This is a genomic window from Pseudoduganella dura, from assembly GCF_009727155.1.
GTDB classification, from domain to species: Bacteria; Pseudomonadota; Gammaproteobacteria; order Burkholderiales; family Burkholderiaceae_D; genus Rugamonas; species Rugamonas dura.
Window position 1 is genome coordinate 633,490 of the sequence record NZ_WNWM01000002.1, and the last position, 56,651, is coordinate 690,140.

The window sequence follows — 56,651 nt, forward strand, 5'->3', positions numbered from 1 at the left end:
CATTCCTGTCGCACGCCGGCCGCAGGCTTACTTCACGTCCAGCAGCTCGACCTCGAAGTTCAGCGTGGCGTTCGGTGGAATCGGGCCCGCGCCGCCCTCGCCGTAACCCATGCTGGCAGGAACGATCAGCGTGCGCTTGCCGCCCACCTTCATGCCCTGCACCCCTTCGTCCCAGCCCTTGATGACCTGGCCGGCGCCGAGCTGGAAGCTGAACGGGCCGCGGCCGATCGACGAATCGAATTTATCGCCGCGCTGCTGCGGCGCGGCAGGCACGTACAGCCAGCCCGTGTAGTTGACGACGGCGGTCGTGCCGGCCACCGCTTCCTTGCCCGTGCCGGCCACGGTATCGATCTTCTGGAACGCCACGGGGGCGGCCGCCGGCACGGCGGCGGCGGACGGGTCGGCGGCGGGCGGCGTCTTGGCGCGGTCGCAGCCGGCCAGCGCCAGCGCGAGGGTCAGGCCGATAATGGAGGTGGAGAGCAGCTGTTTCATGGGTTCTTTCGTGGTGATTGTGCGGATGCCGCGCAGCATACAGGGTGCGTGGGCTTGTGCCAATATCGCGCTGTGCGGCGGGCGCCGCTGGTTGCCCGGGTACGCCGGTCCGATGCCGTGTGGCATGAGCCAACGCAGCCATGGCGCGGTGAAGACACACGCCGCTGCATCCCCGCGCCGCCGGCCGGGTTTCGCATCGTTGCCAGCTCGGCATGCCTGTATCGATATGTCACCGTCTGTCGTGGGTTGGTCACGCAGCTTGCGGATACGGGCACGCCGGTTAAGCTGGGTGCACACCAACCGTTGCAGGCGGAGGCGCAATGGACAATCCGGTACACGCAACCGGCCAGCGGATGCCGCACGACAGTGCCCCTGCCGATGCCCAGCGGCTGTACTTCCTGGACTGGATACGGATCTGCGCATTTTGCGTACTGGTCTGCTTCCATACGGGCCTCTACTACGGACCGTGGGCATGGCACGTGAAAAGCGCATACGCCGGCCCGGCGATCGAACCCCTGCTGCTGCTGACGTCGCCGTGGCGGATGTCCCTGCTGTTCCTGGTCAGCGGCGCGGCCTCCGGCTTCCTGTTGAGCAAGGCATCGGATGCGAAGTTCCTGCGCGAACGCACGTCGCGCCTGCTCGTACCGCTCGTGTTTGGCATGGCCGTCGTCGTGCCGCCGCAATCGTATTGCGAAGCCATCGAAAAGATGGGTTACAACGGCAGCTACCTGGATTTCCTGCAGCGCTACCTGTGGGCCGATCCGGGCTTCTGCCCAGGCGGGGATTGCCTGGCATCACCTGGCTGGAACCACCTGTGGTTCGTCGCCTACCTGTGGGTCTATACGGTTGCGCTGTCGTTCACTGTGGCCATCGCCGGGCGCGAACGCCTGGAGCGCGCGGGGCGGTGGCTGTGCGGCATGCTGGCGGGCTGGCGCGCCGTCGTCCTGCCCGCCACCGCGATCGCCGTGGCACGCGCGGCGTTGTTCCCACGGTTCGGCGATACCCATGCCCTGGTCGACGACTGGTATAACCACGCGGTTTATTTTCCGATCTTCCTGCTCGGCGCACTGGTGGCCGGGCAGCACCGCTTCTGGAACGAAGCCGCGCGCCTGCGTTTTGCCGCGCTGGCCCTGGCCCTGGGCGGATGGGCCGCCCTGGTCTGCCTGCATGCGCTGCCAGCCGAAGCGCGCGACGGCCCCCGCTTCCTGCTGGCCATGGCATGCGTGCGCGGCACCTGCCAATGGTGCACCATCCTGGCGGTCTGCGGTTTTGCCTGCCGCCATCTGAATATCGACGGGCCAGCGCGGCGCTATCTGACCGGGGCGGTCTTTTGCATCTACATCGTGCACCAGACACTGATCGTGGTACTCGCGACGGCCCTCAAACCACTGTCCATCGCGCCTTTCACGGAGGCCGGCGTGATCGTCGTGCTGACGTTCGTGGGCAGTTTCGCCATGTTCGAAGCGATACGGCGCATGGCGGTATTGCAGCCATTTTTCGGCGTATCGCCGTCCAGGGCCGCCATGGCGGTACGGGAACGTGCCACCGAAGCGCGGATCGCCGGCCGATGATGGTGGCGGCAAGCGCTGGCGCGCGCGCCGTCCGGCAGCTCAACATTACAATCATGGCAATCAACTTTGAAAGCCGCCATGCCACCCTGCCCCGCCATCCGCCCCCTTGCCTGCTGGGCCGCCGTTTCAGCCGTGCTGATGTTCTCCGCCGGCGCCCGCGCCCAGACCGTCGTGAAGATCGGTACCGCGTCGCCGCTGTCCGGTCCCGGCGCGCACCAGGGCAAGGATATCGAGAACGGCGCCCGCATGGCGATCGACGACCTCAACGCCAAGGGCATCGTCATCGGCGGCAAGAAGGTCAACTGGGTACTGCTTCCGGAAGACGATGCCAGCGACCCGAAATCGGGCACGGCCGTGGCGCAGAAACTCGTCGATGCCCGCGTGGCCGCCGTGGTCGGCCACCTGAACTCGGGCACCACGGTGCCGGCATCGAAGATCTACGCCACCGCGGGCATTCCGCAGATCTCGCCGGCCGCCACCACGCCGGTGTACACGCACCAGGGGCTCAAGACCGCGTTCCGCGTGGTGGCCAACGACAACCTGATCGGCCGCACGCTGGCCACCTATTCGCTGAACACGCTGAAGGCGCAGCGCATCGCCGTCATCGACGACCGCACGGCGTTCGGCCAGGGCCTGGCGGACGAATTCGCCAAGGGGGTGCGCGCCGCGGGCGGCAAGGCGGCGATCGTCAGCCGCCAGTTCACCAGCGACAAGGCGGTGGACTTCAACGCCATCCTCACGCAGATCCGCGGCAAGAAGCCGGACGTGATCTTCTACGGCGGCATGGATGCCGTGGCCGGCCCGATGCTCAAGCAGATGAAGACGCTGGGGATCGACGCGAAGCTGGTATCCGGCGACGGCATCTGCTCGGACCGCCTGCCGCTGCTGGCCGGCGACGCGCTGGGCGACGACAGGGTGGTGTGCGTAGTGGCCGGCGGCATCGACGGCCCGCAGGAAGCCAGCAACGCGGCGTTCGACGAGCGCTACCGCCAGCGCTTCAAGCTGCCGGTGGAATCCTACGCCCCGTACGCCTACGACGCCGTGATGACCATCGCCACGGCGATGCAGGCGGCAAAGTCCACCGCGCCGGCAACGTTCCTGCCGGCGCTGTCGAAAGTCCGGTACCAGGGCATCACGGGGACGATTGCATTCGATGCGAACGGCGATTTGCGCGATGCGGCGATGACGATGTTCACCTACCGGCAGGGCAGGAAGGTGAAGCTGCAGGTGGTGCGCGGGCGCTAATTTCCCCTATTTGGAGATTCGCAGAATGGCCGACGCCAGCTTCGAGAAACACGGCGTCAGGTCGGCATCGGTGGCCGCGTAACAGTACATGCCCACAGGCTGCGCCGGCTTGTAGCAGCGCGACGGGCCTTCGGGCACGTTGGCCATGCATTTCAGGAAGGCTTCGTTGTTTTCGCCGTTGTAACCACTGCTGTCTTTCAGCGAAGCCCCCAGCCCCAGCGTGAAAACAAAGATTTTTTCCTCGCGCGCCTTGGCTGCCACGGCCTCCGCCAGGTTATAGGCTGCCGCATTGATATTCTTTTTGAGCATGTCCGTGCTGCCGATGTCGTCCGTCACGGTGCGCGGCCCGCCTCCGGCAAGGCGAAACTCGCGTTTCGCCAGTTCATTACCTGGATTGTGCGCGTTGTACCAGGCCGAAAGTGTTTTCGCCGGATTGTTCCTGAGCTTGCAGTAATAGTCGCTGATTTCACTGTTGGTCTCGGTCAGGCTCCACAGGCCACTACCGGTACTCTGGATGCTGCCCGCCTTGGTGCAAAGCCCAGGGTTGGCGTGCGCCTGGTAGGTTCCCAGGCCGGTCGGTTGGCCGTCCGAAAAGAACACGATCACGCGCATCGCCGAGCGCTTTGCCAGCGGTATCAGATTGAGCTGCTCGCGCGCATTCCACAGGCCTTCCACCGACGAAGTACCGCCTTCGAAGTCGTAGCTTCCGATGGCGGACACCATCGCCGCGCGGTTGAAACCGCGGGTATCCGTGGAGATCGCGCGGTCGATGCTCGCGCCAGCGGCAAAGCTGATCAGGCCCACGCGGTCTTGTGTCACGTTGAACTTGTTCAGGAAACTGATGGCGGACTTCTGCACCGTGGGTGCCGAGCCATCGACTGCCAGCGATCCCGACCTGTCCACCACCAGGGCCATGTCCAGGTCGCGACGGATCGTCTGCGCGGTGGCCACCGGGTTCATCGACGTGAACCCCAGCAATTGCATCAGCGACACCGGCATCGGCGCCTTGGCGGCGATGTCGATGGTGACCGTGCCGGCGCTGAAGGTCACGGTCTTTTCCGTGATCGTCGGCTTCGACGACAGGTAGCCCTGGGGGATATTGGCGGCAAAGAACTGGTCCGCCGCGGTTTGCGCACTGGCGCGCTGCGCTTCCTGCGTGTTCCCGTCCGTGACGGCGCGGGCCGCGGCCAATGCGGCCGAGTCCACTGCCGCGTTGAGCCGGGCCTTGACCATGTAGGCCAGCCCGCTGTCGACGACCAGGCCGGCCACGGCCAGAAGGACCAGCAATGCCACGGCGACCATGATGGTGACAGCGCCGCGCTGCCGTTGAAGGATGGGCGTCATCAGAAAATCGTCATCGAGTAAAGGTCGGGCCCGAACACGGGCAGGTTGAAGCTGCCGGTCAGCAGCATGTCGAACTTGTAGAACGTCTCGACCACGTACACCACCTCGCCGTCGTCGAGCTTGCCCTGCATGATGGCCGACGACGGGCGGTTCTTGCTGGTGATGTCGGCGCACAGGGCAACCAGCCAGGCATTGCAGCCATACACCCTGCTCGCCGGCGCATACTTGCTGATGTCGTAGCCGAGCTTGCGCGCAGTGTCGTTCCAGCGGTACTGGTCGAGTATGACATTGCCCGTGGCCGTGCCCATCACGCGCGTGATGTACACCATGCCCCGCTTGTTCACGTCCAGCGGCGGCGCGCTGGCCATCAGCGCGTAGATGATGTCCTGGCTGCCGGTCTCCAGCGACGTGTTGCCGCGCGCGACAAGGTTGGCCCCTTCGCGGCTCAGGTTGACCATGATGACGTTGGCCTGCAGCGCACGGCCGCCGTCGACCATGACGAACAGCAGGAACAGCAGCAGCGGCAACAGCATGGCGAATTCCACGGCGGCCAGGCCGTGCTGCCGGATGCGGGGCGTCACTGGAATGCCTCGTTGCGCATCGTCGCCGCCACGGCGAACCGGTATTTGCCATCGGTGAAGAAGGCAGAGATCAGCGGCGTCGCCACGGTCCACGAGCAATCGAGCCGCAGCACGACGATGTCGCCGGCGCTGCCGAACATGCCGCTGCCGTAGTCGGCCTCCTCGTATGCCTTGCCGTTGACGGAAATTTTGGGCGTCACCTTGGCGTACATGCCGGTCGAGCTGTCGCGGATCTTCTGGATGATGGCGGCGTAGCGCTGCTGGTCGGCCGTGTTCGGATCCAGGTTCTTCTGCCCCGTGACCGCATAGCGGGCGCCTTCGCGCACCGCGTACTGCATCGTCAGCGTCGCGAAGAACATCGTGCCGAACTCGACAAGTGCGAGCAGCATCAGCAGGAAGACCGGCATGACGATCGCCATTTCAACGACTGTGGCGCCAGATTGACGGCTTTTGGTATTCATTATGAAAGTTTGACGAAATCGGAGCGCAAAATGCGGTAAGCTTGCGATTCTACATGGCAATATTCTTTGCGGCAGAGTTTTAAAACCACGGTTCCCTGCCGCTGTCGGGCCCGCACAACGAAGAGTTAACTTCTGGGCATGCTTGGAGACTTGTCGCGGATTTCCGCCGCTGGCGCGCACGCCGCCAGCCCCCTGCCGGCGAAGGCCGGCATCACGCCGGACGCCGAAGCCTGGATGGTGTTCGGCATGCGCATGCTGCTGGCCGTTTCGGCGCTGCTCACGCTGTACATCGGACGCGGCGACCTGATTGCCGAAGGGCGCTGGACCTGGCTGGTGTTTTTCGCCTACGCGGTGCACAGCCTGGTCCTGCTGGCCGTCGCACGCATCCGCGCGGGCTTCTGGCACGGCCCCGCCATCTACTGGGCCGATATCGGCTGGTATGGCCTGATGGTGTTTTCCACCGGCGGCGCAGCCAGCCCGTTCTTCTCGTTCTTCTTCTTTGCGATCCTGGCCGCCTCGTTCCGGCGCGGCTTCGACGACGGCGCCCGCCTCACGCTCGGCGCGGCAGTGGTGGTCACGGTATCGGTGCTGGGCGTGCAGGGGCTGGTGTCGCTGCAACTGCTGCTGCTGCGCGCCACGTTCGTGCTGGCGCTGGGCTACATGATCGCCTGGTGGGGCGGCCTGGCCGTGGACCAGCGGCGGCGGCTGGCGCTGCTGCGCGATGTCAGCCGCCTGTCCAATCCGCGCTTCGGCGTGCAGCACACGCTCGACTCGCTGATGGACAAGATCCTGCGCTTCTACGGCGGCACCACCTGCGTGCTGCTGATGCAGGATGCCGGCGGCAGCTGGATGCTGAACACGGTGCATCACCCCTCCTCCGCCCGTCCGATCGGCAGGAACCGGATGCGCGAGGACGCCGTGCAACCGCTGCTGGCACTGGAAGAAGGCGCCACCATCCTGTACCGCGGCCTCGGCCGGGCGCTGTTCCCGGCGCGGGCCGCGCGTTTCGCTGCCCGCGAAGGCGTCTGGAACGACATCGATCCGGGCGTCTGCGAGGGAATCGCCGACCTGCTCGACACCGGCTCGTTCATCAGCGCCGCGCTGCCGCTGCGCAAGGGCGCCGGCCGCATCTTCGTCACGTCGGAACAAAGGCTGCGCCGTGCCGATGCCACATTCCTGAGCCATATCGTGCAGCAGGCGTTTCCCGTCATCGAAACCATCGACCTGCTGGACCGGCTGGCATCCGAAGCGGCGTTCCGCGAGCGCCAGACCATCGCGCGCGACTTGCACGACAACACGATCCAGCCCTACATCGGCTTGCGCCACGCCGTGGCGGCGATCCGCAACGGGGCCGGCGACGGCAATGCCGTGACGCCGGAGCTCGACCGCCTGCTCGACATGTGCACCGAGGTGATCGGCGACATGCGCCAGTTCGCGCACCGCTTCCGCAACGGCCGCCAGGAAGAACCGGAACTGCTGATCGCATTGCGCCGCCATGCCGGCAAGGTGCGCTCGTTCTTCGACGTGGACGTCACCCTCGAAGCGCGGCATGCGCCCGTCATCAGCGACCGCATGGCCGCCGAAGTGTTCCAGGTGGTGAGCGAAGGCCTCAGCAACATCTGCAAGCACACCCACGCGCGCAGCGCCCACGTGCGCATGGGCCTCGACGACGGCCAGCTGGCGATCGACATCGCCAATCCGGTCGACGGCGGCGCGCCCTGCGCGGCCTTCCTGCCGCTGTCGATCGCCGAACGCGTGGCGGCACTGGGCGGGCAGCTGGCCGTGGAACCGTCGGCGTACCAGACGCTGCTGCGCGTGCGCCTGCCGCTTTGAACGCCCTGCATTTCCCCATGCCGATATTCCCCATACCGATACGACACCCGGAGGAACCATGACCATCCGCATCATGCTGGTCGACGACCACAAGACCATGCTGTGGGGCCTGGAACGGCTGATCCAGGCCGAGGCGCCGGCGTTCGCGCTGGTCGCCAGCGCCAGCGACGCGCCCGAAGCGACCGCGCTGTGCGCGCTGCATGCGCCCGATATCGTGCTGCTGGACCTGGACCTGAAGGGCAGCAGTTCGCTCGATATCCTGCCCGCGCTGCTGGCCAACGGCACGACACGGGTGGTGATCCTTTCCGCCAACCGCGACCACGCCACGCTGGCCAGCGCCGTCAAGCTGGGCGCGCGCGGCGTGGTGAGCAAGGAATCGCCCACCGAGGACGTGCTGGCCGCGGTGCGCAAGGTGCACGGCGGCGAACTGTGGCTCGACCAGCCGCTGATGCAGGCCCTCCTCGGGCAGCTGGTGGCGCCGGCACCGAAGGCGAACCCGGAAGCGCAGCGCATCGCCTCGCTGACGGCGCGCGAACGCGAGGTGATCGGCATGATCGTGCAGGGCAACGGCGCACTGAACAAGGAACTGGCCGAACGCGCCTTCATCTCCGAGCGCACGCTGCGCAACCACCTGACGGCCATCTACCAGAAGCTCGACGTGGCCAACCGCCTCGAACTGTACATGTATGCCACGCGCCACGGCCTGGACTGAACCGGCATGGGCGCTCGCGCGTGGGACATATGTCCTACGCCGGGCCGGCTCAACGTACCAGGCAAAAGGGGAGGTTTGACGGATGCGCGGTGCCGGGCGGCTGCGTACGATGCTGTTCATGCGCTGCGCAACGATTCACGCGGCGCGACGGCAACCGAACTGGAGCGGACGTGTACGACAAGGAAGAAATCCCGGAACAGCAGTACGAACGCACGGGCAATCCCATCATGTCGCATGTCGTGCTGACGGTTCTCGTTGCGGTCGTCGGCTTCATCGCGGTCCTGGCCGCATGGACTGGCGCATGAGCACCGACCAACCTCACTACAAAGGACACACCATGCAATTCATCAAGAACTTCATCAAGGAAGAAGACGGCGTCACGGCAATCGAATACGCGCTGATCGCCGCAGTGCTGGCCGGCGTGATTTCCGCCGCGTTCACCAGCGTCGGCACCGGCCTGGCAGCGGCCTTTACCAAGATCATCAACAAGATCGGCGCCTGATCACCTGACCATCGGCCCGCCCGCTTGGCGCGGCCCCAGTCCGGAACGGGTTCGCCCGTTCCGGATTTTTATTTTGCAACCGGGCGTTCATTGACAATGCTGCCATCCCAGCTCCCCCTCCTGCTGCTGCTCGCGCTGCTCGGCCTGGCCGTGTGGCACGACCTGCGCGCGCGCCGCATTCCCAATGCCGTCGTGTTCCCCGGCGCGTTGCTGGGGCTGGCGCTGCACGCGGTGCTGCCGGCGGGCGCCGGGCTGTTCGGCACGCCGATGGGCAGCCTGGGGCTCGCTTCCGCGCTGGGCGGCCTGGCCCTGGGCCTGGCCTTCCTGATGCCGATGTACGCGCTGCGCCTGATGGGCGCCGGCGACGTGAAGCTGCTGGCGATGGTGGGCGCCTTCGTCGGCGCCGGCAATATCCTCGCCGTCACCGTCGCCACGCTGCTGGCCGGCGGCGTGCTCGCAGTGGCGGTGGCGGCACGACAGGGCATCGTGAAACGGGTGCTGAGCAATACCTGGCAAACGGTGCTGCATGCGGGCCTGAGCGGGCTGGCCGGCGGTATCGCCCTGCCCGCCGCCGCCAGCGGGCGCCTGCCGTATGCCGTGGCGATCGCCGGCGGCACGCTGGCGTGCGTGCTGTGGCTGCGCGTGCACGGGGAGCTGCCGCTGTGAGCGAAGCGATGCCAGGGCCGGCCGACGCTCGCGCGCCGCGCACCGTCGAAGATACCGGCCTGTCCTTCCTGTTCCTGGCTGAACTGGTGGCGAAGGTGCTGCACCAGCGCGGCCAGCTGCGCCTGCCTGAACTGGCATCGCACCTGAAGCTCAACGTCGGCGTGATCGATCCGCTGATCGTGTTCCTGCGCGCCGAAAAGCTGTGCGAAGTGGTGCGCGTGGGCAACAGCGGCACCGATGCCGATCTTTCCTACCTGCTGACGGAAGCGGGTCGCCAGCGCGCCGCGGCGGCGCTGGGCCGCAACGCCTATGCCGGCCCGGCGCCCGTGACCCTGGCCGCCTACACCGCGCAGGTGCAGGCGCAAAGCGTGGCCGGCGTGCACGTCACGCGCGCGCGCATGGCAACGATATTCGACGGCATCGTGGTCAACCCGCGCGTGCTGGCGCAGCTGGGCTCGGCGATGAATTCCGGCCGCGCGCTGTTCCTGCACGGCCTGGCCGGCAGCGGCAAGACCTACCTGGCCGAGCGCCTGCGCAACCTGTTGACCGGCACCATCGCCGTGCCCCACGCGGTGATGGTGGACGGCGAAGTGATTCCGTTCTTCGACAGCGTGCAGCACCAGCAGGAAGGCGGCACGGCAGGGAGCACAGTCAGCAGCACGATCAGCAGCACAACGCCGGGCGCTACCAGCGGCAGCATGGCGTTCGCCAGCGCCGGCTTCGACCGCGGCAGCGCGCCGGACATGCGCTGGGTGCGCGGCGTGCGCCGCCCCGCCGCGCTGGCCGGCGGCGAACTGACGCTGGACATGCTCGACCTGCGCTTCGATCCGAATACCCGCCTCTACCAGGCCCCCCCGCACCTGAAATCGAACAACGGCATCTTCATCATCGACGACCTGGGCCGCCAGCGCTGCTCGCCGGAAGCACTGATGAACCGCTGGATCGTGCCGATGGACCGCAACGTCGATTACCTGACGCTGCATACCGGCCACACGTTCCAGGTGCCGTTCGACGTGATCGTGGTGTTTTCCTCGAACTTCGTGCCGCACCGGCTGTCCGACGGCGCCTTCCTGCGCCGGCTGGGCTACAAGATCGAGGTGCCGCCGGCATCCGAAGCCGAGTACGAACGGCTGTTCCGCCAGGCCTGCGCGCAGGCCGGCGTGGCGTTCGACGCCGGCGTTTTCGCCTATCTGCTGGCCTGTCACCGCGAGCGCGGCATGCCGCTGCTGGCATGCCACCCGCGCGACCTGGTGCGGCAGCTGCGCGACCTGGCCCGCTACGAGGACCGCGTCCCCGAACTGACCCGCCAGACACTGGACTGGGCCTGGGACAACTATTTTGCCGCCGACAGCCAGCAGGGCTGCGCGCCGGAGCTGGACCGCCGCGACCGCGGCACGAATGTGAACGGATTGGAGAACGATTGATGAGAAATTCCAGATCATTGCTGATCATCGGCGTGGCGCTGTTCCTGGCGCTGGCCGCGGTGCTGGTCGCCGCCAAGTGGATGGGCGAACAGGGCACAGCCGGCACCCGCGTGGCGGTGGCGGCCGCCGACATCGGCCAGGGCAGCCGCCTTGCCGCCGCCAGCGTGCAGCTGGTGGACTGGCCGTCCGGCTCGATCCCGCCGGGCGCCATCACTGACCCCAAGCTGCTCGTCGACCGCGTGACGCGCGCCGATATCGGCCGCGGCGAACCCTTGCTGGAATCGAAGCTGGCGCCACCGGGCACCACCGGCGGCCTGTCCGCCGTGGTGGCAGCCGGCAAGCGCGCCATGACCGTGCGCGTGAACGACGTGGTCGGCGTGGCCGGCTTCGCGCTGCCGGGCAACTATGTCGACATCCTCGTCAACATGCAGGGCATGGCGGGCGATGCCGGCAGGACCGAGGGCTCGATCTCGAAGATCGTGCTGGAGCGCATCCTGGTGCTGGCCGTGGCGCAGGAATCGAACCGCGACGACACCAAGCCGCGCGTGGTCAACGCCGTGACGCTGGAACTGGCGCCGGAACAGGTGGAAAAGCTCGACCTGGCGCGCAGCATCGGTTCGCTGTCGCTGGTGCTGCGCAACCAGGTGGACCCGCAGCCGGCCAATACCGGCGGCGCCACGCGCGAATCCGTGCTGGGCCTGCCGCCGGCGAAACCGGCGGCGCCCCCCGTGCGCGAAGCCGCTCCTGCTCCGGCGCCCGTGCGCGCCGCCGCTCCCGCTCCTGCACGCCGGACCGAAGGCGTGCTCGTGATCCGCGGCCTCGACGCCGCCCCGCAAGCCACCAACTGAAGGCCATCATGAAGCATCTTCCCCATAACACCCTGCTGGCCGCCGCCCTCGCCCTGGCGACGGGCGCCAGCCTGGCCGCCGCACCGGACTGCTTCGACCTGCGCGGCCATGCCGACGGCACGCAGCGCCTGGACCTGGTGCGCGGCAAATCGGTGCTGAAGCGTTTCTGCACGCCGGCCTCGCAGGTCACCGTCGGCGCGCCGGACATCGCCAACGTGGTCGTGCCCAACGCCAGCGAAGTCGTCATCGTGGCGCGCAGCGTGGGCACCACGAACCTGATCGTCTCCACCCGCGAAGGCCGCTCGACGGTGTTCGACATCGCCGTGGCCATCGACACCTCGCCGCTGCGCGTGCAGTTCGACAAGCTGTTCCCGGCCGAGAAGGATATCCAGATCGGCAGCACCGGCAACACGCTGATCCTGTCCGGCATGGTGAGCGACTCGGCGATGGCGAGCCAGCTGATCGCGCTCGCGACGGCGTTCCAGGAAAGCGCGATGGCATCGGCCGGCGCTTCCACCGCCGCGGGCTCGCCGCCCGCCAGCGGCGTGGGCGCGAGCGCGGGCGCGGCACTGGCCAGCGCCGCGGCACCGGCCACTGGCAGCCCGAAAGTACTGAACATGCTGCAGGTGGCGGCACCGCAGCAGGTACTGCTGGAGGTGAAGATCGCCGAGGTATCGAAATCGCTGGTCGACCAGCTGGGCGCCAGCCTGGGATATTCGAAGACCAACGGCAGCTGGACCTACGGCATCCTGTCGAGCCTGCTATCCGAGACGAGCAGCACGCTGGGCGCCGTCAAGAGCGCCGGCACCAAGCTCATGGTCGACGGCCAGAAGCGCGACGGCCTGGTGAAGATCCTGGCCGAGCCGACCGTGATGGCGATCAGCGGCCAGGAAGCCAGCTTCCTGGCCGGCGGCAAGATCTTCATCCCGGTGGCGCAGAGTTCCGCGACCGGCACGAACACGATCACGCTGGAAGAGAAGGAATACGGCGTGGCCGTGAAATTCATGCCGACCGTGCTGGCGGGCGGGCGCATCAACCTGCGCGTGGCGCCGGAAGTGTCGGAACTGAACCGCGAAGGCATCGGCATCACCAGTTCCACGTCGACCGCCACGGCGATCCTGCCGTCGTTCACGACGCGGCGCGCCAGCACCACGGTGCAGCTGCAGGATGGCGAGAGCTTCGCCATCGGCGGCCTGATCCGCAATAACGTGACCAGCGACATCAAGCGGTTCCCGTTCCTGGGCGACGTGCCCGTGCTCGGCACGCTGTTCCGCAGCAGCGAATTCCAGAACGACCGCACCGAGCTGGTGTTCATCGTGACGCCGCACCTGGCCAAGCCGCTGCCGGCCGCCCCGCGCCTGCCGACCGACGAATACGTGCAGCCGACCCGCGCCCAATTCCTGATCGGCGGCCAGCACGAAGGCAAGGCCCCGGCCGCAACATCGAAGGAGCAGCCATGATCCCTACCCGCACCACCGCCGTCGTACTGGCGGTTCTTGCCGCAACCGTTTCCACGACCGGCTGCGCCGGCCAGGAGCGCTCGGGCACCGGCACCAGCGTGCGCGCCATCATGGCCAGCCAGATGCTGCCGCCGCAACCGCGGGCCCAGGCCGGCACGGAGGCCGCCACGGCGGTGGCCGGCTATGCCAACTACCAGCGCTCGTACGTGACGCCGACGCCGCAGGCCGACAGCGCCATGATCGGCTCCGGCATCAGCGGCAAATAAGCAGATAGGGAAAAACCATGAAAATCGCAGTCCTGTCGCGCGACGAGCGCCACCTGATCGAAGTGGCGCGCCAGCTGCGCGCCCGCCCCGGCGCCGACGAGGTGGACATGATCGCCGGCACGCCGGCGCGCCTGACCACGCTGGCCGACGACGCCGTGCCGGACGTGCTGGTGGTGGACCAGCCGCGCGCGGACGAAGGCGAGCTCGACCAGCTCGAGCGGCTCGGCCACCTGTTCCCGCGCATGTCCTTCATCGTGCTGACGGGCGACCTGTCGCAGGAATTCCTGCTGCGCGCCATGCGCGCCGGCGTGCGCGAGGTGTTGCCGGCCAACCCGGCGGCCGCCGCGCTGGCGCAGGCGCTCGACCGCGTCGCCGAAAAGCTCGGCACGCAGGGCGGCGCCAACGGCAAGGTACTGGCCTTCATCTCCTGCAAGGGCGGCAGCGGCTCGACCTTCCTGGCCACCAACCTGGCCTATGCGCTGTCGGCCGGCGGCAACAAGCGCGTGGCGCTGATCGACATGAACCTGCAGTTCGGCGACGCTTCGCTGTTCGTTTCCGACATCAAGCCGCTGGCCACGCTGTCCGACGTGGCCTCGCAGATCCACCGCCTCGATCCGTCGTTCCTGGCCTCGAGCATGGTCAGCGTGACGCCGAACTACAGCGTGCTGGCCGCGCCGTCCGACCCGGCGCACGCCAGCGACGTGAAGCCCGAGCATATCGACGCCATCGTCAAGCTGGCGCGCCGCCAGTACGACTTCATCGTGCTCGACGTGGGCCGCAGCCTCGACCCGGTGAGCATCCGCGCGCTCGACCACGCCGACACGATCTACCCCGTGCTGCAGATGACGCTGCCCTACATCCGCGACGGCAAGCGCCTGTTGAACGTGTTCCGCAACCTGGACTACGGCAAGGACAAGGTCGAGCTGATCGTCAACCGGCATGACAGAAACAGCGATATCCAGTTGAAGGATCTCGAGGAAGCGTTCGACACGCCGATCCTGCGCACAATGCCGAACCACTACGACGCCGCGGCGAAATCCGTCAACCAGGGCGTGCCGGTCACGCGCCTGGCGCCGGACAGCCCGCTCTCGATCGCGCTCGAAGACATGGCGCGCGACCTGACCGGCGCCGCCGCACCCCGGCAGGCCGCCGGCCTGATGTCGCGCCTGTTCGGCCGCCGCGCCGCCTGACCGGCGCATTGTCCAAAGTACTGACCAGGATCCTGACGGAACACCACGATGAACATGCCCTCCACTTCCCTGCGCGAACGCCTCGGCAACGGCACGCCGCGACCCACCGCCCAGCGCGGCGCCATCGACAACCGCGCCTATCACCAGCTCAAGAGCCGCATCCACGAAGCCCTGCTGGACCGGATCGACCTGGAAAGCATGCAGCGGCTGACGCAGGACCAGATCCGCCAGGAACTGCGCCTGCTGGTTGAGCGGCTGCTCGAGGAAGAAATGGTGGTGATCAACGATGCCGAGCGCAAGACGCTGACGCGCGACATCCAGAACGAGATGCTGGGCTTCGGCCCGCTCGAGCCGCTGCTGGAAGATCCCACCGTGTCCGACATCCTCGTCAACACGCACAAGCAGGTCTACGTGGAACGGCGCGGCCGCCTGGAACTGACCGACGTGACGTTCACCGACGATGCGCACCTGATGAAGATCATCGACAAGATCGTCTCGCGCGTGGGCCGCCGCATCGATGAATCGAGCCCGATGGTCGACGCCCGCCTGCCGGACGGCTCGCGCGTGAACGCCATCATCCCGCCGCTGGCGATCGACGGTCCGGTGATGTCGATCCGGCGCTTCTCGGCCGACCCGCTGCGCCTGGCCGACCTGGTGGCCTACGGCAGCATGACGGCCGACATGGCCGAGGTGCTGCAGGGGCTGGGCAAGGCCAAGATGAACATCCTGATCTCGGGCGGCACCGGCAGCGGCAAGACCACGATGCTGAACGTGATCTCCGGCTTCATCAACCAGACCGAGCGCATCGTGACGGTGGAAGACGCCGCCGAGTTGCAATTGCAGCAGCCGCACGTGGTGCGCCTGGAAACGCGCCCGCCGAACATCGAGGACAAGGGCGAGGTCACGCAGCGCGCGCTGGTGCGCAATGCGCTGCGGATGCGCCCCGACCGCATCATCCTGGGCGAGGTGCGCGGCGCCGAGGCGCTGGACATGCTGGGCGCGATGAACACGGGCCACGAAGGCTCGATGGCGACGATCCACGCCAACACGCCGCGCGACGCGCTCACGCGGCTGGAAAACATGGTGAGCATGGCCGCCGCCACGCTGCCGCCGAAGGCGATGCGCCAGCAGATCAGCTCCGCGGTCGGCGTGGTGGTACAGGTGTCGCGCCTGACGGACGGCAAGCGCAAGGTGCTGTCGATTTCCGAGGTGACCGGCATGGAAGGCGACGTGATCACGATGCAGGAAGTGTTTTCGTACAAGCAGACCGGCGTGGCCGACGACGGCACGGTGATCGGCCACTTCTCCGCCAGCGGCGTGCGGCCCCGGTTCGCCGAGCGGCTGCGCACGTTCGGCGTGACGCTGTCGCCCCACGTGTTCGAGCCGCGCATGGAGCCGGCCCGATGAACGCCACGTTCGCGCTGTTCGTCGTGCTGCTGTTCTCGGCCGTGATGCTGCTGGTATGGGGCGTCTGGACCGGCTGGGCGGCGCACCGCAACCCCGAGGCGGAGCGCGTGTCGCGCCGGCTGCGCGGCATCATCGGCGGCGAGGCGCGCCAGTCGGACGTGACCATCGTCAAGGAGCGCCGGCTCAGCGACAGCGCCGATCTCGATACGCTGCTGCGCCGCCTGCCCGGCACGCGCCGGCTGGACCGCATGCTGGTGCAGGCCGGCGTGCAGTTCCTGGTGGCGCGGCTGCTGGCCTTCTGCGCCGCCGGCGGCATGGCGGGCTTGCTGCTGGCGGCGTTGCTCGGCTTGCCGGGCCCGGCCTTGCCGGTGGCCGCCGCAGCGCTCGCCAGCCTGCCGCTGCTGTACCTGGCGCGCGCCCGGGACCGACGGCTGGCCCGCTTCGAGCACCAGTTGCCGGAAGCGCTGGACATGATGAGCCGCGCGATGCGCGCCGGCCATGCCTTTCCGACCGCGCTGAAGCTGGCGGGCGACGAGTCGGCCGCCCCGCTGGGCACGGAATTCAGGGCCGCGTTCGACGAAGTCAATTTCGGCATCGGCATGGGCGATGCCCTGAACAACCTGGCGCAGCGCGTGCCCAGCATGGACCTGCAGTACTTCGTGGTGGCCGTGCTGATCCAGCGCGAAACGGGCGGCAACCTGACCGAGCTGCTGGCATCGATCAGCGCCATCATCCGCGACCGCCACCGGCTGCTGGGCCAGGTGCGCGTGCTGTCCGCCGAGGGCCGGCTGTCGGCCTGGATCCTGTGCCTGCTGCCGTTCGGCGCCGGCGCGATGATGTACGCGGTCAATCCCGCGTCGATGAGCGTGCTGGCGACGGATCCCGCGGGCCGCCAGATGGTGGGCATGGCGGCGCTGATGATGGTGATCGGCGTGCTGGCCATGCGCAAGATCATCCGCATCCGGATTTGAAACGATGAACAATCAACAGATACTGATCCTGGCCGCCGTGTTCGTGCTGATCTTCGGCGCCGCAGCGCTGGCGATGGTGGTGCTCACCAGCGACCCGATGAAGCACCGCCTGTCGGCGCTCGACGAACGCGAGGCCATTGCCCGCGAGCCCGCGCGCGACTGGCTGCGGCGCCTGTCGCAACTTGCCGCGCCGCTGGCGAAACTGTCGGTGCCCGCCGAAGGGTGGGAAAACTCGCCGGTACGGCTGCGCTTCATCAACGCCGGCTGGCGCGGCGCGTCCACGCCCGGCCTGTTCCACGCCTGCAAGACGGCGCTGACGGCCGGCCTGCCGCTGGCCACCTGGCTGCTGCTGGGAGACGATCCCCAGCGTGCCGGCAGCACCACCTTCCTGAGCCTGGCGGTTGCCGCGGCATGCGGCTACTACGCGCCGGATATCCTGCTCAAGCGCCGGATCGCCCACCGCCAGCGGGAGATCTTCGAAACCTTCCCCGATGCGCTGGACCTGATGACGGTGTGCGTGGAAGCCGGCCTGGCGATGGATGCCGCGCTGGCCCGCGTGGGCGCGGAAATCGGCCTGAAAAGCCCCGTGCTGGCCGAGGAGCTGCAACTGGTGACGCTGGAACTGCGCGCCGGCAACGCCAAGGACAAGGCGCTGCGCAACCTGGCGCTGCGCACCGGCGTGGAAGACGTGGACGCGCTGGCCAAGATGCTGATCCAGGCCGACCGTTTCGGCACCAGCGTGGGGGTAGCGCTGCGGATCCAGTCGGAGCAGCTGCGCACGCGGCGGCGCCAGCTCGTCGAAGAGCGCGCGGCGAAGATCGGCACGAAACTGCTGTTCCCGCTGATCTTCTTCATCTTTCCCGCGCTGCTGGTGGTGTTGCTGGGACCGTCGATATTGCAGATCCAGAAGGCGCTGGCGCAGATGGCGGCATGAACGGGGCGGGGGCTGGGGTGCCCCGCCCTCAGTCCTGGAGAAGACGCCTCTTGCGTTCGCCGAGCGATGGATGCGTATCGAATACGCCGACACCCGCCGGCTCCGTATCGGTAAACAACGACAGCGCATCGATCATTGCCGCCCTGGAGGTCAACGCGGCGCCCGCCGCGTCAGCTGCGAATTCCCGCTCGCGGCTGTATGCATGGAAGCCCCATTCCAGCAGCCAGTTCAAGACCAGATAGCCGGCGACGATCAGCAGCGGCCACTTGGCGATCCTTGCCAGCACCTCGAACCAGCCGAGCAGCTGTCCGGCGATCGCGGACATTCCCTGCACGAAACCGGTTACGGCAGCCAGGACCATGGTAAGAGCCAGCACCCATGGCCATATCATGCGGAACATATCGCGGATTGCGCCAGACAAGAGCCATGGGTAGAAACGCACGGCCTCGTTGAAAGCCAGGATGAAGACCTTGTTGCGGGAGTCGCCGTTCCTGAGATGCGCAATTTCATGGGCAGCGATCGCGAGCAGCTGGCGTTGGCTCGCCGATGCGATCAGCGTGCTCGAGAAGGCAATGAGCGCCCTGCCCCGACGGACCGATGAAATGGCGAATGCATTGGCATCCTCCGCCGGGTACTGTCCAATCCGCACATCGCCATCGGTCTCCTTCAGCAATCCGTTCACCCGGCTTGCCACTGCCTCGTTCGCTGTCACGTTGTACTTCTTCCACACCATCTCGATCGGGTCATGGAAGAAGCGGATCGCGACCAATAATGGAAGCCCGGCCACTACCAGGAATGGCCCGGCTATTTCCAGCACATCACGATGCACGAATCCATGCTGGCCGAGGCCCATCGCCAGCATGGAAAGCAGGAGCGCGGACAGCGAGCACCCCAACAGGTATTTCGCCATGCGTGGATACCATTGATGCAGTTCCTTCGCCATCACCAGTCCCCTCGAACGCTATCGGTTGCCTTCTATAAAAAGACTGCCAATCCCGCCGAAGTACCAATCCGCGCACTCCGCCGCAAGGCGAGTATAGCGTGCCGGTGAATCGCGAATATCCTTCACAAACTACCGAACAGACAGTCGGGCAGGCGCCGGGCGCGCCGGCCGTTACGCCGAAAGCCGCCCGCCGGTTCTTACCGCCCTGGCGCTCCCGCGCAGGCGGAAGCTGCCGACGGCCTGCGACAGGCCGGCCGCCTGTTCGCGCAGGCTTTCGGCCGCCGCCGCGGCCTGTTCGACCAGCGCCGCGTTCTGCTGGGTGATCGAATCCATCATGCTGACGGCGCGGTTGACTTCGCCGATGCCGGTGCTCTGCTCGGCACTGGCGCTGGTGATGCCGGCCATGATGCCTTCGAGCTGGCGCACCGCCTGGACCACCTGGTTCATCGTCTTGCCCGCCTCGTCGGCCATGCGCGCGCCCTGCTCCACCGTGCCGGCCGAATCGCCGATCAGTTCCTTGATTTCACGCGCCGCCGCCGCGCTGCGCTGCGCCAGGTTGCGCACCTCGGATGCCACCACGGCAAAGCCGCGCCCCTGTTCGCCGGCGCGCGCCGCTTCCACGGCGGCATTGAGCGCCAGGATATTGGTCTGGAAAGCGATGCCGTCGATCACGCTGGTGATGTTGCCGATGCGGGTCGAGCTTTCGCGGATCGCGCCCATGGTGCCGACCACCTTCGCCACCACGTCGCCGCCCTGCGCGGCGATCGACGAGGCGTTCGCCGCCAGCCGGTTCGCCTCGCCCGCGTCGCTGGCATTGCGCTGCACGGTCTGGGTCAGCGTTTCCATCGTGCTGGCGGTCTGCTGCAGGGAACTGGCCTGCGATTCGGTGCGCTCCGACAGGTCGGCATTGCCGCGCGCGATCTCGCCGGTGGCCACCGCCATCTCGTCGGTGCTCGTATGGATCTTGCCGATCATGCCGGCCAGGTTGCCGTTGATGGTGGCGATGGCGCGCATCAGGATGCCCACCTCGTCGTCGCGGCCCGCCCCGAACTCTTCGGTCAGGTCGCCCTGCGCGATCCTGGCGGCGGACGCGGTGGCGCTGGCGAGGTTGCGCCGGATATACCGGTACACCAGCAGCAGGCACAGCACGGTGCCGCCCACGGACATTGCCAGCAGCGCCACCGCCAGCGCGAAGGCGGCGCGCGTCTCCCCTTCGGCCCGTGCCACCGATGCCGCCGTGCGGGCATCGAGCATGGCGAGGAATTCGTTCAGCGGCTGCATGATGCGGGCCTTGTTTCGGTGGTACGCGGCGTCGTGCATGATGCGGCGCGCCATCTCCGGGTCCGGCGCATCCTTGCGGGTGAAATTGCCGTTGCCGTCGTCGAACAGGCCCTTGACGGCGTTCATCGCGATCACTTCGGTCTTCACCAGGCCATCGGAATTGGCCTGCGCCTCCTTCAGCTTGGCGAATTCCCCTTCGGTGAAGCCGGCCTGCTTCATCAGCTCCTGCAACGCGACCGACCGGCCCGACGATGGCGGCACGGGCAGGCCGCCGGCCACGAAGTCCCAGTAGATGCGTCCGTAGTTTTCCGGCCGCGGCTTGGCGCCGTTGCGGATATCGAGGATATCCATGTACTGCCGTTCATACGTCGCTTCGCCGGAGACCACGTAGGTGCGGGCCAGCCGCGTCAGGTCGTCGGAACTTTGCCGCAGTTCGTCGGCCAGCAGGTACGACTGGTAACGCCCCTGGCTGGCCGCCGTGGCGGCGGCCTGCTTGTCCGATACGCGCAGCAGCGCCCACAGGGTGAGCGCCGCCAGCAGCAGCGCGAGGAGGAACGTGGCAATAAAGGCTTGCTTGATAGACAGATGACGCATGACAGGCTCGCTGAAGCTGATGGTACGTGATACCCATCGTCAACGGTAACGTCATCGATGAAAGCATGTCCAGCGAATGCTGGCGAAGCGTGCCATTGCGATATGGGATTGTCGGATGTGGTGTACACAGTTGGCAAGGCGGCATGGACTGTCAGGCAATAGTGCGGCACTATCACTTATACGCCGCAGTCCTCCGTTATTAGCCGATATAGGATGCGTAATGAAAGTCTTCCTCAGTTACAGCAAGGGCGACAAGCGGGTCGTCGATGACATCGCGGCTACGCTGCAATCGTTCGGTCACGACGTCGAAGACTCGGGATTGAACCGTGAACCACGCGACAAGCCATTGCTGGAAGCTGTTGATTCGGCTGATGCGGTCATTCCCGTCATCAGCGAGCATGCATTCCGTTCAAAGCGCGTGCAAAATGAATTTTCCGTCATCGCGCTTGCCCGTGCCACGGGGAAGCGCGATCAGGCGATCGTGCCGATCGTTCTGGACAAGTCACCTATCCCGAATTACTTCACAGAGTGGCAGGCGATCGATTTTTCGTCGAGCGTCGAGCAGTCGTTGAAGCGCCTGAAAGACGCCTTGACGCCGGATGGATCGGAAGATGCCGGAAATGTCACAACGGCATCGGCGGAAGTTGCTACCAAGGCCGATGAGCACAGCAAACAGGTCGAGACTTTGCGTCGCGCCTTGCGCGCGGGCGCGTTGACCTTGATGTGCGGCGCCGGTACGTCCGTTGCTGCCGGCATACCGGTCTGGAACGCACTGCTGCTGAAGCTACTGGGCTCGATGATGCAGCGCCTGTCGAAGGATCATGCGATCGCTCTGACGGAACACGCGGCACAGGAGTTCCTGTCGCGCACCGATGCTTCGGCGCTAATCCTGGGCAAATACCTGAAAACCAACCTCGGCGGGGATTTCACGTCGGAAGTAAGAGACGTCCTGTATTCCACCAGCCCGGCAGGTTCACCGCTCATTGACAGCATCGTCGAACTTGCCCGCCCCCAGCGCGACAGTCGTGCGCTGGACTCGATCATCACCTTCAATTTCGATGCATTATTCGAAGAAAATCTGACACGCAATAATATCAACAACAAGTCGATTTTTTCCGAGGCGATCAAGCATGAATCGTGCGAGCTGCCGATTTATCATGTCCACGGTTTCCTCCCACGCAAAGGGCCGGTCGATACAGCGGGCCTTGTATTCAGCGAAGACGCATATCATAGTCAGTTCATCGACCCGTTCAGCTGGTCGAATCTTATCCAGCTCAACAAACTGACACAGAACACCTGCCTGTTCGTCGGCATCAGCCTCACGGACCCGAACATGCGTCGTCTGCTGGATGTCGCCTGGCGCAAGAACGCCGAAAAAACGCTGCCGCATTTCATCATCAAGCTGGCTCCAAGGCAGCATTCCGCACTCGACCAACGCATCCTTCGCATCCTCGAGGAACAGGATGCCAACGGGCTGGGCCTGAACGTCATCTGGATCAATGACTACACGGAGATCCCGGGCTTGCTGCTCCAGATTGCCGCCCGTACGGGCATTGCCGCCTAGTGTGGTGAATCATAAATTCGTTGATTAATAAATTTGACGAAATCGTCTCAAGACAAGGCGGAAATGTACGGTAAGGCCGGGGCCTTTCCGTGCATTTTCAACGCAGTATTGGGGCGATTCTCGTCGGATTTATTCAACGAATTTGTGATTCGGCACACTAGTGCCTCTGCGATTTGTATGTACACGATGCGTGCGTAGAAGGCCAGCGCGTTGCCCGTTGTTAGGCCGATCATCGCCAGTACCGGAACCGGACGCCGTGTCCATGCTGCTGGCGGGGCTGGCCGTGGTGGTCGCTGCCGCGCGGCGGCGCGGCCGCCGGTATCGGCCCGCCCTGCCCGGCTGATTCAGGCTGCCAGGCATTCCCGGTACACCGCGAGATACGACGCCGCGGCCTTTTCCCACGTGAAGCGCAGCGCATGCGCGCGCGCCCGCCGGGCCCCGTCCTCGCCGGCGAAGCGTGCCAGCCCGGCGCCAAGCACTTCGCCCATGTGGTCCGGGTCGAAGTTGTCGAAGTAGCAGGCCGCATCGCCGCCCACCTCCGGCAGGCTGGTGAAGCGCGACAGGAACACCGGGCGGCCGTGGTGCATCGCCTCGATCGCCGGCAGGCCGAAGCCTTCGGCGAGCGAGGGAAACAGGAACGCCTCGCAGTGCGCGTAATACCAGTCCCGGTCGGCCTGGCTGACCGGGCCGGTCACCGCGACCTGGCCGGAGACGCCATGGCGCGCCGCCTCGTCCAGGATTTTTTGCCGGTAGTCCTCCTTGATCACGCCGGCGATGACCAGCGTGTAGTCGGTCTTGCGCAGCAACGGCACCAGCACATGGAAGTTCTTCTTCGGGCAGACCATCCCGACCGTGAACAGGAATGGGCCCGGCGGCACGAAGCGCGGCTGGTGACCGGCGGGCGCATGACCCGCATCGACCCCGTTGTAGATGACCGACACCTTGTCGCCGGCTTCCGGAAAGTGGCGCAGGATGTCCGCCTTGACGAATTCCGAAATCGCCACCACGCGGTCGACGCCGGCGATCCGCCTGGCCATCCTGCGCAGGTACTTCGCGAGCTTCCGGCTGCCCGCCGGCTGTTCATGCACCTGGTTCAGGTCGTGCACCGTCATCACCTTCGCGGCGCGCACCCGCTCCGGGCCGAAGCGGCAATACTGGTCGGCGAAGTGGACTACGTCGAAACGGGCGTTGCGCGGGAAGTACCAGCGGTGATGCTTGCGGTGGCGCACATAGGATGCCTGCCCGCCCAGGAAACCGTCCTGCGCCGGATAGACGTAGGCGCTCAGGTCGAAACTGCCCTGCCCCTGCTTTACCAGTTGCTGCCCAAGGCTCCTGCCGAAGGTATGCAGACCGGTGTTTGCATGGCGCATCGAGTCGAGGGTGATCAGCAGCCCCGGTGTCATCGGCGCACTTCCATGATGCCGCTGCCGGCGTTGCCGGCCGCCGCGCGGCCGCGCCAGGCGAATACCGCCTCCGCGACCTGGCCGGCGCTGATCGCCTGCATGCAGGCGCAATCCTGCGCACCGGTGCAGCTGTCGCACGCCCGTTCGGCGCTCAGCGAAGCGGCATTCGTGCCGAGCGCCCCCCAGCGCGTGATGTCGATCGGCTGGATCGGCGGGAACAGGCCAAGCGTGTTGCGTCCCAGCGCGGCCGAAATGTGCAGCGGCCCGGTGCCGCTCGCGATCAGCCCGTCCGCCGTGCCGATCATCGATACGAGCCCGCGCAGGTCGCAGCGGCCGCACAGGTTGCGCACGTTCGGGCTGGCCAGCAGTGCCGCGCCATCGCGGGCGAGCAGTTCGCCCTCGGCACGGCTGCCGGTGAGCCAGATCGCGATGCCGGGATCGGCGCGCAGCATCGCGGCGAGTTCCGCATAGCGCTCCAGCGGCCATTCGCGGCCATTGCCGTTGGACTTTGGATGCAGGATCAGGTTGAAGGGCGCGGCGCCGAACAGGTCATCGGTTTCGGGCAGGCGCGGCGCATGCAAGCCGTACAAGGGGCTGATTTCCGCCAGGCTCGGCACATGATCGATCCCGAGCGGCTTCAACAATGCGAAGTTGAGCTGGGCTTCGTGCAGGCGCGAGCGCACCCGGCTGAAGTGTGCCAGGCGATTGCAGGTGAACCAGTGGTACACGCGGTGGCTGCTGCCCACGCGGTTGGGAACGTTGGCGCGCCGCGCCGCGCGGCTCAGGGCACGATCCGGGAACGCAAAGATGACGGTGTCGTAATTCTCGTCCTTCAGCAACTGGTCGAAGTCCAGCGTTTCCACCGCAAGCGCCCGGTCGATGAAGCGGCAGCAGGCAACCACCGGCGCGGCATAGCCGCGGCACAGCATGTCGATCTTCACGCCGGGAATCAACTGCTTGAGATACCCTGCCAGCGGCAGAGTCAGCACGACGTCGCCTATATTATCGGTGCGACAAATGAGAATACGTGACAGGGCGGGAGGCATTACCGGAATTTTGAAATATCTTTTTGGCGTTCGTTAAAATGGCGGGGCACCCATGCGAACGGTTCGGGCCTGGTTCGGGCTGATAAAGCGTTCCGTACCTGGGCCGGAAAGCGGTGGTTAATATATCGCTTTTGAGATGTATTCGCCACAAATACTCAAAGGCAATAACAATTCGTGGCCTTCGCGGCGTGGGCATGACCACGATGCCGGGCATTCTCCCGTGGACAACGCTGGCCGGCGCCCGGCTCCGGCCACCACGCAGGCGATAGCGGATACCCTGGCCCGCGGCGGAATCGGCGGCTGCCATCGCGTTGCCCGTCGTTTCGTACCGTTTCGTATCGTTTCGTGCAGTGTCGTTTCGCGCCATCCAGTGCTGTTTCGTTTCGTTCCGTGACTATATACGCAAAGCCGGCGCGCCTGTCGCAGACCAGGCCGTCATTTTACCCGGCCTTACCGCCTTTTACGCCGGGCCGCGGACGAAAAGATTCTGCCACACATATATGACGCGGCCATTTCGCCTGCAGCGTTCCGGCGCCATTCGCCAGGCGGCTGGCTCCGCGGATTGCACGGCCGGTCACCGCTCACCCTCCGCGACCGGCGTGCCGGCGGGACTCGCGTCGGTGGCGGCCATCGCGGCGAGCGCCGCCACGACATCGTCGCGGTGCTGGGGCTTGCCGAACATCCAGCCTTGCGCCAGCTGGACACCGCGCTCGCGCAGGTAGTCGGCCTGGGCCAACGTCTCGATGCCTTCGGCAACCATCGCCAGCTCCATCGCGGTCGCCATCGCGATGATATGGCCGACCACCTGGTTGGTCGGGGCGCAGGTGCCGATCGCCTCGATGAACGAGCGGTCGATCTTCAGGAAATCGACCCGCAACGACTCCAGGTACGAAAGCCCGGCATAACCGGTGCCGAAATCGTCGATGGCGACGCCGATACCGCGCTCGCGCAGCGCGCCGATGACCGGTTGCGCCGCCCCGAGGTCGAGGGTGCCCCGCTCGGTGATCTCGACGATCAGGTTGGCGGCCTTGACGCTGCCGCGCGCGAACATCGCGTCGAACAGGCCGACGATCGCGTCGGAATGGAGGTCGCTCGGCGAGAGGTTCAGCGCCACATGGAATGCCGGGCGTATCGCCAGGAAGTGCCGCATGTCCTGCTCCACCAGCTGCAGTACCCGTTCGGTCAACCGGGCGATGGTACCCGTCTGCTCGGCGATCGGGATGAACAGGTCGGGGCCGATCAGTTCCCCGGTGGCCCGCCGCCACCGCAGCAGCGCCTCGACCCCGACCCAGCAGCCAGATCGCAGGTCCACGACAGGCTGGTACAGCAGGAAGAACTCGTCATGGCGCAAGGCTGCGCGCAGCGCGGCGGCCAGCGACGCCTGGCGCCGCACCAGCAGCAGCATCGCGGCCGCCATGCCTGCGCCGGCGACCACGCCGGCGGGAACCAGCCGCAACGCGATCGCATCGCGCCGCGCCCGCACATCGGCAAGCGGCAGGGCCGCCACGCCCGCGGTCGGGGTGCTCGCCGAGCGCACCATGGCAACGAGGTACGGCCCGTCGGCGAACGTGGCTTGTTCCCGGCTGCCCAGGCGCGCCACCCAGGCCCGGTCGATAAAACCCCTTGCCATCGTGATCGGCTCGTCCGGACGGCGCTCGACATGCAGCACGGCCAGCGACATGCCGGCGCCGGCACTGCCGCCATCGAGCGGCAGGTCGCTGTGGAACAGCACGGCAAAGCCGTCGCGTTCGATCGCCATCAATGGACTGGTGCTTCTATCGTCGAAGGGGATGCGCGAGTAGATCAGCAGCCCGTTCGATGCCCGGAGCGTGTGGGTACCCAGCGAAAAGGCGCCGGCACCCAGGGAAGAGCACCGCATTACGCCGTCGCGCACGTGGCCGATCGCCTTGATGTAGGTCGAGGTCAGGATGACGCGGCGCATCTGTCCCTGCGCCGCGGCGGAACAGGGTTCGCCGTTGAAACGGGCCAGCTGGCGCATGCCGGCCAGCGACTGCTGCACCAGTTCGTCCGACCTGCGCAGCATCGCCCGCGCGTAGCCCAGGGCCGATCCGGCCTGTTCCAGCCAGGCCTGGCGCTGCGCTTCCCGCCACGCCAGCCATGGCGGTGCCAGCAACGCGACCACCGCGGCGAGCAGCGCGCATGCGAACATGAACCGTCTGGTCATCCTGTCCCGATATCGAATGTTGTTGGCACGTCCCTTGCGACTGAATACGCAGTATAAGACCGCAGCGTTTGCCGGGCCGCGCGGGACCGGCGCCACGGGTGCGGCCGCCGGCAGCGATGACGGCGCAATGCGTGATTCCCGTACTGCAGGACAATGCGGCCGTCGGCAGATTGCCGGAGGAAACTTTCACAAGCCCGGGTAACGGCGCCACATTTCATTCGGACAGGCACGGTTTTTAACAGGGACGCGATCCGGCAGGCGTAGACTTGCACATGACAAGTTCCAATACGTTCGCCAACCTGTCGCCGTGAGGAATCGATGAAGAACCGCGTCATGCTGGCCTGTGCGTCGCTTGCGATGATCGCCGCGGTCGGCGTGCCGCCCTGGCTGGCATGGGGCGAGGCGAAACGGCAGGCCTACCATGCCGAAGCGGATCTTGCGCTCGGCTATGCGCGCGACCTGCTGCGGCGCAGCGACGAGACGGCCCGCCAGGCGCTCAGCGGCGCGGAGCAGTTGTCGCGCTCCGGCTTCCCGCCCTGCTCCCCGGCGTCCCAGGCGCTGATGCGCAAGATCGACCTGACCTCGACCTATATCCAGGCGATCGGCCATGTCCGCGACGGCAAGCTGGCCTGCTCGTCGATGAGCGACGACGCGGCATCGCTGGGAACGCGCTCGTTCCGCTCTTCGACGGGCGTCATCTTCCACACCGGCGTGCCGTTGGGAGACGATACCGCCAGTCCGCTGGTCGGCATACAGAGCGGCGCGTTCGTTGCGCTGTTCCACCGCGAGCTACCGCTGGATACGTGGACGGCGGTGCCGGACGTCTCGCTGGCCGTGATGCACCTGGAAATGCGCCTGGACGAAGCGCCGGTGGCGCATCGCGGCCATGTCGACCGCCGGTGGCTCGCGGCGCTGGGCACCCGGCGCGCGGTCACCTTCTTCACCGACAGCCACCTGGTCGCCGTGGTGCGCTCGCAGCCGTACTTGACCGCCGCGGTCGCGGCAGTACCAGTTTCCTACCTGCACCAGCGGACGCGCAGCGTGGCGCTGCGCCTGGTACCCGCCGGCATGCTGGCCGAGCTCGCGCTGGCCGCGGCGATCGTGCTCCTTGCCCGCCAGCAGATGTCGCTGGGCAGCGCCTTGCGCCAGGGTCTGCGAAACGATGAATTCTTTCTCGCCTATCAGCCCATCATCAATCTGAAGACCGGCCGCTGGGTGGGCGCGGAAGCCCTGCTGCGCTGGCGCAGGGCGAACGGCGAACTGATCGGGCCGGACCTGTTCATTCCCGTCGCGGAACAGACCGGAACGATCGGCAAGCTGACCGAACGCGTGCTGGAACTCGTCCATCGCGATGTCGGCGACTTTCTCGCCAACCATCCCACGTTCCACATCGCCCTGAACGTGTCGGCATCGGACCTGAGCTCGCCGGCCATCCTGGCGCGCCTCGATCACTTGCTGGCCAGCACCGGTGCCCGGCCGTCGAACCTGCTCGTGGAAGTCACGGAGCGGGCGCTGCTGGACCTGGCGTCCGCAAAGCCCGTCATTGCCGCGCTGCGGGCAAGCGGCATCGAAGTGGCGGTCGACGATTTCGGTACCGGCTATTCCGGCCTGTCCTACCTGGAATCGCTCGATCTCGACCTGCTGAAAATCGACCGCTCCTTCATCGAAGCGATCGGCACCCAGGCGCCGACCAACCAGGTGGTCCAGCACATCATCGGCATGGCACGCACCATGGGGCTGCGCATGATCGCGGAAGGTGTCGAAGCCGATGCCCAGGCAGCCTACCTGGCCGAAAGCAACGTGCAGTACGCACAGGGCTGGCTATTTGCAAAAGCCATGCCCTGGCGCGAGCTGCGCACGGCGCTCGACCGGCATGCCGTGGGCCAGCTCCGTGCGGCGGCGAACATGCGCTGAACAGTGCGACCCGCGCACGATTGAAGTTGCATTAAATTAAATTTTGACAAACGCTTAAGAGTCGCTTAACTTATAGGCTCTTGGTACCGATAACCCTTCGACGAGGTAATGCATGAAATTGAAATCCATCGTACTGGCAGCTGCGCTGCTGCCCGCCTTCGGCTCCGCTTTCGCCGATGACTTCACCGTGGACCTGATCGGCGGTCCGAACGTGTGGTCCGCACATCTGGGCGCCACCCACACCACCGGTGCTTTCTCCGACACGTTCACGTTCAGCAACTACAGCGCCGACAACGGCACCGTATTCGCCAGCCTGATCAACACCGCAACGACGTGGAGCGACCTGTCGTTCGACACCGTGACGCTGAACGGTGTGAACATCTCCACGGGCGATATCGGCCCACTGTCGATCGCTGCAATCCTGGGCCAGAACGTCACGGGTCCTCTGACCCTGGCGGTCAGCGGTACGGTCACCGGCCAGGTTGCCAGCTACGGCGGCGACTTCAACGTGACGACCCCGGTTCCAGAACCAGCTACCTACGGTATGCTGGCTGGCGGCCTGGCCGTGCTGGCTTTCGCAGCACGTCGCCGCAAGCAGTAATCCACACCCGCATCACCAAAAAAAGGCGCTTCGGCGCCTTTTTTCATGGTCCGACGATCCATGCCCCCTGATCCGAGACAGAAACCGCTGGCGCACCGACCTTCTAGATGGTAGGCTACTGCCATGAACACATCGGAATCCATCCTGGCCTGCGCCCGTCAACTGATCGCCGCGGGCGGCTATAACGGCTTCAGCTATGCCGATATCGCCGATACCGTCGGCATCCGGAAGCCCAGCATTCATCATCATTTCCCCACCAAGGTCGATCTGGTGCGCACGCTCGTGACGCAATATCGGGAAGCCGCCCAGGCCGCTATCGAGGAGCTCGAGCGCCACGTGAAGCACCCGGCCGGACAGCTGCGCGCATACGTTGGATATTGGGAAGCATGCATCGGCGACGCCAGCGCGCCCTTCTGTATCTGCGCCCTGCTGGCGGGCGAAATGCCCTTGCTGCCGGAACAGGTGGCAGCCGAGGTACGTGCGCATTTCCGCTTCCTGTCGACATGGCTGACATCGGTATTGGAACGCGGTGCGGCGGAACAGGCCTTCCGGCTTGCCCAACCTGCGCGCACCGAAGCGGAAGTATTGATGGCAGCCGTCCATGGCGCGATGCTTTCAGCGCGTGCTTATGGCGACGCCGGCGTGTTCAGCACTGTCATGCATGCCCACCTGGCGCGCCTGGCAACCTTGCCCTAACCGTTGCGGGCCGCATTTTCCGGCCCGCGTTTTTTTTGCATCATCAGCCTACCAATTAGTCGGTAGTCTGCAATCACCCCTGGAGCCATCATCATGAGTCTTACTTCACCCGTTTCGCCCGATCAGCTCGGCCAAGAGCGGTGGCTGCGTCTGTACTATGCCACCCGCGCGGCATTCAGCCTGGCGTGGGTGGTTGCCGCATTGACGGCCGGGCAGCATGTCCCTGCAATCGCTGCCGCCCTGCTGGTCTGCTATCCGGCATGGGATGCCCTCGCCAATGCGATCGATGCCCGGCGTAGCGGCGGCATGGCATATAACCGCACGCAGGCTGCGAACATCGTCGCCAGCGCGGCGACGGCACTGGCCCTGCTGTTCGTGCTGCCGGACATGCATCGGGTGCTGGCCATCTTCGGTGCCTGGGCCATCGTTGCCGGCCTGCTCCAGCTCGCGACGGCACTGCGGCGCTGGAAGCAGGCCGGTGCCCAATGGACGATGGTGCTCAGTGGAGCCCAGTCTGCCCTCGCGGGCACCTTCTTCATCGTCCAGGCACAAGGGGCTGCAACGCCGTCGATCCTGACCGTGACCGGTTATGCGGGATTCGGCGCCGTGTATTTCCTCGTGTCGGCAGTGTGGCTGCATGCCGGCGCCTGGCGCCGCAAGCCCGGCTGAAGCACCCGGGCCGGGCATTTCCCGGGGCATGAATTCCCGAGGTGGCACGCAGCACATTGCAAAAGACCACGCGCCGTTCGCATCGGTACGCCATGGGCAGCGGTACACGATTCAACGCGCCTCGCGCTTCCGGCATTACAAATGGCTTACAATATAAGCGATATCAATTATTGAAAGCTCATAATGCAGCGATATGCAGTAGGTTTAATCGGCTATGGCCTGGGCGGGTCGGTCTTCCATGCGCCAATGATCGCAGCCGTTCCGGGGTTCAGGCTGGCCCGCATCGCAAGCCGTCGCGCCGGTCCCGATGTGCTGCAAGCGTATCCCGGGGTGGGGCTGGACGACACCCCGCAGGCCCTGCTGGACGATCCGGCGATCGACCTGGTGGTGGTCTGCACGCCGAACGCCAGCCATTTCGAACTGGCCAGGGCCGCTCTCCAGGCCGGCAAGCACGTGGTGGTCGACAAGCCGTTCGTGCTGTCGTCCGCCGAGGGCGACGAGCTGGTGGCGCTGGCGCGGGCCGCCGGCCTGCGGCTCAGCGTCTACCAGAACCGCCGCTGGGATGGCGATTTCCTCACGCTGCGCCGGTCGGTGGAATCGGGCGAACTGGGCGCCGTCCACACGTACCGCGCGCACTTCGACCGCTATGCGCCACAGGTGAAGGACCGCTGGAAGGAACGCGCGCAGCCGGGCGCCGGCGTGCTGTGGGACCTGGGCTCCCACCTGATAGACCAGGCGCTGCAGCTGTTCGGCAAGCCGTGCTCGGTCACGGCCCACCTGTCGATACAGCGCGAAGGCGCCGAGGTCGAGGATGCCTTCGAGCTCCTGCTGGACCACGGCGGTTGCCGGACGGTGCTCCATGCCGGCGCGCTGGTGCGTGCTCCTGGCCCGCGCTACGAAGTGCATGGCACGCTGGGCAGCTTCGTCAAGTACGGCATCGATTCCCAGGAAGACGCGCTGAAACAGGGCAAGCGACCCGGCGACGCCGGCTGGGGCCATGACGACCCGGCCAGCTACGCCGCCATTACCGGCGCGGACGGCACGCGGCGCGTCGTCGAAACCGTTCCCGGCGCCTACGAATCGTTCTATCGCGGCGTTTACCACGCCATCGCGGACGGCGCGGAAGTCCCCGTCAAGGCGCAAGACGCGGTGGACGTGATACGGGTGATCGAACTGGCCTTGCGCAGCCATCGCGAGCGCCGCACCATCGATTTCGCGTGAGGATGCCAGCCATGCACGAAGACCATGCCGCCCTGCTGCAGGACCTGGCGCTGCAGGAGCAGCAATTGCAGTTTGCCGCCTTCTCGAACGCCGATGCGCTCCGGCTCGGCCTGCTGCTCGTCGAGCGGGCCGCCGCGACGGGCGCGGCCGTGACGGTCGACATCACCCGCAACGGCCACTGCCTGTTCCACCACGCCATGGCCGGCACCTCGCCGGACAATGCCGACTGGATACGCCGCAAGAACAACGTGGTGCACCGCTACGGCCGCAGCTCCTGGCACGTGGGTACCCGGTACCGCAGCAAGGGCAAGACCTTCGAGGCCGACAGCGGCGCCGACCTTGGCGACTTCGCGGCCCATGGCGGCGCGTTCCCGCTGATTATCCGGGACACGGGCGTGATCGGCACGGTGACCGTGTCCGGCCTGCCGCAAAAGGAAGACCATGCGCTGGTCACGTCGGTCCTGCGCGAGTACCTGGACGGCCGGCCATGAACGCGGAGGGCCCGCTGCCGCAGCCCAGGCGGCTGGACGCGATCTGCGAGTACCTGGACCGGCATTACCGCATCGGCATCGAGGACATCTGCCGCCTGTATGGCGTGACGCGCGATACGGCACGCCGCGATGTGATGCGGCTCGATGCGGACGGCCGCGTCATGCGCGTGCGCGGCGGCGCCGTGCTCCCGCCCCGGGGACGCCACGTGCAGCGCTACGCCGAGCGCGCGGACACAGCGGCCGCGAAACAGGCGATCGGAGCGGCGGCGGCGGCGCTGGTCCGCGACGGCGACCGGGTGCTGTTCGACACCTCCACCACCGTGGTCGAGGTGGCGCGCGCGGTGGCGGCATCGCCGCTGCATGCCGTGACCAATTCGATCGACATCGCCGAGGCCCTCGGCGGGCGCGACGGCGTGGAACTGCACCTCACGGGCGGCCGCTTCAATCCGTGGCAGCGCAGCCTCGAAGGCGCGCAGGCCCGGCTGGGCCTGGCGCAATTCCAGTTCGACAAGCTGTTCCTCGGCGCCTGCGCCATCGGCCCGCAGGGCCTGACCTGCCCGTCCGACGAGGAAGCGTCCCTCAAGGGGGCGATGCTGCGCCAGGCTGCCCAGGTGATCGTGGTGGCCGATGCCGCCAAGTTCGGCAAGGCCTTCATGCACCGCCTGTGCGATTTCGAGGCGATCGATGTGCTGGTCACCGACCAGCCGCTGCCCGGGTTACTGGAGGAAACGCTGGCCGCCCTGGGCGTGCACGTGATCATCGCGGCGGGATGAGCGTCCGGCCCGCCGGCGTGGACTACATCTTCAACCCCAGCACGCCGACCAGCCGGTTCAGGTCCCCTTCCTCCCGGAGGATTTCGGCAATCAGCTCGGGCAGCGGCATGCTGACTGGTGCGGGACGCCGGACACCGCGTCTTCCAGGTTGATGATGGCCGTGCCGCCGGGGTAATATTCGCGATCCGTGATCGGAGGGAACCGCCATGAACGACTGGATCGACCTTACCCGCAAGCTCGACAAGGACCTGCGGATCTACGAGGACGGGGCCTACAGGGATCCGCCGTTCGTCGCTGAACGCTGGGCGCAGCGCGCCACGGAAGGTTTCGAGGTATGGCGGCTGATGCTGGGCACGCAGACGGGCACCCACATCGATGCGCCCTGCCACTTCGCCGATGGCGGCGCCACGCTGGACCAGTTGCCTGCCGGCGCGTGCGTGGGCACCTACCGGCTGGTCACGGCGGAGAGCCTCGCCGATCCGGACTTCCGCCCCGGCTGGGCCGGCGAGACCCACCTGCTGCTCGATGCTCGCGCGCCGTTCCGGGCCGCGCCCGAAGCCATCGATGCCCTGCTGGCTTTACCGCCGCCGATGATCGTCATGGTCGGCAACCTGCGCGTCGCTCACGACGACCCGTTGTGGTTTCACCAGCGCGTGGCCGAAGCGGGGAAATACCTCGCGGAAGACACGCTGGAAGACATCGGCGAGCTGGCGCCCGCCGGCGACATCGTCGCCCTGCCCCTGCGGCTGGCGGGCGTGAGCGGTTCACCCGCCCGCGTGATGGTCAGGGCGGGTGCGGGCGGGCAGGCGTGACCGGCCGGTAGCGGGCGCGCCGCCGGTTGCACGTCGGTCAGGCGTCGTGCTGCAGCAGCCCCGCACCGAGCACGCTCGATTCCCCCAGGTTGCGCAGCACCATGTGCGAGCGGATGTCGAGCACGCCGGGCAGCTTGTACAGCTTGTCCATCACGAAGTCGGAATAGTGCTTCAGGTTGCGGGCGCGCACCCGCAGCATGTAGTTGGCCTCGCCCGTGACGACGAACGAGGCGATTACCTCTTCCCATTGGCCCAGCGCGCCGACGAACTGCTCGTGCCACTGGTCGACGTCGCGCCGCATCGTGATCATCACGAACGCCTCCACATCCAGTCCCAGCAGTTCCGCATCGAGGCGGGCCGTGTAACCCTTGATGATGCCCGCGCTTTCCAGCAGGCCCACCCTGCGCAGGCAGGCCGACGGCGACAGGAACACCTTCTCGGCCAGCTTCAGGTTGCTCAGGCGGCCATCCTGCTGCAGTGCGCGCAGGATGTTCAGATCGACCACGTCCAGCTTCATTGAAATATTTTCGTGTTAATTCATCGAATATTCGAATAATAAATCAATATGGCGATTTTTTGCGCCTCTCTTTGCAGCAAAAAACCATGGCGCCTGCCCTAGAATATCTCCAGCGGTCACGCGCACCGCTCGCCTGACGCGTGTCCCATACCACGGTCATCCCCTCCACTTCTCTCACCACGGAAATCCGCCTGATGATTACCGAACAAGACTGCCTGGCCCTCGACGCCGCCGATCCGCTGGCCGCCTGCCGGAGCGAATTCGCGCTGCCCGAAAATGTGGTCTACCTCGACGGCAACTCGCTGGGCGCACGCCCGAAGGCAGCCCTGGAACGCGCCAGGCAGGTGATCGCCGCCGAGTGGGGCGATGACCTGATCCGTAGCTGGAACACGGCCGGCTGGTACGACCTGCCGGGCCGCCTGGGAGCGCTGCTGGCGCCGCTGCTCGGCGCCGAAGCGGACGAGGTGGTGGTCACCGATTCCACGTCGGTCAACCTGTTCAAGGCGCTGGCGGCGGCGCTGAGGATGCAGGCCGCCGATCCGGTGCGCGCCGGGCGCCGCGTCATCATCACCGAGCGCGACAACTTCCCCAGCGATATCTACATGGCCGAGGGCCTGCTGGGCTGGCTCGACCGCGGCTACGAGCTGCGCCTGCTCGACTCCTGGTCCGATCTGCCGGCGGCACTGGCCGGCGCGGCCGGCCAGCAGGTCGCAGCCGTGATGCTCACCCATGTCAACTACCGCACCGGCCGCATGTTCGACATGGCCGCCACCACCGCGCGGATCCACGCCGCCGGCGCGCTGGCGATCTGGGATCTGGCGCACTCGGCCGGCGCAGTCGACGTGGCGCTGAACGCGGCCAATGCCGACTTCGCCGTCGGCTGCACCTACAAGTACCTGAACGGCGGCCCCGGCGCGCCGGCCTTCATCTGGGTGCCGCGGCGCCACCATGCGCAGTTCTCGCAGCCGCTGACGGGCTGGTGGACCCACCGCGAGCCGTTCGCCATGCAGCCGGGCTACGCGCCGGCGCCGGGCATCCGGCGCGCGCTGTGCGGCACGCAGCCGGTGGTCTCGCTGGCGCTGGTCGAGTGCGGCCTGGCCATCTTCCAGCGGGTATCGATGGCGGCGCTGCGCCGCAAGTCGCTGGCGCTGTCGGACCTGTTCCTGTCGCTGCTCGAACAGCATTGCGCGGCGCATCCGCTGGAGCTGATCACGCCGCGCGCCCACGCCGACCGGGGCAGCCAGGTCAGCGTGACGCATCCGCACGGCTACGCGGTCATGCAGGCCCTGATCGCGCGGGGCGTGATCGGCGACTACCGCGAACCCCGGGTGATGCGCTTCGGCTTCACGCCCCTGTACACGGGCTACCAGGACGTGTGGCGCGCGGTGATGATCCTGAAGGACATCCTCGACCGGAGCGATTATCAGGTCGACGCCCGGCGCAGCGCGGTGACCTGAGCGCAATCCGAGCGCAATCCGATCCGATACGAAGGAAAGAACATCATGCAATGCCCGTTTTCCCAAGGTGCGGCCACGCCGGCCACGGCCCAGGCCCAGGCGCCCGATTACCACGGCGCCCAGCTCGACTTCAGCCGTGACATGAGCTATGGCGACTACCTGTCGCTCGATACGATCCTCGGCGCCCAGCACCCGCTGTCGCCGGACCACAACGAGCTGCTGTTCATCGTGCAGCACCAGACCAGCGAATTGTGGATGAAGCTGATGCTCCACGAGCTGCACGGCGCGCGCGGCAATATCGCCGGCGGCCAGCTGCCGGCGGCAATGAAGATGCTGGCCCGGGTGGCCGCCATCATGAACCAGCTGGTGCATGCCTGGGACGTGCTGGCCACCATGACGCCGCCCGAGTACTCGGCGATCCGCCCCTACTTGGGCGCCTCGTCGGGCTTCCAGTCGCACCAGTATCGCGAGATCGAATTCCTGTTGGGGAACAAGAATGCCACGCACCTGCAGGTGCACCGGCACAAGCCGGCCGCGCACGCGGCGCTCGACAGCGCGCTGCGACAGCCGTCGATCTATGACGAGGCCATCATGGCGATGGCGCGTGGCGGCCTGGCGGTCGATGCGGCGCGCCTCGACGGTCCGTGGGACCGGCCGGTGCGTTCGGACGCGTCGGTGAAGGCGGCATGGACCATGGTGTACCGGAACACCGGGCAGTACTGGCCCCTGTACGAACTGGCCGAGAAGCTGGTCGACCTCGAAACGGCGTTCCGGCTGTGGCGCTTCCGCCATGTGACGACGGTGGAACGGGTGATCGGCTTCAAGGCCGGCACCGGCGGCACGGAGGGTGTCGGCTACCTGCGCAAGATGCTCGACGTGGTGCTGTTCCCGGAACTGTTCGAGCTGCGCACCGAACTGTGACCGGCCACCGGCGCCGTGTGAACCGGCAAGGTTGCAGCACCGCCCTGGACAGGGCTAAACGGGCAGCACGGCTTCCACCGAAGAGACCTGGCACCGGATATCGCCATCGCGAAATGCCCAGGTATCCCGGCCGGCCGCCTTGGCGCCGTAAAGCGCTTCGTCGGCAACCTTCAGCAGGTTATCGGCTGAAATTTTTCCGGCACTGAACGCCACGCCGACCGTGGTGGTGACCGCCAGCGGACCCGCGCCGCAGACGAACGGTTCCCGGATGGTATCGAGGAGCTTTTCCATCATCGGTGCCACCCGCGATTCGCTATCGATGTTCTCGAAAATGATGACAAACTCGTCGCCCGCAAGCCGCGCGATGGTGTCGACCTCTCGAACACTGCCGAGCAATCGCCGCGCAAACTCGCACAGCACCTGGTCGCCTGTCGCATGGCCGAACGTGTCGTTGATCCGCTTGAAGTGATCGACATCGAGGAAGGCGAGCACCAGGCCCGTATGGGACCGCCGTGCGCGGGCAAGTGCCGCCGGCAGTTCGGCTTCGAACATGCGCCGGTTATGCAAGCCGGTGAGCGTGTCGGTACGGCTCAACAATGCCAGCCGGTGCTCGGCTTCGCGGCGTTGCTGCGACAGTGCGAAAAATGCCCTGCTGAGGCTGCCGACCTCGTCCGAACGCACCGAGTCCAGCACATCGATATCCGCGGTGCCCGCGACGAGCATGTCGACACGCCGGTGCAATCGACCGAGGGGACGCAGGAAAACGGATGCAAGGTAAAAGCCGGCCGCCGTGGCCAGCAGGGTTACCGCGGCAGTCGACATCCGGGCAGCGCTTTCGCCTTGCCGCAACGGCGCGAACGCTTCGGCCACCGGGTAGACCACGGTGAGTGTCCACCCGGTACGGCGCAGGTGCGTCGCTGCGATCAGCGCCGATCGCCCTTCCTTGGTCACCCCCTCGGTCCAGCCCTCGAATCCTGAAAGCGCGCGCCGCGTCACTTCGGTGACACCGCCCGGCTCCCGCCAGACGTTGTGCAGCACACGGGATGCGTCGGGATGATAGATGATCGTGCCACGCTGGTCGATCAGGTAGAAATAGGCGGAAGGACCCGGCCGGGCAGCTAGGAACTGCCCCATGAAACGGGCATTCACCAGGCTGAGCGCGCCGCCCAGGACGAACATCACATCGCCGTTGGCGCCGATGACCGGTTCGGTCAGCACGATGGACGGCTTGCCCGACAACGGACTGCGAAACGGCGGCGAAATAACGCCCTCCCGGGTGTCCACGGTTTCCCGGAACGTTCTGGTGTTTGCCGCCGTCGTATCGCCGACGCCACGCCGGTTCGCCAGGTTTGCGATGACGCTGCCGGCACGGTCGAACACGACGACGTTATCGAATTCGTCGCGCAATACGGCATGCTGTTCCAGCAACGGCTGGAGACCGGCGGACCGCAGGCCCGGTACGCGCGCGGCATCTTCCGCGATCGCTCTCAACAGCACACGCCGGTCGCTGACCTGCTGGTCGAGTGCGGCGGCGGCGCTTGCCAGCAGGGCAACCTGCTGCTCGCCGACCAGGGCACGCATCTGTCGCTCCATCGGGTACAGGACGGCCAGCGACGCCAGCAACGCCGACGCGAGCGCAAGCACGCTGACCAGGAGGGCGATGCGTGCTTTCAGCGTGCGGGGAAGAATATGCATGGCTATCGCGCGCAGGAGAACCCGGCCGATCACGCGGCAAGCGCGGAAGCGCTGGCGTACACGACCCGCAGGATGGCGGCAATCCGCGACGGCTTCGGCAGATGGCAGTCGAATCCCGCATCCCGCACCTGCGCCAGCGTCCTGGCATCATCCAGCGCGCTATAGGCAACGAGGTACGGCTGCGCCAGGGGCATCGCGCGCAATGCGCGCGCCACCGCATAGCCGTCCATGCCGGGCATGCGGAGATCGAGCAGAACGACATCGGGTGCGAAGGTTTCCGCCAGCGCTATCGCCCGCGTTCCGTCATGGACCGCCTGCGCGGCCATCCCGTACAGCGAAAGCAGCTCGGCCAACGCGTCGGCCGAATCGGCATGGTCGTCGACAACGAGAACACGTAAGGAGGAAAGCGGCATGCCAGGGTTCCGAAGGTAGTCACTTGAGAGTGAAGTTGCAATCGGCGTTGGCTGGGCCGGAATGACGGGAAATCAACTGAACGATGAAAAAGCAGCAAGGCGAATTTCCCTACGTCAAGTTTATAGCAGGCGCTTCGCAAGCGCCATGGAAAACGCGAAAGTGTTGGGTAGATGCCTCGTGGTTAAAGCGCATCATCGGCGTATCCAGTTCGGCCAAGTCCCGGCTGCAAGGCAGCGGCCCGTACGGCGCATGCGTTCCGGGCGAGCGAAGCGCGCAGGTCGCCTGGCACGCCCCTGTACCTGCCCTCTCACTTGCTGGCAGGGCTCCGTACCCATTCGCCGGCGGCGCGCTCCAGCATTGCATGCGCATGCTCCGCAAGCACCATCTTTAACTCCACGCCTTAACCTCACGCCATTAACCTTGATTAACCTCGATTAACTCGGCTGCGGGCTTCGCCTGGCCTACAGTATTTTCGGAACGCCATCGACGGCGTACGTCCCGATACCCCCGACCTTTTGGAGAAAACCATGACACAAGCCGATTCGATCGACCGGAGCGATGCCTCGCGCCGGGCAGTGCCGGTCATCCACTACAAGAAGGTGAAGATCGATGGCGTGAATGTGTTTTACCGGGAAGCGGGGCCGGCAGAGGCGCCCGTTCTGTTGCTGCTGCACGGGTTCCCGACCTCCTCGCACATGTTCCGCAACCTGATTCCCCTGCTTGCCGACCGCTACCGTGTCATCGCGCCGGATTATCCGGGCTATGGCCAGAGCGATGCACCCGACCGGTCCGGATTCGACTACACATTCGCCAACCTGGCCGATATCGTCGACAAGCTCACCGTCGCGCTGGAAGCGACGCGCTACAGCATGTATGTGATGGATTACGGCGCCCCGATCGGTTACCGGCTCGCACTGAAGCATCCCGAACGGGTCCAGGCGCTGATTGTCCAGAACGGCAATGCCTATACCGAAGGCCTCGCTGCATTCTGGGATCCGATCAAGGCCTACTGGGCGGATCGTTCGCCGGCAAAGCGCGAGGCGCTTGCCCACCTCGTCACGCTCGAACTGACGAAGTTCCAGTACACGGATGGCGTCAGCGATATTTCCCGGATCAGCCCGGACAACTGGGTGGTCGACCAGGCACTGCTCGACCGGCCCGGCAATCGCGAGATCCAGCTCGACCTGCTGGGCGACTATGGTTCGAACGTGCCGCTGTACCCGGATTTCCAGGCGTTCTTCCGCGAGCACCGTCCGCCCACGCTGATCGTCTGGGGCAAGAACGACATCATCTTCCCGGAACCGGGCGCCCATCCCTACCTTCGCGACCTTCCCGACGCGGAATTGCATATCCTCGACACGGGGCACTTCGCGCTGGAAGACAAGCTCGACGTGATCGCGCCGCTGATGCGCGACTTCCTCGATCGCAACCTGTGAACCGGCAGCCATGAAGCCGGCACCCGCCACCTGCCTGCAACACACCGCTGAAACACGCCTGCCAGGAGCCGACATGAGCACGCCCCCGATCGCCAGGTCCGCGACCCGGCACCGCACGGCGCGGGTCGCCGGCCTCGATATCTTCTACCGCGAGGCGGGGCCCGACGATACGCCGGTCGTCGTCCTCCTTCACGGCTTTCCCAGTTCCTCGCACATGTACCGCAACCTGATACCGGCGCTGGCGGACCGTTATCGCGTCATCGCGCCGGACCTGCCCGGCTTCGGCCTGTCGGCAATGCCGTCGCCCGAGGCGTTCGCCTACGGCTTTGCATCGTTCGCGGCCGTCGTGGACGAACTGCTCGCCGGGCTGGGCGCCAGCCGTTACACGCTCTATGTGATGGATTATGGCGCGCCGGTCGGCTTTCGCCTGGCACTGGCGCATCCGGAACGTGTCACGGCGCTGATCGTCCAGAACGGCAACGCCTACGAGGCGGGCATGGGCGATTTCTGGACCTCGACGCGCGCGCTGTGGGCCGACAACAGCGAAGCCAACCGCAATGCCATGCGCCCCTTCCTGACGATCGACGGCACGCGCTTCCAGTATGTCACCGGGGTGAAGGAGATCGACCGGATCGATCCCGCCGCATGGGTACACGATCAGTTCTTCCTCGATCGTCCCGGCAGCAAGGAGATCCAGCTCGACATCATTTTCGACTATCGCACCAACGTCGCGCTGTATCCCGAGTTCCACCGCTATTTCCGGGAATTCCAGCCACCCGCGCTGATCCTGTGGGGTGTCGACGATCCGATCTTCCTGCCGGAGGGCGCGCAGGCGTTCCTGCATGACCTTCCCCATGCGGAACTGCACCGCTTTGACACGGGACACTTCGCGCTCGAGGACAAGGCCGATGACATGGTGCCGTTGATACGCCGGTTTCTCGAAAAAAACCTGCAGGGCCGGGCCGCCGGGCGGCCGCCCGCGAAGGAGGATGACGGGACGGCATACCCCGCGGGCTGAAAGCGGCGGCCTGCGCAGCTGCCCGTTCTTCAGGGTCCGGCGTCCTGCCGGAGGCGTGGAAACGTCAGTTCGAACATGCTGCCCTGCCCCTCCCCGGGGCTGGCCGCGCGCACCTGCCCCCCGTGAAGTTCCATCAGGCTCCTGACCAGTGCCAGCCCGAGCCCGAGGCCGCCGTGCTGGCGTTCCGACGCGGGCTTGGCCTGCACGTACAGGTCGAACAGGCGGGGCATCAACGCGGCAGGGATGCCGATGCCGTTGTCGGTGACGGTTGCAAAGACCCGGCCTTCCCGCAGGCCGACCGCGACGTCGATCCTGCCGCCATCGGGCGTGTAGCGGATGGCGTTGCTGACCAGGTTGCACACGATCTGGATCAGGCGCGTGCGGTCGCCGTCGACGAGGCAGCGGTCCCGCGCCGGCGCGAAGGTGATGACATGGTGCTTGCGCAGCGCCGCCGGCGTGATCTGTTCGATGGCGGCTGTCACCACGTCATGCATGTCCACCTGCGTCTTCACGATCGACAGGAGGCCCTGCCCCACGCGCGAGACGTCCAGCAGGTCTTCGACCAGGCGCTCCATGTGGCGGATTTGCCGGGTGATCAGATCACCGATGGCGGAAGTCTGCTCGACAGTGGCGAGCCGGTTCTTCAGCAGATGCGCCGCCATTCCCGCGGCCGACAGCGGCCCGCGCAGTTCGTGGCTCAGGATCGACAGGAATTCGTTTTTCTGCCGGTCGGCGTCCTGCAGCGCGTCGGCCTTCTCGTTGAGCTGATGATTCAGCGCCTGCACCTGCGTATTGGTCGTTTCCAGGCAGCGCGACATCACCACCAGTTCATCCTGGCGCTCCTGCAGCGCGGCCAGGGCGTCGGTCAATTCCCGGTTCTGCTGGTGCGCTTCGCACAGGGCGACATTGTTGGGAAGAGACAGGCGCGTCACCGCGTCCGCCATTGCAAGCGGCTTCATCGGCAATGGCCCGGGGAGGCTTTTCCTGAGCAGTACGTGGGTACCGGTCGCGCCGGTCGTGATCTCGCAGCGGTCCATCAGCCGGGCCGCGGCGTGCAGGCCGCCACGGCCCTGGGCCGACGACGCATCCCTGGCATGGAAGCGTTCGGCCTTGTCGATGCCCGGGCCGCTGTCCTCGATCTCGATCACGAACGCGCAGCCATCCGTTTCATCGATCGAGAAGCGCACTCTCCCGCGCCGCGCGTAGTTGTAGGCATTGCGGGCGATTTCCGACACGGCGGTGCCGATGCGGGCCTGGTCCTGAACGCTGAATCCCGACAGCGCGGCGATCTGGCGTGCACGCTGACGTGCTGCGATTACATCGGTTTCAGTATTGACGACGCCGGTAAGGATCGGATGGATTTTCAGGCAAACCGTCATGGGAGGAAAAATGGCAATGGGACAGGTCGATGCGAAGGCCACCGAGTCGCGTGCAATGGCAAGATGAATCTTGCCTGGGAGATTGACCGGTGTTCACGCGAACGTCGCATGATACCCCAGTTTTCATGCACAATTTCCATTAGGAACTTTTATTGATTGATTTTATTGATGACTTTATTGATTGCGCCAGTGCCGGTCATTCGCGGATTTCGAACTTCCCACGGTGGCGATATGGCCACCAGCTCGCAATCCGGGAGCGCATCGTCCTGCACTCCGCCATATTCCGCCTCGTAAAATTGGTGCACTGCACAAAAATATCCTTGACATCACCCAGCGAACCGTTAGACTCGCTTATGTTGCATCGCACAATTCCGATCCGGAGCCGATCACAAAAGCTCCATCACAACACTATCCAAATGGAGAAATACATGTTTTCGATTCCTCAGCAATTTTCCAACGCCACCAAAACCCATTTCGAAAGCCAGTTCGCGGTCTTTTCCGCCCTGACCAGCCAGGCATTCGAAGGCGTCGAAAAACTGGCCGGCCTGAACCTCGCTGCCGCCAGGACATCCCTGGAAGATTCGTCTTCCACCGCCAGGCAGTTGCTGTCGGCCAGGGATCCGAAAGCGTTCTTCTCGCTGAGCGCCGCCCAGGCCCGGCCGGCTGCCGAAAAAGCGGTGGCTTACGCGCGCCAGGTGTCGTCGATCACGTCCGGCACCGCTGCCGGACTGTCGAACGTGGCCAAAGCGCAATTTTCGGAAACAAACCGCAAGGTGCTCTCGCTGGTGGACGAAGCCGGCAAGAACGCTCCGGCCGGCAGTGCAAACGTTGTCGCCCTGTTCAAATCCGCACTGGGCAACGCCAGCGCCGGCTACGAGCAGCTCACCCTGACGGCGAAACAGGCATCGGACGCGATCGAAGCCAACGTGAACACCGCTGTCGGCCAGTTCACCTCGGCCGTCACGAACGGTCCGGCCGCTGCTGCTTCCAGATAATCGGTTGCCGGCCCAGGCCGGCATCAGTCGCCTAGCATCGGCAAACAGCGGCAACGAATGCTGCTATGCCCTGCCGTACTCCGCCATGGCGCCGGCATAGGGCAGCGACAGGGTGACCGTCGTGCCGGTGCCGGGCGTGGAACGGATCCGCAATACGCCACCCGCCTCGGCCGCCCGTTCGTTCATGCCGGCGATACCCCAGTGGCCCGCGCGGCCCGAGCGCAGCATCTCCGCGTCGATGCCGTCGCCATCGTCGGCAACCGACAGTTCCAGCTCCTCCGCCCCGTAGGCCAGCCGCACCGCGATGTCGCGGGCACCGGCATGCCGGCACGCATTGCGCACGGCCTCGATCGCGATGCTCGTGCACGCATGCGCCGCCTCGGCCGACAACGCCCTGGGGTTGCCCGTGTGGGCGAAGCCGCAGCGCGGCGCGCCCTGCTCTTCGCAGACCTGCGCCAGCACGGCAGCCAGCTGCGCCGGCAATCCGTTCGCGGCCGGCGCCGTTTGCCGCAGGCCCTGGACGCGGTCGCGGGCCTCGGCCAGCACGGCGTCGGCCCGCTCCAGCGTGGCGGCCAGCGACGCGCGCAGCGGATCGGCCGCCGGCATGCGCTCGGTGGTCGCGTGCACGCGCAGCACCAGGCCCTGCACGCTCTGCAGCAGCGTGTCGTGCAGCTCGCGCGCGATGCGCTCGCGTTCGGCGTTGCGCGTGCGCTCCAGGGCCAGCAGGCGGCGGGCATGCAGGCGCAGGCGATAACGGTAGAGGCCCCACAGGCCCAGCAAGGCCAGCGCGCCGCACGCCAGCTTGAACCACACCGTCTGCACCACCGTCGGCGGAACATGCACGGGCAAGCCGGCGCCTGGCGGGCTGGAGGCGCCGGCGCCGTTCACTGCCTGGACCACGAAGCGGAAATCGCCCGGCGGGAGGCCGGTGTAGGCCGCTTCCGTGGCGCGGCCGGCCTGCTGCCATGCCCGGTCGTATCCTTCCAGCCGGTAGCGGTAGCGGATGCGCGCCGCCATGTCCGTGGATGGGGTGGCGAACCGGAACGAGACCCGGCCGGGATCGGGCGGCAGGTGCACCGCCAGCGCTGGGTCGTGCTCCCGGCCGTCGGCCGTCACGTGCAGCAGCGTGGGCGCCGCCGGCACCGGCTCCTGCCGCATGGCGGCCGGATCGAGCCAGAACACCCGCCGCTTCGTCGAGACCCAGATCCGGCCATCCGCCGCGCGCACGATCGAATTGTTGAACAAGGGGCGGGCGCGGCCAGCCACGCCCTCGCCCTCGTCGAACACGCGGGCAGGCACCGTGCCGTTTGCCCGCAGCGCGGCGGCGGGCAGGAGCACCAGACCGGCAGCGCCGTTCAGCCACAGGCCCTCGGGCGCGCCGACGCCTCCGGCCAGGCCGGCCACCGCATCGGCCGGCGCGGTCCGCACGGGTACGAAGCGGTTGCCGGAAAGGCGCGACAAGCCATCGGTGCCGCCGGCCCAGATCGCCCCGCCGTATTCGGCCAGCACGCTGACCCGGCCGGCGGCGAGCCCCTGCGCGGCGCCATACAGGGTGACGGCGCCGCCCTCGACCAGGGCGACCTGGTTGTCCTCGTAGCCGATCCATACGCGGCCCCGGCTGTCTTGCAGCACGGCGATCGGCGTCTTGCGCCCGCCTTCGGGCAGCGCGGGATGGCGCTGCCACGCGCCGTTCGCGTGGCGCAGCACGCCACGGCCGCTGGAAACAAGCCAGACGGCTCCGCCACGTTCGACGGCAACGGCGCGGATATTGTCCGCCGGCGCCACGTCGGCCGGATAGGCGACTTCCGCCAGCAGCCGGCTACCGTCGGCCGACAGGTGCCGCAACGCGTCCTTCGTCGCCTGCCAGATGGTGCCGTCCTGCGCGGCGGCCATCGCCTGCGCGCCGGCACCCGCCGGTAGCGCGCGCACGGTGCCGTCGCCTTCGATCCGCCATGAGCCATTGCCGTCGGCGATGAAAACACCGCCGCCGGCCGCCGCGAGCAGGCGCGCCCGGTACGGCGTCGGCAGGCGCGCCTCGACGGCATTGGCGGCGCGGAAGCGGTCCAGCCCGCCGCTGGTCGCCACCCAGACATTGCCCTGCGCGTCTTCCATCAGGCAATGCACGACATTGCCCGTCAATCCCCGCGCCATCGTGAACAGTTCGGTACCCGGCGCGTAGCCGCCGCCGGGGCGATCGTCCGCACGCAACGGATCGGTATGCCGCAGCAGGCCGGCCACATCGTCGAACCACAGTGCCCCGCTGCTGTCGGCCAGCATGCTGCCGCTGACGGGACCGCGCTGCCGGAACACCCAGCGATCGGCATGGGCATACCCGGCCAGGCTGTCGAGAGCGCGGATGCCCCGCTGCTCCAGGTACCACACGGGGCCGCGGCCGGATTGCGACGGCGGCTGGCGCGTGGACGGCCCGGGAATGGCGGGTTCGAAGCGGTCTCTTCCCGGCCGGCGCAGGGACAGGCCCTGTTCGGTAAACGCGGCCACCGTACCGTCCGCATGCACGAACACGGAAGCGACCTTGCGCGCCGTGAAGCCCTGCGCCGGCCCCATGCGCTGCCAGCGGGCGCCGTCGAAGTACGCCAGCCCGCCGATCCCCGCAGCCCACAGCCGCTTGCCATCGCCGGCGAACGACCAGATGGCGCCCGCCGGCAGTCCGTCCGCGGTACCCCAGTTGCGCACCTTGCCCGCATGGTAGTGGCTGATGCCGCCGAACATCCAGCCGATCCACAGCCCGCCGGCGCCGTCCGACTGCAGCGTGTAGACGGACCGGTCGGGGAAACGGGCCGCGCCCGCCGGTTGTACGCTGGTAAAACGCAGGCCATCGAACCGCCACAGCCCTTCCGACGTGCCGAGCCACATCCATCCATCGGTCGTCTGCGCCATCGCGGTGATGTTGTCGGGAACGCCGTCGCGCTGCGTCCACGCCACGTGTTCGAGCTGGTCGAGCGTGCGCGCCGGCGCGGCCGGCAGGTGCGACGGCAGCAGGCTGCAGGCCGCGAACAGGCAGGCCAGCAGGGAATGAATGAGATCTGGAAGTCGCCGGTGGCGGTCGGATGGCACGGAACGTTCTGAAAGACAATCGGCGGGCGCAGTATAGCAACCTGCGGGGCGCCGTTGTTCGTCGGGAACAAGGCGCACGAGGTGCAGCCGCCAGCTCGTGATCGGTATCACGTCTGGCCGGGAGCCCGTTTCAGGGTGAATTCGGTGATCTCGGCCGGCACGCCGAGGCGGATCGGGAAGCCGTTCCACAGCCCGGTGCCGTTGCTGACGTACAGCCACATCCCGCCGACGCTGTACCGGCCCGAGACATAGCCCCCGTTGGCGCGCTTCACCACCTCGTCGATGCCGCGCACCATGCCGCCGTGGGTATGCCCCGACAGCTGGACGTCCACGCCCGCGCGGGCATTGGCTTCCACTTCGATCGGCTGGTGGCTCAGGAGAATGACGGGAAACGCCGGCGCGGCGCCCTGCAATGCGCGCGCCGTATCGGGCCCCGCCATGTCGAAGCGGGATGCCACCCGGTCGGCGACGCCGGCCACGGTCATCCGGCTGCCTCCGTGGTCGACGACGGCATGGCGGTTGACCAGCACCGTCATGCCCAGGCGTTCGAACTCGCGCGTCCAGCGCTCCGCGCCAAAGTAATACTCGTGGTTGCCGAGGCTGGCGATGACGCCGTGCCGGGCGCGCAGGCCGGCCAGCGGCGCGATATCGCCCTCGCGGGCCTGCGGCGTGCCGTCGATCAGGTCGCCGCTGATCACGATCAGGTCCGGCCGCAGCGCATTGGTGCGCCCGACCACCTGGCGCACCCAGCCGGCATCCATCAGGCGGCTGATATGCAGGTCGCTCAACTGCACCATGCGCAAGCCGTCCAGGCCGGGCGGCAGGTCGCGGATCGCCAGTTCCACCCGCCGCACTTCCGGCACCCCGATCGCCTGGTACACCCCGACGCCCGACAGCAGGGCCGCAATGGTGAACATGGCATAGCGCAAGCGTGGCATGAACGTGTGTTCGACGGCGCGTCCCCGGCGCAGCGCCCACGCCACGAACAGACCCAGGTCGACAAGCAAACTCATAATCGACAGCAGCAGCCAGGCGCAGTACAGAAGGCCCAGCAATATCACGAAGGGGCGGGGAATCTCCGGCGAGAACATCGTGCCGAAATACCATTTCTGGATCTGGTGGTGCTGGCAGACCAGGAATACCGCCAGCGCCAGCGCGATGCGGGCAGCGCGCCCCAGCGGCAGCGGGACGATCAGGCGCAGGACAAAGTAGATGAAGGCGAGATACAGGTAGGGAAAGAACACAGCGTGAAGGCTCTCGTCTGTCGTTGAATTGCGCAATGATAGCCTGATGAGCTGGTGGACGTATCGCACCGGCCTGCCGTTGCCGGAACTTGTCGGGTGCAGCTCCAGCATTGTCGGAAGTGGCGCCCGGACGCATTTTTCTCCCGTGGACCTGCGGCCTGGCCAGGCATGCATCGCGTCGTTAGTGTTGTACAGCCCGTCTAAAAAAGTCCTGGCGGCAACATGAGAGGCGCGACCGGCGTACAATAAAATTTCCCAAGATCTATTTTAGTGTTTCATATGAAACTATCTCATCCCGGCGAACCGCAGGTGGCGTCGTTGCAATTATCCGAACTGATCGGAGCCCTGAGCTACGCGCTCGATATCACGGAAGGCCAGCCCGCGGGGCATTGCGTGCGCGCCTGCTGGATCGCCATGGCAATCGGCCGTCGCATGAACCTGGGCGAGCATGAATTATGGGAACTCTATTACGCGGTGCTGCTGAAGGATCTCGGATGCAGCAGCAATGCCGCGCGCATCTGCGAGTTGTACATGACGGACGACCTGTCGTTCAAGCGCGACTTCAAGACCATCGGCACAGGACTGCCTCAAGTGCTGGCCTTCGTGCTGTCGCACACCGGGCTGAAAGCCGGCCTGGCCGAGCGCTTCCGCGGCATCCTGACGATCCTGCGCGACGGGAAGCGCATCACCGACGAACTGATTGCCACGCGCTGCCAGCGCGGCGCCGACATCGCGCGGCTGCTGCGCTTCTCCGACGGCGTGGCCGCAGGCATCTACAGCCTGGATGAGCACTTCGACGGTGGCGGCCGGCCCGACGGCCTGGCAGGCGCCGCGATTCCCATGTACGCCCGCATCGCCCTGCTTGCGCAGGTGATCGATGTATTCCACACGGCGGACGGGCGGGATGCCGCCTTACGCGAGGTTCACGCACGCGCCGGCCAATGGTTCGATCCGGACCTGGTGGCCGCTTTCGATGATGTCGCAACGGACAACGCGTTCTGGACCGTGCTGGCCTCCCCCGATGTGGATATGACAGTCAGGTTGCTGGAGCCTGCGGGCAAGGCCGTCCCCCTGGACGACGACTACCTGGACGACATCGCTGCCGCATTCGGCCAGGTGGTGGACTCGAAAAGCCCTTACACGAGCGGGCATAGCGCCCGCGTGGCGTTGTACACGGACCTGATCGCCGAGCAGATGGGCATGTCCGCCGAACGCCGGCGCTGGCTGCGCCGCGGCGCACTGCTGCACGACGTGGGAAAGCTCGGCGTCAGCAACAGCGTGCTCGACAAGGCCGGTTCCCTGGACCGTGCCGAGTGGGATGCGGTGCGCCAGCATGCCCAGTACACGGAGACGATCCTGGGCCGCATCGGCGCCTTCCGTGAACTGGCCCATATCGCCGGTGCGCACCACGAAAAGCTCGACGGCACCGGCTATCCGCGAGGGCTCTCCAGCGCGGAAATCGGCCTGGAAACGCGCATCATCACCACCGCGGACATCTTCGATGCCATTACCGCCGAACGACCCTACCGTGGCGCGATCGCTGTGCCGCAGGCGCTTGAAATGATGGGCAAGACCGTCGGCACGGCACTGGACCCCGCATGTTATGAAGCGCTGTGCAAGGCGGTGGCGCAACTGCCTGCCTAGTTCCCCCAATCACGGGCAGGCCCTCGCCGCAAGCCTGCAAGGGTTGTGGCGAGGGCCTGCAGCTGCCGGTGCGGGTGGTCGACACGCCCGCCGCGCGACGGGCCCTGGCAGCAAGAGCCGATGCCGCGGTCAGCGGCGGCGGACTAAGCGGCGCGTGGCCATCAGCAGCAGCATGCCCGTGCCCAGCATGGCCAGCGAACCCGGCTCGGGCACGGCGGTCACCGTGGCGAAGGCACCGTCGGCGCCGACGGCGGTGCCGGCACCCGGCTGCAGGTCGAACGTGACAAGGTCGCCCGTGCCGGCCAGGTAGCCGAACTGCTCGTCGAGCAACGCGACCACCAGCGACGTTCCCGCGCCTGCCGGTGCTACGTCGAACGCCACGTCGAACGCCAGCAGGCCGCCCAATTGCAGCCACTGGCCGTATTCGTTCCAGCCGCTGCCGTTACCGATCGCCAGCGCCGAAGCGAGGCTGCCGGAAACGTCGCCATCGGCCAGGGTGGCGCCGCCGGTGTCGCCGGTAAAGCCGCTGAAGCCAGTGAGCGTGGCGCGCGCCGGGCCGGCGTTGGCCAGGCCTGTGAACAGGAAGTCCAGCCAGCCATGCCTGCCGGCCAGCGACGTGGTGTCGAGGGTGACGTGGTAGACCGGGCCGGCCAGCGCGTTGCCGGTGCCGGCGGCCAGTGCCAGCAGCATGGCCAATCGAAGTACGAAGGATTTCAGCATCGTCTTGCCTTACAGGATGGCGGCGAACAGTTTCGGCGTGTAGCCGATGCTGACCCGCTGGGGATTGAGGAAAGTGGTCGTCACGGTGGCCGTCTCGCCCGGCGCCAGGGCCGCCACGGGCAGTGCCACGATCGGCGCCCCGCCCTGCGCGCCGCTCTCGTTATCGAGCACCACGCCGCTGCTCAGGTAGTCCAGCCGCAGGAACAGCGTGCCGGCGATTGCCGTGTCCGACGTGTTGGTCAGGGTGACGGTGCCGCGCTGCTTCTGCGTGGCGCGGTCCAGCACCAGGCCCGATTGCACGATGCGCACGCTGGCCGTCAGGTCGCTGTAGGCGGGCACCGGCGCCGTGCCTTCGTAGGCACCGAGATCCGGCGCCGCACCTTCGAATGCCAGGCCGACATCGATGCCGGCATCGACCAGGTCGGTACCGGCGGCCAGGCGGCCGTGCGGCAGCGGCGGCAGGCCGCCGTCCGGCAGGCGCGGGGCGTCCCAGCCGGTGGTCGACACGCTCTGGAAATCGGCCGCCGTCACGGTGACGGGCAGGTTCCAGCTGTTGTGCGTGCTGTCCGTGCCGGCCACGTTGGCGGCCGCGGTGGTGCCGCCGTAGGCCAGGTTGTTGCGGGCGATGCCCAGGTTGACGTCCGTGTTGTCCGGCGCCACGCCCAGCAGGTTGAAGCCGGTGCGGTTGCCGATGGCCGTGTTGCTGGTGAACTCGGTGGCCACCGGATGGTGGTTGGCGTAGAAACCGTTGACCTTGTTGGCGATCGATACATTGAAGCGCGTGACATGCACCGGCGCATCGGCTTCCCAGAGGCCGGAGAAGCCGCCGATCTTGAAGCCGTTGCCGTTGCCGGCCGGGATCGGCGTGGCGGTACCGGGCAGGTAGCCATGCGACCAGGCCCACGAATGCTCGATGGTCACGGGCGAGTGGGCATTGATGGTGTCGAAGCCGTCGTCCGTGTTGGACCACGCGCGGCAGCCGCGGAATACGTTGCCCGGCTCGTTGGCGGCGATGTGCGCGCCGAAGCCGTCGGCATTCTGGCCGGCGCTGCTCTTGCTGTACGGGTCGTAGTTGTGGTGCGAATCCGTGTTCAGCACCAGGTTGTGGCTGCCGCGCGAGATGAACAGCCCCGGCCCCATGTGGTGGTGGGTGTCGAGCTGCTCGAAGATGTTGCGGCTGCCGCGGATCCACAGGCCCCACGATTCGTTGTTGAGCGTGTTGCCCGGCTGCTGCGGCGCGCCCGTGATCTCCAGCCCTTTCAGGTGCAGCCAGCTGGCCGTCACGTTGAAGGCCTTGACCCGGCAATCGTCCTTCAATCGGGAAAAGTCGAACTTCGGCTTTTCGCCCGGATAGGCCCAGTAGCGGATCGGCGCGCCGTCCTGGCCGCTCTTGTTGAGCGTGATGACATTGACCACGTCGGTGCGCGTGGCGCAGCTGTTAATGCCCGCCGTGTACACGTAATCGCCGCCGCGGAAATAGACGGTGTCGCCTGGTAGCGCTATCGACTGGGCCTTCGCGAAGCTTTTCCATGGTGCCGTCAAGGACCCCGCTGCGCCATCGTTGCCGTTCGGTGCCACGTAATAGACCGCCGCCGCCGCATGCGACGACACCCCAGCCGCCAGGAGTGCAATACTCTGCCAACCTTTCATTGATACTCCGATGTGTTGTAGTTTGAGGGAGGTACGCGGCCGTTGCCGGTGGGTAGGCCGCTGTGGAAAGCCGGCAAATATTATCTGCTCGGCAAGCCATTTGCTGCGCTATTTGGTGATGTCGATAGACGGCCAGCGCATGAGGCGCTGGCCATGCGGGTTTGCGGGCGATACAGGGCCGAGATACAGGTCAGAGATACAGGGCAGGCCGCTTCCTGTTATCGTCTTGCGATGACAGAACACATCCACTTCTACGAACCACGTGCCGGCCATGGCCTGCCGCATGATCCCTTCAATGCCATTGTCGGCCCGCGGCCGATCGGCTGGATCTCGTCGCGCGACGGCGCCGGCACGCTCAATCTCGCGCCGTACAGTTTTTTCAATGCCTTCAACTACACGCCGCCGATCGTCGGCTTTGCCAGCATCGGCCACAAGGACACGGTCAGGAATGTCGAACAGACCGGCGAATTCGTGTGGAACCTCGCCACGCGCCCCCTGGCCGAAGCGATGAACCAGACCTGCGCGGCGGTGCCGCCCGCGGTCGACGAATTCCAGCTGGCAGGCCTGACACCGCTGGCATCGCGCCTGGTGTCCGTTCCCCGTGTAGCGGAAAGCCCGGTGGCATTCGAGTGCAGGGTCACGCAGATCGTGCAGCTGGAAGGCGCCGATGGCGCCAGGGTGCCGACCTGGCTGGTACTTGGCGAAGTGGTGGGCGTGCACATCGCGCACGCCTTGTTGAAGAACGGCGTCTACGATACGGCGTCGGCGGGCCATATCCTGCGCGGTGGCGGCCCCGCCGATTATTTCGAGATCGTGCCGTCGCAGCTGTTCAGGATGCACCGGCCGCAGTGACAGATCGCGCAAATCCTTCGCCCGGGCGGAGCTCGACCGCCGCTTCAAGCCCAGCCTGGCGAGGTGATGCGTGTCGAAATCGCTTCGACCCCGATGCCGTCGACAATTTCCGCTGGTGCGGGCTGGCGGCTATACTGGCTGCCTGTCCCGCCCAACTCCCCCTGACATGCGTGTGCAATCCCTGAACGGCATTACCCTGGAATCCCTGCTCACCCGGCTGGTCGAGCACTATGGCTGGCCCCAGCTGGCTCGCCGCATCGACATCAACTGCTTTCGAAGCGACCCGAGCGTGAAGTCCAGCCTCAAGTTCCTGCGCCGCACGCCATGGGCACGCACGGAGGTGGAAGCGTTGTTCCTGGATACCGACTTTCCCGACTGACGGGGATGACCCGGTTCAGCACGGCCACTCCCGGCCGGACAGCGGCAAGCCGGCCTATTCCAGCAGGTAGGCATCGTACACGACAGCGGCACCGAGGCGCATCGCCGCCCCCACGCCGATGGCGCGATTGAGCCACGCATAGCGCGGATCGGCCGTTTCAAAACTCATGGTCAGGCGAAACGTGTATTTGGCCGGATCGACCAGATTGCCCTTGGCCACTTCCGCCATCACGTCGGCCGGGCCGTAGCGAAAACCCTTGGTCTGAAGGTAGATCAGCGCCCCGTCGCCGGTCTTGAGCAGGTAACGGGTGTCGATGATGGCAACCCCCTGCGCAGTCACCACCTGCCAGTCCGCCCCGTTGTTGAGGATGGTGCCCTTCAGGCGTGCACCGTCGAAGCTGCCGCTGGTGATCGGAATGATGCGGCGGCGTCCCAGATCGCTGGTCGCGCCCAGCTCCCAGATCGGCGCCTCCAGGTTCACGCTGAATCGCGCGAGATGTTCCAGCTTCGGTTTCGGCGGTTCGAAGACTGCCTTCTCCGCGGCGCGCGCCGTGCCGGATTCCGCGGCCAGTGCCGACAGCACGAGGGCGATGCCCAGGCATTTTTTCATGTCTCCTCCATTTTTATCGAATCGCCGGACTGTACGGGTTCGGTCGCGGCCTGCGTTGTCGAGAACGCCGGCCATCCGGCTCGCCGACCCGGACAGGGATAGTGGAAATATCAGGATACCTGATATTAGATCACTATACAACGCATCGCCCGATAACAGCTGCCGATGCCGGCGTGGAGGTCTGCGCGTGCGGAAAGACGGCGCCATTCCGCCACGGCGGCCACGGTCGGCCACCGGAATCGGCATGGGATGCCGATGAAGCGGGCCGATGTCGTCACCGGCTGCATGTCACCGGTGAGCGCCCCCCGCTTTGCCGCCGCTGGCATGCCGGATTACTGCAGGCCCTCCGGTTGCGGCTGCACATCGAAGGCGTGACGCGGCTTGCCGAGGTTGCCGAGAAGTCCGGCCGCGCGCGCCAGGGCCAGCGCCGACGTGGCTTTTCCAGGCGTGATTTGCCAGGCTCGCGACCCGTCCGCGCCGGCCGATGCCTGCAGGCCGAGCACGTTGTCCGGATTCCGCGTCAAGCTGGCGACACGGTCGATATCGCCGTGCGATGCACAGGTCATCACGATTGCGCCGGGCCTGACGACTTCGTGAAGCCGGCGCAGCACCGTCTCCTCGCCACCCGTGCCGGCACACAGCGCATCGATGATCACATCGCAGTCTTTCAGGTGATGCAGATTGACGGTGCCCGCCAGCAGCGCCACGCGCCGGTCCCGCTGGGCTGCCGTCAGACGGCCCGCGGCAAACGCCTCGTGGTACGTCGAGCGCATCGCCGCAGTGGCCTTGTCGAGGCCATCCTGCGCAAGGTCGAACAAGGTAACGGGAATATCGGCATCCAGCAGGCTCCGCGCGATGTCCATGCTGGTCGCGGTGCTGCCCATGATGCCGACGCGCCTGGCGGGCGGGGTGGCGTGCGCAGCCAGACCAGTGGCATTGGCCTCTTTGGGTGCAAGAGGCAACGCCGATGCCTGCGGTTCCCGGTGCTGGCTTTGCCCGTCATGGCGCCACGATGGGTGCTTGCCGGGTTCGCCGGCAACGACTTCTTGCAGGGTGCCGCGTGCGGTTCTTGCGTTGGAATGGAGATCGCTTTGGTATTGGGTCATGTAATGCTCCTTGAGATGAACTGAATGCTGTTGCGTTGCGCTTGTACTCGCTCGCGCCACATGCTGGATTCATCATAAGAGCTGCCGCATCGCCAATAACGATGTATGGAACCCAATGGATGAGCTATTTTTCGCACTAAAATCAATACCTTGTCCACTCCATTCCGTTATGTGAAATACAGTATTGCGCATTGATAAATTTCATAAGGAATTTCGTTGTCGGGATTTCAGCATGTGAAATCACGTTTGAACGCCTGAAAAGATGCGCCCTTCCTGTCATGCAGGTGGTCCTGCCCTGCACTGTCTGTCATATGCAGCGTTGCGTCGTGTTAGGAACGAAGGATCGGCAAACCGCTGGCGTCACTATTTACAGATTGCTTAGAGCAGCAAAATGCGCGGTTTTGCAGTGAGCCGCTGGATTTGCAACGCGCAGCCAGCCGTTTCGCCTTGACCACAGTGTTGCGTTTTCAAAAAAATTTCTCGTCATCGTTACAAGCGGGCGACCGGCTTCATCCGCCCTGTCCGATTTGGCCTGTGCCAGCGTCATGTGATCGTACGAGGCAACCGTTGACGCCCAAGCCGCTGCCTGTGGCGCCTCTGTCGTAAATCGCCAACCAAAAAAGAAATTCTCTTGTGACACAGTAAATATCAAGAAGCAATGTAGTAACATCGGCTGACACGCAGTTTTGTGTTCGTTTTGCATAGGTTCCTGAAATAACTGCAATGTTTTATTTTCTTCATCAACCACTACCTGCCTCGCCAAGCCCTGCCTTGCTCAAGGTCGCACGAATGCAAAGCCGTTTGCTTTCTGCAGTTCTTTCGAGTGCTTCGCCGCCGCTGTCATGATCGAGCCCGCAACGATTCAGCCAGACGCCGGTGTTCCCGTTGGCACAGACATCTTCCGCACAGTTGTTCCGAACAGCGACGGAAGGATCGACATCTCCCATGCCAGGCTGGACGGCGGCATTGAGGGCCCGACCGAGGCCGAACAAACCGTCAATGGCATAGTGCATGTCCAGAATGCGGACAGCGCGTTTGGAAAGACGCGCCGATGAAAGCCCTGCTCCCAAGGGTACGGCCAGCGCCCAATCCAGCAATTGCAGGCGGCAGTTCGAAAAGAAAACCATGCACGGACTTCGCCAGGATGCCTTGATGGCACAGAGGGTGGAGACTGGATTGATATTCATGGAGATGCTCGGCATCGACGACGCCCTCGCCTATTGGCGAACATCGGAAGTTTCCGAGGCCATCATCGACCGTCTGATCAATGGCAATACGGACTGCAAAACGCCCGTCCAGCAGAGTTCCGCGCCGAGTTCGCAAGACCCCCCGCTGGATGGGCGGATCAGTCTGTTCTACAGCAATACGGGCCGACGCCGGGACGTGATCGGCGCAGCCGTCGTGCAAGCTGCTCTCGCTGTCTTCCAGGAACTCGGTCGT

55 protein-coding genes (1 of these 55 running past the window's edge) are annotated in these 56,651 nt (G+C 66.1%); 34 read left to right on the forward strand and 21 right to left on the reverse strand.

Annotated features, from left to right (window positions below):
• Positions 1-27: 27 nt before the first annotated feature.
• The gene (locus GJV26_RS02930; protein ID WP_155707496.1) at positions 28-492 is read right to left on the reverse strand and encodes an FKBP-type peptidyl-prolyl cis-trans isomerase; all 465 of its coding nucleotides are present in this window, start codon (positions 490-492) and stop codon (positions 28-30) included.
• Between the two features lie 320 nt (positions 493-812).
• On the opposite strand from GJV26_RS02930, the gene GJV26_RS02935 reads away from it, so the two are divergent.
• Positions 813-2,063 carry an acyltransferase family protein gene (locus GJV26_RS02935; RefSeq protein ID WP_229419151.1) on the forward strand — a complete coding sequence of 417 codons (1,251 nt, stop codon included), beginning with the start codon at positions 813-815 and terminating at the stop codon, positions 2,061-2,063.
• A gap of 78 nt (positions 2,064-2,141) precedes the next feature.
• Positions 2,142-3,308 carry a branched-chain amino acid ABC transporter substrate-binding protein gene (locus tag GJV26_RS02940; protein WP_155707498.1) on the forward strand — a complete coding sequence of 389 codons (1,167 nt, stop codon included), beginning with the start codon at positions 2,142-2,144 and terminating at the stop codon, positions 3,306-3,308.
• 6 nt (positions 3,309-3,314) lie between these two features.
• On the opposite strand, the gene GJV26_RS02945 is transcribed toward GJV26_RS02940, so the two are convergent.
• Genes GJV26_RS02945 through GJV26_RS02955 form a run of 3 tightly spaced genes read right to left on the reverse strand, consistent with a single transcriptional unit; the run spans position 3,315 to position 5,694 of the window.
• A complete protein-coding gene (locus GJV26_RS02945; protein ID WP_155707500.1) occupies positions 3,315-4,652 on the reverse strand; it encodes a VWA domain-containing protein in 1,338 nt (445 codons plus the stop codon).
• The gene (locus tag GJV26_RS02950) at positions 4,652-5,233 is read right to left on the reverse strand and encodes a TadE/TadG family type IV pilus assembly protein (RefSeq protein ID WP_155707502.1); all 582 of its coding nucleotides are present in this window, start codon (positions 5,231-5,233) and stop codon (positions 4,652-4,654) included. The genes GJV26_RS02945 and GJV26_RS02950 overlap by 1 nt, the downstream gene beginning before the upstream one ends.
• Positions 5,230-5,694, reverse strand: coding sequence for a TadE/TadG family type IV pilus assembly protein (locus tag GJV26_RS02955; protein WP_155707504.1), 465 nt, complete (start codon positions 5,692-5,694; stop codon positions 5,230-5,232). The genes GJV26_RS02950 and GJV26_RS02955 overlap by 4 nt, the downstream gene beginning before the upstream one ends.
• A 150-nt stretch (positions 5,695-5,844) precedes the next feature.
• On the opposite strand from GJV26_RS02955, the gene GJV26_RS02960 reads away from it, so the two are divergent.
• The 13 genes from GJV26_RS02960 to GJV26_RS03015 all read left to right on the forward strand — a co-directional run bounded on the left by GJV26_RS02960 (position 5,845) and on the right by GJV26_RS03015 (position 17,907).
• Positions 5,845-7,527: a sensor histidine kinase gene (locus tag GJV26_RS02960; protein ID WP_155707506.1), complete on the forward strand. Its 1,683-nt coding sequence runs from the start codon at positions 5,845-5,847 to the stop codon at positions 7,525-7,527.
• Between the two features lie 58 nt (positions 7,528-7,585).
• Positions 7,586-8,239, forward strand: a complete 654-nt coding sequence (locus GJV26_RS02965) for a response regulator (RefSeq protein WP_155707508.1) — start codon at positions 7,586-7,588, stop codon at positions 8,237-8,239.
• Positions 8,240-8,409: 170 nt separating this feature from the next.
• Positions 8,410-8,544, forward strand: coding sequence for a hypothetical protein (locus tag GJV26_RS30425; protein ID WP_260114794.1), 135 nt, complete (start codon positions 8,410-8,412; stop codon positions 8,542-8,544).
• A 32-nt stretch (positions 8,545-8,576) separates the two neighbouring features.
• A complete protein-coding gene (locus GJV26_RS02970) occupies positions 8,577-8,741 on the forward strand; it encodes a Flp family type IVb pilin (protein WP_155707510.1) in 165 nt (54 codons plus the stop codon).
• A gap of 96 nt (positions 8,742-8,837) precedes the next feature.
• Positions 8,838-9,407: an A24 family peptidase gene (locus GJV26_RS02975; RefSeq protein WP_155707512.1), complete on the forward strand. Its 570-nt coding sequence runs from the start codon at positions 8,838-8,840 to the stop codon at positions 9,405-9,407.
• The gene (locus GJV26_RS02980) at positions 9,404-10,831 is read left to right on the forward strand and encodes a DUF8689 domain-containing protein (protein ID WP_229427943.1); all 1,428 of its coding nucleotides are present in this window, start codon (positions 9,404-9,406) and stop codon (positions 10,829-10,831) included. The genes GJV26_RS02975 and GJV26_RS02980 overlap by 4 nt, the downstream gene beginning before the upstream one ends.
• A complete protein-coding gene (gene cpaB, locus GJV26_RS02985; protein ID WP_155707514.1) occupies positions 10,831-11,679 on the forward strand; it encodes a Flp pilus assembly protein CpaB in 849 nt (282 codons plus the stop codon). The genes GJV26_RS02980 and cpaB overlap by 1 nt, the downstream gene beginning before the upstream one ends.
• A gap of 8 nt (positions 11,680-11,687) precedes the next feature.
• The gene (locus GJV26_RS02990; protein WP_155707516.1) at positions 11,688-13,139 is read left to right on the forward strand and encodes a type II and III secretion system protein family protein; all 1,452 of its coding nucleotides are present in this window, start codon (positions 11,688-11,690) and stop codon (positions 13,137-13,139) included.
• Positions 13,136-13,405, forward strand: coding sequence for a hypothetical protein (locus GJV26_RS02995; protein WP_155707518.1), 270 nt, complete (start codon positions 13,136-13,138; stop codon positions 13,403-13,405). Before GJV26_RS02990 ends, GJV26_RS02995 begins: the two co-directional genes overlap by 4 nt.
• Positions 13,406-13,422: 17 nt before the next feature.
• Positions 13,423-14,595: a CpaE/TadZ family protein gene (locus GJV26_RS03000; protein WP_155707521.1), complete on the forward strand. Its 1,173-nt coding sequence runs from the start codon at positions 13,423-13,425 to the stop codon at positions 14,593-14,595.
• 48 nt (positions 14,596-14,643) lie between these two features.
• Positions 14,644-16,002, forward strand: a complete 1,359-nt coding sequence (locus GJV26_RS03005) for a TadA family conjugal transfer-associated ATPase (protein ID WP_155707524.1) — start codon at positions 14,644-14,646, stop codon at positions 16,000-16,002.
• Positions 15,999-16,973 carry a type II secretion system F family protein gene (locus GJV26_RS03010; RefSeq protein WP_155707526.1) on the forward strand — a complete coding sequence of 325 codons (975 nt, stop codon included), beginning with the start codon at positions 15,999-16,001 and terminating at the stop codon, positions 16,971-16,973. Before GJV26_RS03005 ends, GJV26_RS03010 begins: the two co-directional genes overlap by 4 nt.
• Before the next feature lie 4 nt (positions 16,974-16,977).
• Positions 16,978-17,907: a type II secretion system F family protein gene (locus tag GJV26_RS03015; protein ID WP_155707528.1), complete on the forward strand. Its 930-nt coding sequence runs from the start codon at positions 16,978-16,980 to the stop codon at positions 17,905-17,907.
• A 28-nt stretch (positions 17,908-17,935) separates the two neighbouring features.
• Here the strand turns inward: GJV26_RS03015 and GJV26_RS03020 are convergent, their stop codons facing one another.
• Positions 17,936-18,850, reverse strand: a complete 915-nt coding sequence (locus tag GJV26_RS03020; RefSeq protein ID WP_155707530.1) for a M48 family metalloprotease — start codon at positions 18,848-18,850, stop codon at positions 17,936-17,938.
• Positions 18,851-19,021: 171 nt separating this feature from the next.
• On the reverse strand, positions 19,022-20,725 hold the full coding sequence (locus GJV26_RS03025) for a methyl-accepting chemotaxis protein (RefSeq protein WP_155707531.1): 1,704 nt from the start codon (positions 20,723-20,725) through the stop codon (positions 19,022-19,024).
• Between the two features lie 220 nt (positions 20,726-20,945).
• On the opposite strand from GJV26_RS03025, the gene GJV26_RS03030 reads away from it, so the two are divergent.
• Positions 20,946-22,289 (forward strand): SIR2 family protein, encoded by a 1,344-nt coding sequence (locus GJV26_RS03030; protein ID WP_155707533.1) that lies wholly within the window; start codon positions 20,946-20,948, stop codon positions 22,287-22,289.
• Positions 22,290-22,479: 190 nt separating this feature from the next.
• Positions 22,480-22,632: a PEP-CTERM sorting domain-containing protein gene (locus GJV26_RS30655; RefSeq protein WP_371866440.1), complete on the forward strand. Its 153-nt coding sequence runs from the start codon at positions 22,480-22,482 to the stop codon at positions 22,630-22,632.
• 1 nt (position 22,633) lies between these two features.
• On the opposite strand, the gene GJV26_RS03040 is transcribed toward GJV26_RS30655, so the two are convergent.
• The 3 genes from GJV26_RS03040 to GJV26_RS03050 form a co-directional block, all read right to left on the reverse strand.
• A complete protein-coding gene (locus GJV26_RS03040) occupies positions 22,634-23,692 on the reverse strand; it encodes a glycosyltransferase family 4 protein (RefSeq protein WP_155707535.1) in 1,059 nt (352 codons plus the stop codon).
• Positions 23,689-24,681 carry a glycosyltransferase family 9 protein gene (locus tag GJV26_RS03045; protein ID WP_229427942.1) on the reverse strand — a complete coding sequence of 331 codons (993 nt, stop codon included), beginning with the start codon at positions 24,679-24,681 and terminating at the stop codon, positions 23,689-23,691. Before GJV26_RS03045 ends, GJV26_RS03040 begins: the two co-directional genes overlap by 4 nt.
• A gap of 631 nt (positions 24,682-25,312) precedes the next feature.
• Entirely contained in the window at positions 25,313-26,923 is a 1,611-nt protein-coding gene (locus GJV26_RS03050; RefSeq protein WP_155707537.1) for an EAL domain-containing protein, read from the reverse strand.
• A 318-nt stretch (positions 26,924-27,241) separates the two neighbouring features.
• Here GJV26_RS03050 and GJV26_RS03055 point away from each other — a divergent pair, with 318 nt between their 5' ends.
• The 8 genes from GJV26_RS03055 to GJV26_RS03090 all read left to right on the forward strand — a co-directional run bounded on the left by GJV26_RS03055 (position 27,242) and on the right by GJV26_RS03090 (position 34,100).
• Positions 27,242-28,837, forward strand: coding sequence for an EAL domain-containing protein (locus GJV26_RS03055; RefSeq protein ID WP_155707538.1), 1,596 nt, complete (start codon positions 27,242-27,244; stop codon positions 28,835-28,837).
• Positions 28,838-28,949: 112 nt separating this feature from the next.
• Complete coding sequence (locus GJV26_RS03060) at positions 28,950-29,438, forward strand: FxDxF family PEP-CTERM protein (RefSeq protein ID WP_155707539.1); 489 nt, start codon at positions 28,950-28,952, stop codon at positions 29,436-29,438.
• A gap of 123 nt (positions 29,439-29,561) precedes the next feature.
• On the forward strand, positions 29,562-30,134 hold the full coding sequence (locus GJV26_RS03065) for a TetR/AcrR family transcriptional regulator (RefSeq protein ID WP_155707540.1): 573 nt from the start codon (positions 29,562-29,564) through the stop codon (positions 30,132-30,134).
• 93 nt (positions 30,135-30,227) lie between these two features.
• Positions 30,228-30,803, forward strand: coding sequence for a DUF308 domain-containing protein (locus GJV26_RS03070; protein ID WP_155707541.1), 576 nt, complete (start codon positions 30,228-30,230; stop codon positions 30,801-30,803).
• Between the two features lie 183 nt (positions 30,804-30,986).
• Positions 30,987-32,024: an oxidoreductase gene (locus GJV26_RS03075; RefSeq protein WP_155707542.1), complete on the forward strand. Its 1,038-nt coding sequence runs from the start codon at positions 30,987-30,989 to the stop codon at positions 32,022-32,024.
• An 11-nt stretch (positions 32,025-32,035) separates the two neighbouring features.
• Positions 32,036-32,515, forward strand: a complete 480-nt coding sequence (locus tag GJV26_RS03080; RefSeq protein WP_155707543.1) for a heme-degrading domain-containing protein — start codon at positions 32,036-32,038, stop codon at positions 32,513-32,515.
• Positions 32,512-33,288, forward strand: a complete 777-nt coding sequence (locus GJV26_RS03085; RefSeq protein WP_155707544.1) for a DeoR/GlpR family DNA-binding transcription regulator — start codon at positions 32,512-32,514, stop codon at positions 33,286-33,288. Before GJV26_RS03080 ends, GJV26_RS03085 begins: the two co-directional genes overlap by 4 nt.
• Positions 33,289-33,494: 206 nt before the next feature.
• A complete protein-coding gene (locus GJV26_RS03090; RefSeq protein ID WP_155707545.1) occupies positions 33,495-34,100 on the forward strand; it encodes a cyclase family protein in 606 nt (201 codons plus the stop codon).
• Positions 34,101-34,137: 37 nt separating this feature from the next.
• Here GJV26_RS03090 and GJV26_RS03095 read toward each other — a convergent pair whose 3' ends face one another.
• Positions 34,138-34,617 carry an Lrp/AsnC family transcriptional regulator gene (locus tag GJV26_RS03095; protein WP_155707546.1) on the reverse strand — a complete coding sequence of 160 codons (480 nt, stop codon included), beginning with the start codon at positions 34,615-34,617 and terminating at the stop codon, positions 34,138-34,140.
• A 194-nt stretch (positions 34,618-34,811) separates the two neighbouring features.
• Between GJV26_RS03095 and kynU the strand changes: the two genes are divergently transcribed.
• Positions 34,812-36,074, forward strand: coding sequence for a kynureninase (gene kynU, locus GJV26_RS03100; protein WP_155707547.1), 1,263 nt, complete (start codon positions 34,812-34,814; stop codon positions 36,072-36,074).
• 45 nt (positions 36,075-36,119) lie between these two features.
• A complete protein-coding gene (gene kynA, locus GJV26_RS03105) occupies positions 36,120-36,995 on the forward strand; it encodes a tryptophan 2,3-dioxygenase (RefSeq protein ID WP_155707548.1) in 876 nt (291 codons plus the stop codon).
• A gap of 54 nt (positions 36,996-37,049) precedes the next feature.
• Here kynA and GJV26_RS03110 read toward each other — a convergent pair whose 3' ends face one another.
• Together GJV26_RS03110 and GJV26_RS03115 are read right to left on the reverse strand one after the other, a co-directional pair.
• Complete coding sequence (locus tag GJV26_RS03110) at positions 37,050-38,690, reverse strand: sensor domain-containing diguanylate cyclase (protein ID WP_155707549.1); 1,641 nt, start codon at positions 38,688-38,690, stop codon at positions 37,050-37,052.
• Positions 38,691-38,719: 29 nt separating this feature from the next.
• Positions 38,720-39,103, reverse strand: coding sequence for a response regulator (locus GJV26_RS03115; protein ID WP_155707550.1), 384 nt, complete (start codon positions 39,101-39,103; stop codon positions 38,720-38,722).
• A 528-nt stretch (positions 39,104-39,631) separates the two neighbouring features.
• Here GJV26_RS03115 and GJV26_RS03120 point away from each other — a divergent pair.
• Both GJV26_RS03120 and GJV26_RS03125 read left to right on the forward strand, forming a co-directional pair.
• Positions 39,632-40,540, forward strand: a complete 909-nt coding sequence (locus tag GJV26_RS03120; protein ID WP_155707551.1) for an alpha/beta fold hydrolase — start codon at positions 39,632-39,634, stop codon at positions 40,538-40,540.
• 73 nt (positions 40,541-40,613) lie between these two features.
• Positions 40,614-41,558, forward strand: a complete 945-nt coding sequence (locus GJV26_RS03125; protein ID WP_173346126.1) for an alpha/beta fold hydrolase — start codon at positions 40,614-40,616, stop codon at positions 41,556-41,558.
• A 29-nt stretch (positions 41,559-41,587) separates the two neighbouring features.
• On the opposite strand, the gene GJV26_RS03130 is transcribed toward GJV26_RS03125, so the two are convergent.
• On the reverse strand, positions 41,588-42,937 hold the full coding sequence (locus tag GJV26_RS03130; RefSeq protein WP_155707553.1) for a sensor histidine kinase: 1,350 nt from the start codon (positions 42,935-42,937) through the stop codon (positions 41,588-41,590).
• Positions 42,938-43,089: 152 nt separating this feature from the next.
• Here GJV26_RS03130 and GJV26_RS03135 point away from each other — a divergent pair, with 152 nt between their 5' ends.
• A complete protein-coding gene (locus GJV26_RS03135; RefSeq protein WP_371866441.1) occupies positions 43,090-43,932 on the forward strand; it encodes a phasin family protein in 843 nt (280 codons plus the stop codon).
• Between the two features lie 63 nt (positions 43,933-43,995).
• Here GJV26_RS03135 and GJV26_RS03140 read toward each other — a convergent pair whose 3' ends face one another.
• Positions 43,996-47,007, reverse strand: coding sequence for a sensor histidine kinase (locus tag GJV26_RS03140; protein WP_155707554.1), 3,012 nt, complete (start codon positions 47,005-47,007; stop codon positions 43,996-43,998).
• A 107-nt stretch (positions 47,008-47,114) separates the two neighbouring features.
• A complete protein-coding gene (locus GJV26_RS03145) occupies positions 47,115-48,251 on the reverse strand; it encodes a metallophosphoesterase (RefSeq protein WP_189441923.1) in 1,137 nt (378 codons plus the stop codon).
• 279 nt (positions 48,252-48,530) lie between these two features.
• Here GJV26_RS03145 and GJV26_RS03150 point away from each other — a divergent pair, with 279 nt between their 5' ends.
• A complete protein-coding gene (locus tag GJV26_RS03150) occupies positions 48,531-49,895 on the forward strand; it encodes an HD-GYP domain-containing protein (protein WP_155707556.1) in 1,365 nt (454 codons plus the stop codon).
• Between the two features lie 129 nt (positions 49,896-50,024).
• Here GJV26_RS03150 and GJV26_RS03155 read toward each other — a convergent pair whose 3' ends face one another.
• On the reverse strand, positions 50,025-50,615 hold the full coding sequence (locus tag GJV26_RS03155) for an NF038129 family PEP-CTERM protein (protein WP_155707557.1): 591 nt from the start codon (positions 50,613-50,615) through the stop codon (positions 50,025-50,027).
• Between the two features lie 9 nt (positions 50,616-50,624).
• Positions 50,625-52,265, reverse strand: a complete 1,641-nt coding sequence (locus GJV26_RS03160; protein WP_155707558.1) for a right-handed parallel beta-helix repeat-containing protein — start codon at positions 52,263-52,265, stop codon at positions 50,625-50,627.
• Positions 52,266-52,496: 231 nt separating this feature from the next.
• Between GJV26_RS03160 and GJV26_RS03165 the strand changes: the two genes are divergently transcribed.
• Positions 52,497-53,117 carry a flavin reductase family protein gene (locus tag GJV26_RS03165; RefSeq protein WP_155707559.1) on the forward strand — a complete coding sequence of 207 codons (621 nt, stop codon included), beginning with the start codon at positions 52,497-52,499 and terminating at the stop codon, positions 53,115-53,117.
• Between the two features lie 166 nt (positions 53,118-53,283).
• Complete coding sequence (locus GJV26_RS03170) at positions 53,284-53,496, forward strand: VF530 family protein (protein WP_155707560.1); 213 nt, start codon at positions 53,284-53,286, stop codon at positions 53,494-53,496.
• Positions 53,497-53,550: 54 nt separating this feature from the next.
• Here GJV26_RS03170 and GJV26_RS03175 read toward each other — a convergent pair whose 3' ends face one another.
• The 4 genes from GJV26_RS03175 to GJV26_RS03190 form a co-directional block, all read right to left on the reverse strand.
• A complete protein-coding gene (locus GJV26_RS03175; RefSeq protein ID WP_155707561.1) occupies positions 53,551-54,105 on the reverse strand; it encodes a DUF3237 domain-containing protein in 555 nt (184 codons plus the stop codon).
• Positions 54,106-54,437: 332 nt separating this feature from the next.
• On the reverse strand, positions 54,438-55,211 hold the full coding sequence (locus GJV26_RS03180) for a 3-hydroxyacyl-CoA dehydrogenase NAD-binding domain-containing protein (protein WP_155707562.1): 774 nt from the start codon (positions 55,209-55,211) through the stop codon (positions 54,438-54,440).
• Between the two features lie 367 nt (positions 55,212-55,578).
• Complete coding sequence (locus GJV26_RS03185; protein ID WP_155707563.1) at positions 55,579-55,959, reverse strand: hypothetical protein; 381 nt, start codon at positions 55,957-55,959, stop codon at positions 55,579-55,581.
• Positions 55,952-56,398, reverse strand: coding sequence for a hypothetical protein (locus tag GJV26_RS03190; RefSeq protein WP_155707564.1), 447 nt, complete (start codon positions 56,396-56,398; stop codon positions 55,952-55,954). Before GJV26_RS03190 ends, GJV26_RS03185 begins: the two co-directional genes overlap by 8 nt.
• Between GJV26_RS03190 and GJV26_RS03195 the strand changes: the two genes are divergently transcribed.
• Positions 56,397-56,651, forward strand: partial view of a hypothetical protein gene (locus tag GJV26_RS03195; RefSeq protein WP_155707565.1) — the 5' portion only. The gene runs 96 nt beyond the window's last position; 255 of the gene's 351 nt are visible here — the first part of the coding sequence; the start codon lies at positions 56,397-56,399; its stop codon lies off the right edge, out of view. The genes GJV26_RS03190 and GJV26_RS03195 overlap by 2 nt on opposite strands.

Coding starts and splice junctions, on each gene's coding strand:
- kynU (WP_155707547.1), top strand. CDS start 34,812: ATGATTACCGAACAAGACTGCCTGGCCCTCGACGCCGCCGATCCGCTG.
- GJV26_RS03150 (WP_155707556.1), top strand. CDS start 48,531: ATGAAACTATCTCATCCCGGCGAACCGCAGGTGGCGTCGTTGCAATTA.
- GJV26_RS03095 (WP_155707546.1), bottom strand. CDS start 34,617: ATGAAGCTGGACGTGGTCGATCTGAACATCCTGCGCGCACTGCAGCAG.
- GJV26_RS02945 (WP_155707500.1), bottom strand. CDS start 4,652: ATGACGCCCATCCTTCAACGGCAGCGCGGCGCTGTCACCATCATGGTC.
- GJV26_RS03055 (WP_155707538.1), top strand. CDS start 27,242: ATGAAGAACCGCGTCATGCTGGCCTGTGCGTCGCTTGCGATGATCGCC.
- GJV26_RS02940 (WP_155707498.1), top strand. CDS start 2,142: ATGCCACCCTGCCCCGCCATCCGCCCCCTTGCCTGCTGGGCCGCCGTT.
- GJV26_RS02935 (WP_229419151.1), top strand. CDS start 813: ATGGACAATCCGGTACACGCAACCGGCCAGCGGATGCCGCACGACAGT.
- GJV26_RS03175 (WP_155707561.1), bottom strand. CDS start 54,105: ATGAAAAAATGCCTGGGCATCGCCCTCGTGCTGTCGGCACTGGCCGCG.
- GJV26_RS03010 (WP_155707526.1), top strand. CDS start 15,999: ATGAACGCCACGTTCGCGCTGTTCGTCGTGCTGCTGTTCTCGGCCGTG.
- GJV26_RS03025 (WP_155707531.1), bottom strand. CDS start 20,725: ATGCGTCATCTGTCTATCAAGCAAGCCTTTATTGCCACGTTCCTCCTC.
- GJV26_RS02990 (WP_155707516.1), top strand. CDS start 11,688: ATGAAGCATCTTCCCCATAACACCCTGCTGGCCGCCGCCCTCGCCCTG.
- GJV26_RS03030 (WP_155707533.1), top strand. CDS start 20,946: ATGAAAGTCTTCCTCAGTTACAGCAAGGGCGACAAGCGGGTCGTCGAT.
- GJV26_RS03180 (WP_155707562.1), bottom strand. CDS start 55,211: ATGACCCAATACCAAAGCGATCTCCATTCCAACGCAAGAACCGCACGC.
- GJV26_RS02970 (WP_155707510.1), top strand. CDS start 8,577: ATGCAATTCATCAAGAACTTCATCAAGGAAGAAGACGGCGTCACGGCA.
- GJV26_RS03190 (WP_155707564.1), bottom strand. CDS start 56,398: ATGAATATCAATCCAGTCTCCACCCTCTGTGCCATCAAGGCATCCTGG.
- GJV26_RS03160 (WP_155707558.1), bottom strand. CDS start 52,265: ATGAAAGGTTGGCAGAGTATTGCACTCCTGGCGGCTGGGGTGTCGTCG.
- GJV26_RS03080 (WP_155707543.1), top strand. CDS start 32,036: ATGCACGAAGACCATGCCGCCCTGCTGCAGGACCTGGCGCTGCAGGAG.
- GJV26_RS03070 (WP_155707541.1), top strand. CDS start 30,228: ATGAGTCTTACTTCACCCGTTTCGCCCGATCAGCTCGGCCAAGAGCGG.
- GJV26_RS03165 (WP_155707559.1), top strand. CDS start 52,497: ATGACAGAACACATCCACTTCTACGAACCACGTGCCGGCCATGGCCTG.
- GJV26_RS03170 (WP_155707560.1), top strand. CDS start 53,284: ATGCGTGTGCAATCCCTGAACGGCATTACCCTGGAATCCCTGCTCACC.
- GJV26_RS03005 (WP_155707524.1), top strand. CDS start 14,644: ATGAACATGCCCTCCACTTCCCTGCGCGAACGCCTCGGCAACGGCACG.
- GJV26_RS03125 (WP_173346126.1), top strand. CDS start 40,614: ATGAGCACGCCCCCGATCGCCAGGTCCGCGACCCGGCACCGCACGGCG.
- GJV26_RS02930 (WP_155707496.1), bottom strand. CDS start 492: ATGAAACAGCTGCTCTCCACCTCCATTATCGGCCTGACCCTCGCGCTG.
- GJV26_RS03090 (WP_155707545.1), top strand. CDS start 33,495: ATGAACGACTGGATCGACCTTACCCGCAAGCTCGACAAGGACCTGCGG.
- GJV26_RS03015 (WP_155707528.1), top strand. CDS start 16,978: ATGAACAATCAACAGATACTGATCCTGGCCGCCGTGTTCGTGCTGATC.
- kynA (WP_155707548.1), top strand. CDS start 36,120: ATGCAATGCCCGTTTTCCCAAGGTGCGGCCACGCCGGCCACGGCCCAG.
- GJV26_RS02965 (WP_155707508.1), top strand. CDS start 7,586: ATGACCATCCGCATCATGCTGGTCGACGACCACAAGACCATGCTGTGG.
- GJV26_RS03155 (WP_155707557.1), bottom strand. CDS start 50,615: ATGCTGAAATCCTTCGTACTTCGATTGGCCATGCTGCTGGCACTGGCC.
- GJV26_RS02955 (WP_155707504.1), bottom strand. CDS start 5,694: ATGAATACCAAAAGCCGTCAATCTGGCGCCACAGTCGTTGAAATGGCG.
- GJV26_RS03075 (WP_155707542.1), top strand. CDS start 30,987: ATGCAGCGATATGCAGTAGGTTTAATCGGCTATGGCCTGGGCGGGTCG.
- GJV26_RS03115 (WP_155707550.1), bottom strand. CDS start 39,103: ATGCCGCTTTCCTCCTTACGTGTTCTCGTTGTCGACGACCATGCCGAT.
- GJV26_RS03085 (WP_155707544.1), top strand. CDS start 32,512: ATGAACGCGGAGGGCCCGCTGCCGCAGCCCAGGCGGCTGGACGCGATC.
- GJV26_RS03120 (WP_155707551.1), top strand. CDS start 39,632: ATGACACAAGCCGATTCGATCGACCGGAGCGATGCCTCGCGCCGGGCA.
- GJV26_RS03040 (WP_155707535.1), bottom strand. CDS start 23,692: ATGACACCGGGGCTGCTGATCACCCTCGACTCGATGCGCCATGCAAAC.
- GJV26_RS03000 (WP_155707521.1), top strand. CDS start 13,423: ATGAAAATCGCAGTCCTGTCGCGCGACGAGCGCCACCTGATCGAAGTG.
- GJV26_RS03110 (WP_155707549.1), bottom strand. CDS start 38,690: ATGCATATTCTTCCCCGCACGCTGAAAGCACGCATCGCCCTCCTGGTC.
- GJV26_RS03065 (WP_155707540.1), top strand. CDS start 29,562: ATGAACACATCGGAATCCATCCTGGCCTGCGCCCGTCAACTGATCGCC.
- GJV26_RS03060 (WP_155707539.1), top strand. CDS start 28,950: ATGAAATTGAAATCCATCGTACTGGCAGCTGCGCTGCTGCCCGCCTTC.
- GJV26_RS03020 (WP_155707530.1), bottom strand. CDS start 18,850: ATGGCGAAGGAACTGCATCAATGGTATCCACGCATGGCGAAATACCTG.
- cpaB (WP_155707514.1), top strand. CDS start 10,831: ATGAGAAATTCCAGATCATTGCTGATCATCGGCGTGGCGCTGTTCCTG.
- GJV26_RS02975 (WP_155707512.1), top strand. CDS start 8,838: ATGCTGCCATCCCAGCTCCCCCTCCTGCTGCTGCTCGCGCTGCTCGGC.
- GJV26_RS02995 (WP_155707518.1), top strand. CDS start 13,136: ATGATCCCTACCCGCACCACCGCCGTCGTACTGGCGGTTCTTGCCGCA.
- GJV26_RS03050 (WP_155707537.1), bottom strand. CDS start 26,923: ATGACCAGACGGTTCATGTTCGCATGCGCGCTGCTCGCCGCGGTGGTC.
- GJV26_RS03130 (WP_155707553.1), bottom strand. CDS start 42,937: ATGACGGTTTGCCTGAAAATCCATCCGATCCTTACCGGCGTCGTCAAT.